We start from the raw sequence: 56,060 nt of genomic DNA, 5'->3' as shown, positions 1-56,060 counted from the left end.
CATGCGCAGACCATTTGTAAAATTATAGAATTAGACTGCTCTGATCAAACATCATTTTATGCAACACTTGATCCATCTGATGGTTACACTAAATTTAGATATTTTCAGGATGGGGTGCATTATGATTTCAGAATACTTGATGATAAATTGGAATACCATACAAATCAAAATCCTGATCAATGGGTTACGTATGAAGAAAAGGATCAGTGGATGTGGGATTATGATGCCGAATCAGACGATCCAGTCACGGAATCTGCTCCTTTAACTGAGCAAAATTATTCAAGAACATTTCACTATGATAGTGATGATTTAGGAAACTATGAGAGGTGGTGCTCTACCTACAACGGCATTTACTATCCAAGTGTAGATGGCTCCAAAGTCAGATGTGAGTATACAACAGAAAAGGATCATGATGAGGCCAGGGAAGGGTTACGCGAATTGCAGAAAAAAAAGATCTCAGGAGAACTGGCTCAAAAACTGTGTAGGGCATACGGGAAGGAATGTGAACCTGGAATTTTCATTACAATGGAATATGATCTGGAGACTGGCGAACTGTACAAGTTGAAAAGAAACGAAGACATATCATCCGGGCATTTTTACACAGAATACCGAATTATTGATGATGATGTAATCCAATATAGGTATCCTACAGGACATGCAAGTTCTGGATTTCCTTGGAAAACTTTTGAGGAATAAAGTTCGTTCTAAATGAAATTAACATCATGCTTTGTGCGCAAAAATCATATTTTTACTGGCGTTTTGAATCAACGTTTCCCGCTTATTTTTACTTGTAATTTCAGAAATTATCTGTGATTAATCCATGATGATCATTTCATGACTTGAGATCATTTTTTCATATTTTTATTCAAATTTGTGACATTTCTAAGCCTCTGTCTATATTCCCTCACATACAGTGCTTTAGGTTGAATTTGAACCAAAAACCTGTTCAAACCTTGACAGATTCAAACTGACTCTGTAAATTCCATTAACGGATTCAATTCTAGTTATTTTTCACAGCCAATTCCATCACCATCTCTGTCAAATCCATGAGGATCCGAACCTCTAACAATAAAGTTGGAATATGCAATCTCGTCACAATCAAGATCTGGCGGATATTGTGGTATACACACTGAAGGATATGACTCATCACAAGAAGGCTTTGATGTAATAGATGGATTGGTAGTGCTTTGAGTAATTTTGGATAATTCCTCTTCTCCCCATTTGTCAGCACCTACTCCCGATGTTTTTCTCTCACCTGTAATCATGTTTAGTCCTGTAGATGACTCGTAAACCATACCAATTGCAATGAATAGTACAAATGGTACAACAATCATTGCTGCAATTTTGGTTCCCTTGTCATTCATTAAAAAATATGATAATGCTAAGGTATTAAATTTTGGCAGGTTTGAACTCAAAATCAGAAAAAGGAGTCATGTTTTGACAATTCTATAGTAAATGCAGTAAGATTATTCCTTGTACTAATTTTGCCACGATGTTGCTGAACAGTTGAGCAGTAAAGGCTCCAAATCTTTTCTCTGTTAATGATTGACATGTTGTTAGTCATTGTTCTTGAGGATAGTTTCCACCTCTTCTCTGTGAGGTTTGCAGTAAAGCCCTGCATTTCTACAATCAGGACATTTTAGGTATTTTTCATAGTCAATCATTTCAATTACCTTGAATGTAATTACGAGCATTTATTGATAATTGTGATTGTGTTTAATTTGAGCATACACATCCTGAAATTACATTTTTTCTGGAATCAGATATGCAAAAATCTATTCCAAGATGGAAGATAGGATACTACTCTATGAGTTTAGGACTTGTAGGAATGGTTTTTGGATTGACTTGGATTCTAAGTTACTAGTTCACCCAATTAGAAAAACAAAAAATTTTAAAAAAAATAAAATAGGAATGGAAACTTAGGCTCTTCGTTTCTCGTAAGAATTGCCTGTTGTCTGATCAACGCTAAAAGTTTCAGATGTCTTTTGTTCATATGAGAAGTGATTTCTCAGATTGGTTCTTTCTTCTAATGCTTCAGATCGGTTCGAATCATAGTACTCTGCTATTTGACTGGGATCTATTGGACTGCCAGTAATGAAATGGTTTCTTGCCAAAGATCTCTCATCTATAGACTCAAGAGATTCAAAACCATCAGATCCATAAGCATAGGTATTTTCTAGCATTGTTGGAACGTTTAGCAATAGGACGCTTAACAAAGAAAACATTCCAAAAAGAGCCGTTTTTCTCACCGTGTAAAGCTTTGGGGTGTCAACAGTATACTTTATGCCAACACATCCGGTGTATTGTATTGTTTTGTTCTGATTTTGGGAATTAACCATTATCAAGATAGTTAAAATGATTCAATTAAGTTTCTGTTTGTTATAGAATACAAACAACCGAGACATGATAAATTTTCATAGTTAGAAACTGTGACAAATCCAGGTCAGGATACGGTTCAAATCTCAACATGTTTGAACTCTGAATTTAATAAATTTTGAACAGTACGAGAAGTTATTTTGTATTGTTATGGACGCTGCTTTACTTGTGGGACATAATTCTTCATGTTTCCAATCTAGGCTAAAAAACTTAGTTTTGAGTTAGTATTTCTACCTTATTCAAGAATTTCTCAGTTTTGAATGGTTTTTGTTCAACATCAATATTTTTCCCATCCACATTAAATGAATCCAAGATGGATTGCTCCTCACCAGTGACAAAAAAGAATTTTTGAGCAGGTTCAAGTTCGAGTATTTTCTGTCCTGCCTCAATCCCTGTCATTTCAGGCATAGAGTTATCACTTACAATCAGATCAAATGGAAGTTTTCCAAATGGATGTGACCTTATCTCCTTTTCATAAATTTCAAATTCCTCCTTTCCATTACGAGCAACAAAGACCTTGTGTCCCTCAGATTCCAAAACAGTTTTGTAATATTCGGCTAGTGCCTCCTCGTCTTCGACTACAAGAATCCTCAAGGATTTGTTATTCACAATATAATATTTGCATCAAATTATCTATAGATCTGTATGACAAATTTAATCAAACAGGATTAGATATTTACTGGCATTTTGAATCAATGTTTTCCGCTTATCTTTTACTTTAATATCAATTCCACATAATTCAGAAGGGAATTGATATTCAAATCTGTCAAGATTTGAACTATGCAGATATGAAAAATCACTATTGATGTAATTTGGACGAAACCCTGAATAAATTTTCTACAAACACAAAAGATAAGTTCAAGTATGTTCTATGATAAGTGATGAAATCACAGGATGAGACTCCTGTGGCAGGTGACGGGGATACCTTTAGACCCGCTATCTTGAATTTTAGAATCTTTTATCGATTAACATTACATCATGCACAAAAGCTCGGGAATTTCATAACCAGAACTTTCTATCATGTTTGTAGAGGAACATTGTATAATCAAAACAAACCAGTTCTATCACTTAACTAGAATACAATACATTGGAAGTCCTTTACAAGTATTTTACAGTGGAATAAAATCAGTTGAAACTAAAACTGCTTACACAAAAAATAAGAGATCTACTTGATTCAATAGAATCTTTTGAAGGAATTTTTGAAGACAAAGCAACCATGATATCTATACTGCATCCTTAAAATCTAGACAAAGTCTGAAAAATTTTGAAGTATTCCATTCTAAACTCTTGAAATGAGTCTCTCTTTTAAATACTGAACACATTGATTTTCAAAACATCTTGGTTTCTAAATGGGTTTTCTTGATGGTTTTTCTTTTCTCTACATTACTTGTACCCAATTTTTCTGTTCATGGACAGTCAAATAATTCTGATACCACTCTACTTTTTATCAAAAGTGTGACTTCGCTCTCCCTTGACATGCTTGCAGATTATGTTGAACAAGGAGATGTGGAAAGTGCAAAAAATATCTCAATGACTATTACATCATATTTTCCCTTACATTTGCAGACTTTGAGACAACACGATCTTGAGACTTCTGATGAAATACATCTGCTGTTGTTAGACATACACAGCAGTATTGGAAAATCAGATAACCAAAAGATACTTTCTGAAATTAACACTGTTCAAAATTTGCTGGAGAGATACAAATATGATTCTCCAGACTTTGGAAAAACTATTGCACAAATATTGACCCTAGTTGATGAACAATACCAATTTTCTGCTCAAAATGATGTTTCGTCATCATACCAACTATCTGTGAAACTTGTGGATCTGTCAATTGAATTGTTTGGAAATACAAATTATGATGAACGATTAACTCTTGAGATTAGTTCTTTTCTTGATGAATTGAAAATAAAAATTGAAAATAAAGATGATTTTCATTCAGTTGGAACCCTAATCTCAGTAATAAATCGAGATTTTGTTGGAACTGAAACTGTAGTGTATGACAAACAGAAACTCTATGAAAACATCAGGTCTCTATATGAAGAATTATTTGCAGCGTTAGACCAAGGAGATTACGCTAAAGCAGAAGAGTTAGGAATTGAGGCATATTTGGAAAATTTTGAGTATCTGGAAGCTGACATTGAAAAAGTAGACCCAAAATTGCTTTATGAGTTAGAGATAGACATGCGTGAAGAACTTCGAGAAATGATTCAAGACAAGCAAGACGTAAAGAGAATCAAAACATTCGTAAGTGATTCCATTTTGCCTGATCTTGCAAACGCAGAAGAACAGGTAAAATCTCTTGGGAGTGCTGGATTATCTGATATTGTTTTAGAAAAAGAACTAAAAGATATGGGCGATGCATCTGAAGGTGCAAAAGAAAGTGTCAGAAACGAAATTGATTTCATTAGAGACACTCTTCAGGCTTTGTTAGTTCAATATGATGAGGGTGATTTTCAATCAGCTTACACTTCAGCAAGAACTGCATATCTTGACAGCTATGAGTTTGTTGAAATCCCGCTACGTACAATTGACCCTGATTTTACCCTTGAGGTGGAATTTCAATTTGCAGAGCTACGAAGCATGATACAAAATCAAGCTCCTTCTGAGGACATACAAGAAGTTGTAATTGCAATAAAACGAAATCTTGACGAATCAGAAAGACTAGTCAGCGGTGTAGGCACACTTGCACCTATGATTGCCTTTACATCATCATTTGCAATAATTTTTAGAGAAGGTCTGGAATCTGTGTTGATTTTAGGTGCAGTCCTGTCTTATCTTGAAGCATCACGAAATAATCAATTCAAAAAATATGTGTACTACGGTGTGCTTGCTGCATTTGGTGCAACAGCAGTTACTTGGGTGATTGCATCGTATGTTATTGAAATCTCTGGTGCAAATCGGGAACTTATAGAAGCGATTGCCGCATTGTCTGCAACTGCTGTTTTGTTTTATGTTAGTTTTTGGGTTTTAAATAAAATTGAGCATAAAAAATGGATGGAATTTGTAAAGGCAAAAGTTTGGCAAGCTTCTGCAACTGGTAGTGTGATGGTGTTTGTTATGTTGGCTTTCTTTACCGTATATAGAGAAGGATTTGAAACTGTCTTATTTTATCAGGCAATGTCTGGATTTGCAAAGTATATGGAATTACAAGTCGGTCTTGGATTTGTGCTTGGAATTGTATCGTTGATAGCAATCTATTATGGAATGCGTAGATTGGGAAGAAAATTGCCCTTACGTGCATTGTTTGGATTGACGATGGGTGTTGGCGCGTATCTTTCAATAGCATTTTTGGGAAATGCAGTAAGGGAATTACAAGTTTTAGATATTGTTCCTTATACTGGAATGATTGGAATCATACCTCGTCTTGACATCAATTTGGCTACGATGACAGGAATCTACCCCACTCTTGAAACTATTGTATCGCAAATCATCCTATTGGGCATCTATCTTGCTGCCTCATCATACGTATTGGTAGTTAGACCAAAACGTGAAAAACAAATAGCCATGATGCGTAAGTCAAGAAGTACTGTTGATGACTGAAAAAAATCGAATTAGAGTTGGAATTGATGTTGGTGGCACCTTTACCAAAGCTGTAGCCATTGACATCAAGACTGGAACTATCTTGGGAAAATCAACTGTGATGACTACTCATACTAATGAACGAGGCGTATCTGCAGGAATTGTAAATGCACTATCTAATATCCTAGAAACATCGAAAATTTCTATTGATGATATTGAATTAATATCTCACAGTACAACACAAGCAATCAATGCATTATTAGAAAAAGATACTTTCAAAGTTGGTATTGTTGCAATGGGTGTTGGTCCAGAGAAAAAAAATATAATTAAACGCACAAAACTCTCAGATAACAAGATTAATTCTGAACATGATATAAACACATGTCATTGTTTTCTTGATACCTCACATTTGATTTCAGAAGAAGAAGTTACAACAGCAATTAACAAATTAAAAAATGATGGTGCAAAAGTTATAATCGCTACTGAGGCATTTGGAGTTGATGATCCGTCAAATGAAAAATTTGTAATGAATGTATGCTCCAAACTGGGGCTTCCATCTACTGCCTCACATGAAATCTCTGGAATTTATGGGCTAGAAATTAGAACCCTGACTTCTGCAGTTAATGCTAGTGTTTTGCCAAAAACATTTCAAGTTGCAAACTATGTCGAGGATGCTATACGAGATTTTGGTATAAACTCCCCCTTGATGATAATGAAAGGAGATGGAGGTGTTACAAATATGAACACCTTTAGAACAAAACCCATACTTACTATACTCTCAGGCCCAGCTGCCAGTGTAGCAGGAGCTTTGCTTTATCAGAGAATTACCAACGGTATTTTTGTTGAAGTTGGTGGAACTAGTACAAACATTTGTGTTATCAAAAATGGAAAGCCAGAAATCCGTTATGTTACAATCAAAGATCATCCCACATGTGTTAGATCCATTGATGTTAGAATACTGGGAGTTGCAGGAGGCAGTATGTGTCAAATTAAGGATAACAGGATACTTGGTGTGGGCCCTAGGAGTGCTCATATTGCTGGTTTGAAATATTCCTGTTTTGCGGATCCCTCTGAACTTGAAGGAGGCAAAATCATCTCAATAAAGCCAACTGAAAACGATAATGATGAATATGTTGCAATTTCATCAAAAGGTAAAATTTTTGCAATTACCAATACCTGTGCTGCAAACGCTTTGGGCATGGTTGATAGTGATGACTATGCGTATGCTTCCCCAGACTCTGCCAAGATTGCTTTGAAGATATTATCTGAACATCTTGGAATGTCATATTCTGAGGTGGCAATGTCGATAATTCAAACTGCGTCATTTACCATCACGAAAGAAATCAGTAAAATTCTAAAAGAATTTCAAATATCTCCTTCCACAACTCAGATTGTTGGCGGTGGGGGAGGGGCATCAGTATTGGTACCTTTTGTTGCAAAACAACTAGGAATAAAATACTCAAAGTGTAAACATTCTGAAATAATATCTTCTATCGGAGTGGCGTCATCCATGCTTCAAGAAGAATTGGAAATTACTATGGCAGAACCAACGCCTGAAAAAATATCTGTAGCCCATAAAAAAATTCACAACATTATGATTGATAGAGGGGCATTGTCTGAATCCATAACGATAAGTAGCGAGTATATCCCTGAGAAATCAATTCTTCGCGTTATTGCAACTGGAAATGTGGAACTTGATAGCTCTGCTACTTCAAAGACTATTTTTACATTAGATGAAGCCCTAACACGATGTTCTGAAATAATTAAACTTCCTGAATCTCTTATTGAGTTAAGTTTTGAAACTGAGCATTACTTTGTATTTACAGGTCATATTGAAAAAAAGAGAATGTTTAGCAAACACAACAGACATCATATAATAGTCTTGGATAGATTTGGAAGACTAAAACTTTCAATCAAAAATGGAAAGATCTTTCAAGGAGGCAAGCTTAGCATGTTAGAAGATATCGATGATTTCTTAGAGTCTAGAAGCAGTGACATTGCACCACAAGTATATCTTTTAACAGATCTAAAACTCATTGATTATTCCAGTCTCACATCTAACTCTCATATTATTGATGCAGTACGACAGGAAATCAGTGACAATGATAAAGCTGCAGTAATAATTGAAATTTAATTGATTCAAAATGTTATTCTAGAAACTTGGAATATTTCCAAATAATGTGTAATGCATTTAAATGATAATTTTCAAGACCACTTTCTTAATGAGAAAAATAACTACATTGACACTTTTGATGACTTCGATAATTTTGTCAAGTCCATCTTTTGCTTTTGCTGAATCAGTTCAAGAAAAATCTGAGTTTGCTTCATCCCTTGAGGAAACATTAGGTCACTTTTGGGCACTTGAACAAAACCTAGATGATAAAAATGCTGAACTGGCATTGATTCATGCTACACATCCAATTTCAGAATTGTATGACTCCATGAAACCACAGCTAAAGGCAGCAGATCCTTCACTTGATGCACAAGTTCAGAAGACATTGATGGATTTGAAAGACAAGGCAAATACCAGCATATCACGAGCACAAGCTCAGCAGGCAATTGACGATGCAAAAGGCGTTGTTGAAATTGCACGCTCTACTATTGTAGGTGATTATCTCAGCAACTCAGTTGACACAAAATTGATTTTGATGAAAGTTCTACTTGATACATCAATAGCAGAATACGGTGAAGCCGTCTCTGATGGTGTAATTGGAGAAATGGCTGAATTCCAAGACGGTTCTGCATTTGTCTGGAGGTCACAGCAAATCTTTGCTGAAATAGAACCTAACATTGACGCTCATATTGCAGAAGAGATTGAAGAATCCTATGAATATCTATGGCAAGCATACGATGCTAAAGCTGATCCTTCAGAAATTCAAACTATTGCAAATAGAATTATTCATGAACTAGATGAATCACAAGAACCAAAAATAGAGTTTGCTTCATCCCTTGAGGAAACATTAGGTCACTTTTGGGCACTTGAACAAAACCTAGATGATAAAAATGCTGAACTGGCATTGATTCATGCTACACATCCAATTTCAGAATTGTATGACTCCATGAAACCACAGCTAAAGGCAGCAGATCCTTCACTTGATGCACAAGTTCAGAAGACATTGATGGATTTGAAAGACAAGGCAAATACCAGCATATCACGAGCACAAGCTCAGCAGGCAATTGACGATGCAAAAGGCGTTGTTGAAATTGCACGCTCTACTATTGTAGGTGATTATCTCAGCAACTCAGTTGACACAAAATTGATTTTGATGAAAGTTCTACTTGATACATCAATAGCAGAATACGGTGAAGCCGTCTCTGATGGTGTAATTGGAGAAATGGCTGAATTCCAAGACGGTTCTGCATTTGTCTGGAGGTCACAGCAAATCTTTGCTGAAATAGAATCTGACATTGACGCTCATATTGCAGAAGAGATTAAAGAATCCTATGAAGACTTGTGGAATGCATATGATGTAATGGCCAATCCTTTACAAGTTGAAACTTTAGCTGGAGGTATTATCCATGAAATTGATGAAGTCTTAGGTGTTGAGGATGAAGGCAATGATTTGTTAGAGTATGTAGAAACCATTGAAGAATTGCTTGATCAAACAAAACAAGAATATGCAAAAGGAGATACTGATTTGGCATTAAGTCTTGCCACAAAGGCATATCTTGATAACTATGAGTTTCTTGAGGCACCCTTGATTGAACTTGGTCAGCGAGAGTTGATGGAAGAAGTTGAAGTCATGTTGCGTGAAGAACTCCGAGGCATGATTCGAAATGGTGAGCCAGTATCCGAAGTCAATGCTCAGATTGATGCAATTCAAGCTAAAATGAAAACCATTGGAACTGTTGTGCCAGAATTTGGAACAATAGCAATGATGGTACTAGTTGTCGCAATCACAAGCATTATTGCAATTACTGCAAAATCTAGAATAAATCTAAGAGTCTAACTCTTTTTTCTATTTTTTTATTGAAATAAGTGCATTCAGAAGCTGTTTTTAAAACTATTTTGTTCTGTATTTCATTATTCCAAAATGAAAACCAAATTTAATTAATCCCGGTGGAATACTTATGTTCAAATCATAAAACATTGATGTTACATACATACCAGAAATGCCATGTGATGTAGTGTGTAATTATGCTATTTTGCTGATGGTTGAAAAAATAAAAAAAGATTATTCAAGGAATGATCTTAACATCCAAGCCATCTTTTCATGTTGTTCCATAAGCCCTGTGAGAAAATCAGAAGTTCCTGCATCTCCCAATTTTGTACATGTCTCAAGATCTTTTCTTAATGTTTGAATGACTGATTCATGATCAACTAGAAGATTTCTCAGCATTGTTTGTGCTTCTGGAAATGTGTCTGGTTGTTCCTTGATTCTACTATTCCCAATAAACTCAGAAAGAGTTGCTTTTGTCTTTCCACCCAAAGACCTACCTCTCTCAGCAACTTCGTCAATAATTCCATCTAGTTCGCCGTATTGCGATTCAAAGAACTTGTGAAGATCATTGAATTGTATTCCTACGACGTTCCAATGATAGTTTCTTGTTTTGGTATACAACACGTACTCATCGGCTAAAAGTCTGTTCAAAATATCAACGATGTTTTTTGCATTATCAGAGGAAATTCCAATATTAGTTTCCATGAAAAGATTATCTCATTACCAAATAAAAGTCATCATAGTTTTGAGGGAGTTGTTACCTGGATTATAATTGCAATACACCCTGTCTTTCAATATTTCATCTAAATGGTGTCTCTAATTTGACCCAGAAAAGTATGAGTTTCTTTAGACTCATTTTGAATTCTCAATATTTTAGATTAATTTTAGAAAATTTTTGTACTTTTTTAATTGTAAATTTTGTGTTTTGTTTTTAATTCTTGCAGTAAACGTTCAATTTTTTGTGCAGATTTCTCTATGCGATTAAGATAAGCCTTGATTCCATCATCCATCACCCCATTATATTGGAGTTTAATCAATTCTAATGAATTTAGTATAATCATCAATGGATCTGCACATTTCTCGAAATCTATCTCGTCTTCCATTTCTTATAATAATTGTTAATCTGATACTTATATTATCTCATTTGCCAAAAATGTGTCTTAAAAAATACATACTCATACCTATATGAAATTTTGATTCCTTTCAATCATAATGAATAACTCTGTTGTAGTAGTAGATGACAATGATGATTTACTTGATTCACTTACTGACTTTCTTCAAATGAAGGGATTCAATATTTTAGGATGCGGTCATAATGGATTAGAAGCAGTTCAGTTGTATGAAGAATACCGCCCAGATGTAGTTTTACTGGATCTATCGATGCCTAACTATGATGGAATTTATGGCCTCGAAAACATTAAAAAAATTAACCCTGATGCCAAAGTCATCATATTGACTGGACATTATACTGAAAGAAATAGGCAAAAAATTAAACCGTTTAATGTCTCTAAAATAATGGAAAAACCTTGTTCGCTGATCAAACTGGATCAAGTTTTACGATCGCTTAGCATAGCATAATTTTTTGTAATGCTGTCTTCATGCCAAAAAAATTAAAATTTTTTCAATAAATATGAGAATTTTAGAATTGTTTCTATTTTCAATTACGACTCAAAATGTGTTTCTTCGATCTAATAGAATATTTAGTAATTTTATGATGAAACATTCTTCTGAATGCCTCAAAATCTCCTTTATTGTCTGATGGGTTCATTACTAGTGAATTATTAATTATCATAATTTTCATTTTACAATGTATTGAAAATATATTCAAAGATTAGATAATCATGTGTAATCATTTCTAACGTACTAAAATTCGGTGAGTTTTATTCTTTTGATAAATTCTCAATTATTCTCTTTATCTCTAAGCGATCAAATGGTTTTCTTATGTACCCAAAAACTCCTATTTTTTCTGCTTCATCTCTTGTATTCTTCTTATCTGATGATGAAACTATCACTATCTTTGCTTTTGAATCATATTGTTTAATCAGTTTTGCAGCCTCAATTCCATCCATCTCTGGCATGTCTATATCCATTGTCACCAGATCTGGTTTTTGCACCTTGTATGCTTGTAGAGCCTCTTCACCATTGTTTACTTGAAAAATTTCTCCTACTCCTGCTGTATGTTGAAAAATTTTTGATAGTAATGTTCTCATAAATGCTGAATCATCTGCTATCAGTACTTTGTAGTTTATAATATCCATAGTATAATATGACATTCATATCATTATACTATATTAGATTTAGCTATGATTGAAAATAATTCCGATAATTTTGAGCCTGATGTTCTGTGAATTAAATAGATCCACGGGGGAGCCACCATTTTGGGATAAAATGAGACATAATTCTGCATGAAATTTGAAAAAAATGAACAATTGCTAGATTTTTAGGAGTTTAGCTTCTCCTTTCGTTTTCATACTTGTCATAATCATCTCGTTCTGATTCGTGTTCTCTTTCATTTTCACGATCATAGTCATCATCATAATCGTTTTCATACTTGTCATCATCATCGTTATCAGAATCAGCAAATGCAACTTGAGCACTTGAGATAGTCAATACAAGTATAGCGCCTAAAAAGAACGCAATGGTTGATTTTTGTTTCATGCGTATAATATAGTGAATTTTAGATATATGGAATATGTTTATGGTGCAATCATTTGCAATCAAAGAATAACTGTTCTTATCAGTATGTATGATGCAACACCAAATAACAAAATAGAAAATATTTTTACGAGGTTTTCTTTTGGTATTTTTTCTGAGCTTTTTATGCCAAAATAACCTCCTAATACTCCGCCCACGATAACCAACATTGCAATTATAACATCTACATTACCTGAAACAAAATATCTTCCAGCAGTAACTAGTCCAAAAGAGCTAACTGAAACCAATGATGTTGCAATTGATTGCATGATGTTTAAGCCCCCTGAATACATCATTGTTGGAACAATTAAAAAACCACCACCGATACCAAAATACCCTGAAAGCATTCCTACTGAGAAACCAGATAATGGTAGATTTTTCTTTACTAAAAATAATACTGAATGTCCACCGGTTGTCTCAATTTTAGTAATTTTCTTTTTCATCATCATAACTCCAATTGCTGCCATAAATGCTGCAAACATAATTAACAAATATTCTGAAGAAGTCCACAAACCAAGTTGTGAACCAATTAGAGTTCCTACAATTCCAGGAAAAGCAAACTTTATGCCTTTTTTGATTTCCAAATTCCTATTTTTTCTATGGGAGAATAGATGGATCAAAGCTATAATTCCTATTGCAAGAGCAGATGTACCAATAGCTACATGAATGTCTTTTACGCCTACAACATACATCAGCAATGGTACTGCAAGAACAGAGCCTCCTCCTCCTATCAATCCTAAGCTAAATCCAACTACTATTCCTGAAATAATTGAAAGAAATAGAGTTAGAGGATCTAAGAAAATCTCAACTGGCATCTACTGCACACCTATTTGGACCAATCTCCAAATCAGGAATCTCTGAATGCACCAGTTCTAACTCTCCTTTGTTGACTGAAATTATTTTTCTATAATTCATTGGTCGTGGACGAGTAGTTGCAACTACTTTTTTGATAAACTCTTGTTTTGAGATATCCAGCCATGGGAGTTTCTTCGCTCGTTGTATGGTGGAGTAAAAAGCATTTCCTTTAGATTCTACATCTTCTCCATGATGGGTTGGAAATACTATAGTGTCATCTGAAAGCTTGAGTAGTTTGTTATGTAATGTATTGTAAAGATCTTCTGTGAATTCTTCTGCATTATCTCTTAAATCAGGTCTTCCAATTGACTCTACAAATAAGATATCCCCAGTAAAGACATATTTTTCATCAATTACATAGCTTAGACTCCCAGGTGTGTGACCTGGAGTGTGAATTACCCTGAGTTTTGTTTTACCAAATGATATTTCATCTGCATCTCCAACAAAGTTTGCATCAAAGTCATATCCCTCATATTTTGAAAGATATAATTCTGCACCAGTCACTTTGGCAAGATCTCTTGCAGCAGAAACATGATCTGCGTGTTGGTGAGTATCAAAAACTTTGGTAATTTGAAATCCTTCCTGCTTGGAAATATCAATGTATTTTTCAAAAGGATACAATGGATCAATTACAACAACCTCTCTATCAGATTCTATAATGTATGATAGACAGCCTTTTCCAATTTTTTGAATTTGGATAATTTTTGTTGGTTCATTTACAATAGTTACATCTTTGAGAACTTGGTTCCATCCTGCTAATCCACCTACAAGTGTTTGAGAATCAATTCCTGCTCTTGCCAGAGCAAAACTTGCAATCATAGCACGATTTCCATGTGGACAAATGGTTACAATTTGTTTGTCTTTTGGAATTTTGGAGATTATGTTTGCATCAAAAAGTTCTCCTAATGGAATGTTTACACTTCCAGGAATTTGAAATTCTGTAAACTCTTCATTGTTTCTAACATCTAGAAGAAACACCGAGCCTAATTTTTGAGCAAGTTCATCAGGTGTTATTGTTTTTCCAGTCTGACCTGAGGCTATTTTTCCAGTCCATGCAGAAAATCCCCCTTCAAGATAATGAGCATCCAATCCAAATGCCTTCATCATAGATGCAGTCTCTCGAGCATATTCTTCAGGCTCTGAAATCAGCACAATTTTGGTATTTTTTGGAATTTTTGCCATGATCTTTTCTTTTGCTTGGGCGTTACATACTGCATGAACAGATCCTTCCACATGAGATTGCTCAAAATCCTCTTTCAGTCGAAGATCAAACAAGAGCAATGGAACTTGTTGGGTCAAATCCTTGTTTAGTTGATCCGCAGATATTCCTATATTTTCATTATTTTGATTCATGAGTATTGTTGCCCTTTGTGAGATATAACGAAGAAGTTTATACTGCAATCAACTGCAATTACAAAGAGATTTGACCAAAAAAACATCAACCATTACATTTCGAATTGATGAGAATTATGAAAAAGGTTTGAGAAAAGAAGCTGAAGAGAAAAGAATCAGTCTTAACACACTTGCAAATCAAATCTTTGGAGACCATGTGGAACTGGAACAATTCATGCAAAAATTTGGCATGGTTGAGATGAGCAAAGGTGCATTCAAAGAAATACTTGATTCGCTTGATGAAAAAAATATCATAAATTTGGCAAAATCGATTGGCACAAAGGAACCACGTGACTTCATTTTATTCAAATGGAAAAAACTTACGCCAGACTCCGTATCGGAATTTATCAAGATATACTTTGAGCATTGTGGTTATGGAATGTGTGATATGCAAAGAGATGAAAGTAACAATGCAGTAAGCATACATCATAGTTTTGGAAAGAAGGGCTCAATTTTTCTAAAAGCATTCTTAGAGGCAATAGTTCAGTCAACATTAGAAAAAGAAGCAGATGTTACAATTACTGAAAATTCTGTTTCGTTAATGTTCTCCAATTAAAATAATTTTTAGATGCTTGAACAATTTTTAGATTTACATCATAATAAGGACATATGAAGTTAAAATGAATCCATGGGCTATGCCATCTGAGGATGAGACTGTATGTAGACAGAAATTCTAAACCATAAATTAATCCAACATCACATCTTAATTTATACAATATCTTTTTGTGACAATATGTTTTTTAAATAAAATCTAAACATTAGAAGAGATAACAGTATCAAAACTGCTGCAATGCCAAAGGATATCGAGTAACTTAATACATTTGAAATAAACCCGGCAGTCAAAGAACCTAACAATATTCCTAACCCGATCATAAAGCTATTCACACCCAAGTATGTTCCTTCAAATCCTCTCGGAATGGTTTTGAACAAAATAAGTGAATTTGCAGTACTGTATATTGAAAATGATGCAACCATTAAACATGAAGATATTACTGCAGTCACAAACGATTCTATACCAATCATTTGAGGGAAAATAACGGCAGCAATTAAAATTCCCAGCATTCGTGGAATATATGCTAATTGCGTTGCACGCTCTTCAGAAATTTTTGAAATTAGTTTAGGAACTAAAAAAAATATTACCAGTAATGTAATGGTTTGAATCATATACACTAGAAAAACTTGGGAATCAGTGAAATCGTATTTTTTTAAGAATGGAATAAATGCTGTAAAGTAGATGTTACTACCAAAATAAAATAAAAAATTTGCAAAAAATAAAATTCCAATCTCATGTGAAACTTTACCTTTGAAAATTGAAATTATGTGTTTGAAATCATGAATTTTTGGAACTTTTTGATATACAACGTGAAAGTGATATCTGTTATAATTGAAAATATGCTTTAGACCATAAATTGAATGTACAAGTGTCTCTCTTTCAATAAAGCTCTTTTTCTCTACTGTCATGCTTAGTATTACCGCAGTGGTGCTAGACAATGCACAAAAAACAAAGTATGGCTTAAGATCAAAAAACGAATCCCATAGTACACCCACAAGAAATGCAAAAAGACTACCAAAACTTGCAATAATTGAAATCCGTGAAAATAGAACACTCCATTGATTGTTTGGCACGGATTCCATTACCAAAATATGAGTCACAGGATTTTTTCCAATTATAAAAAATCCTAAAATCCCAGAAAAAATAAAAACAAGACTAATTTCAGATACAAAAAACATAGACAAGCTAATTACAGCAATTACGGAAAAACAAATTATCAAAATTCCTTTCTTCACATGGTATTTGTCAATAATTTTTCCCCAAAAAATAGAACCTAATGACGAAAACCCGTAATGTAATCCAATTACAATCCCCACATCTGCTACATTTCCTCCAAGAAATAAAACAAACAAAGGAATTGCAATGTGTAAACCTTCAGCAGTAATGCTAGATGGCATAATGAAAAGCATCCACTTTTTATTTCTGGAAATCATTTTGATTGCTCATTGAAAGTAAAAAACTATTTTTGATACTAGTTAGTCAATTTTATAGTACCAACAAACAATGATTTGTATAGTATAGGATGTTTGCAATTTTCTTGTTTCCATTTTATTCTTGCAAATATGTTCTCTAGCATAATTAACTCATAATCGTAGTTATCAACTATGAATCAGTTGACTAAAACATGCCCAAAGTCAACTGTAACTTGTCTTAATAGTTAGATAGTGTAATACTGTACAAGTGAATCCATGATAAGACAGCTGCTCAATACGATTCTCATTTTCAGAGCAGGTCTGCCTTCATGTATTCACATAGAGAATCTTACACAATGAAATACAATTGCAGAGTTTGTGCTTTCAAGTGGGAAGGAAATTCCGATACTTTTGCCAAAGTTCTTGCCCACGAAAAAACACACGTGAAAACTAAACAAATTTCCATGGATGTGAATACAACATTATGAAAAATAAAAGTAAACCACAAATTAACAAAAACAACAAAACAAAGCCCGAAAATCTGATGAAAAAAGAATATGTTGAGACACTTGAGAAATTAAAAAAAGACATTAAAGAAGAACAAAAATAGAATTTAAGCGGGATTTTATCAGAATTACGATTGTATTCTATTTGATATTCATTATGGAGATGGGCCCACGGGGATTTGAACCCCGGATCTTCGCCGTGTAAGGGCGACGTCATAACCGACCTGGACTATGAGCCCAGAAACCTACCTTGTTAAAAACCATTTAAACTTTGAGACATGTGAGAATCTACAAATTTGATGAAAAAATAAGAATCTCATGAATGTCTGCAATTTTTTTTCTAGCCCTATTGGATTAGGTCATGTGACTAGAGATATTGCAATCGTAAATAATTTTGAAAACATTTCCACAAATTTTGTTACAGGTAGCGGAGCAGCTGAAATTCTAAAAAATTTGAATTTTAAAGTTCAAGATGTATACAAACCACCTTCATTTATTGTTGAAAATGGAACTCTAAAGAATCCAGCAAAATGGTTGTGGAGTTATTACAATTATTACAAAGAATGTAAAAACATTTCACAGAAGATTCTGCAAGATGACAATCCGACTTTAGTCATTAGTGATGAGGATTTTGCATCATTGACTGTTGCTCAAACAATGAAAATCCCTACCGTATTGGTTACCGATATCTTGGAGACTCATTTTACAAAAGGATTAGCATCACTAATTGAGAAAAAAATGAACAAATCAATGCAAGAAATAAGCAAAAAATGCGATTTGGTGATTCTTCCTGAAAATGGAGATGATTTTGATAATGTCAAAAGAGTAGGGCCCATAGTTAGAACCACCGCTTTTTCAAGAGAGAAATTACGCGAAAAATTCCTATTTGAGGGAAAAACAATTGTTGTCTCCATTGGAGGAACAGATGCTGGGATATTTCTAATTGAAAAAGCATTAGAGTCTATTTCAAAAATAAATCAAGACATCAAAATTGTTCTAGTGTCTGGTCCTGCAGTTACTAAAAAATTTGAAAATGTCAGAAATTTAGGATTTGTAGATAACTTACATGAAATAATTTTTGCAGCAGATCTTTTAATCTCACTAGCTGGTAAATCCACCATAGATGAGGCAAATGCTTACGGCACACCTGCAATATTCATTCCAATTAAAGGTCATTTTGAACAAGAAGATAATGCTCTAGAACAAGGATACGTTTTTGATGATCTCCAAAGATTAGACACATTAATTTTAGAAAAACTAGAAGAAAAGAGAAAACAAACAAACACAAATGGTGCAAAAACTGCATCAAATATTATTAAAAAACTAATCAAACAATCAAATGCTTAATAGAAGGCCACTGATTTTTGATAAAGTACTATGACTAAACTAGTCGTTGCCAAATTTGGTGGGAGTGCAATTGGCCCTGACGGTATACTGATTCCAGAAATAATCGCTCGCATCAACAATTTGAAAAAAGATTCAAAAGTAATTGCAGTTTTTTCAGCCCCGCTAACAACACATAATGGAAAAACACGCTCGCTTACAGATGTAATTTTAGAGCAGGGAAAAAATGCAGAAAATGGACAAAGTCCTTCTTTAGATATTGTGAAATCTACTTATGATAAAATTCTTCAATTGGTAAGTCCTGAAAATAAAGAGAATTGCAAAAATACTATTGATCTGAATCTAAAAAAGGCCAGCAAAGCACTTGATGATGCACTAAATGCTAAAGAATTTGTAGATGAAATTCGCTCTAGAGCACTGGCATTTTCAGGTGAAATATTGATGTCTCATGTAATGAACTATATTCTAAAAAGCAATGGTATCAAATCTGATTCTGTAGATTTCGATGATTGGCCAATAATTACAGATAACAATATAGAGTCTACTAATTTTCTTGCCTCAAAATCCAGAGAAAATATGGATAAAATTGCGCTATTAGTAGAACAAAACGAAGTAGTTACTATAGGGGGATTTATTGGAAAAACAATTGGAAACGTTACAACTACATACGAGCGTGGCGGTTCAGATAGGACCGCAGCAGATCTTGGAATACTATTTCATAAAATATACGAAACTAGTATAGATTTTGAGAAAGATAGTGCAGTGGTTTCTGCAGATCCAAAAATTGTAGAATCTAATCTATCACAAGTTCTGCAATTGTCATACAATGAAGCAAGACTAGCAGGTATGTTCGGAATGAAAATTTTAGATCCTATAGCAATTAAAGAGATTGTAGAAAATGGGGTGGATATTCCAATAATTATTACAAATATGAATGATCCCGAAAAAACTACTACAATAAAGAGGGTATTAGATGAACAAAAAGGACATCCGATCAAAATAGTTACAGGAAAAGAAAATTGCGCAATCTTTAGAATTGAAACTAATTTAATCCAAAAGTTATTGACATCTTTGGAAAAAGATAAGCGTTACAGTGAATTTGTAATGCTATCTCCATTTACCAAAGACGGAATAGAATTCTCTAGAATTTTATTCTTGGATGGTGATTATGTAAAAAGAAATGAAAAATACTTGTTAGGATTTGATTCTCTTGCAACCATTACATACAATCGAGGAGTGATTACATTGATTGGTGATGAGATGTGGCGAGTTCAACAAGTTGCATCAAGAACTAGTGCAAAGATTGGTGATGCAGGATTAAATATTTTGAATATGGATGCACAAGAAGAAACTTCACGAATTATAATTGTTGTAGAAGATGCTGATGACAACATAAGAAAAGCAATAAAAGCAATTCATCATGAGATTTCAAAAATTAATTTTATTTAGTGAAAGTGTGGCGTACGGGTTTTTACACCTGTAAGCGCCATCGAGGGTTTGTTCTTGGACCATTATCTAGATTCAGTCCGGGCGTTACCCTAAACACGCGATACTATATGTTACAATTTCTAGTATATAGAGCTGATCTATATAGATAATTTACATACGCTCAGCTACGTACCACAAAACAATTCCTATTCCCAAAATGGCATACCATTTTAGATTTTTCTTATTCATGAAAATATTTGTCGAGCCTAAATCTTCATCTTTGTATGTTGATAATCTGATTTTTCTCATCTCAAAAGCCTGACCCACCAATCCTATCACTAAAAGAGCAATAGCGGTAAAACCTAACATCCATTCCATAGTATAATTTGTCTTTTACTAGATATTTAGTTTACAGATTTGACCAAAATCTTTGTCAAAAGTTAATTCTTTAAATTAGCAGTGTTTTTTTCGACTCCTATGAAAGAGGTTGGCAAAATATGGATGAATGGAAAATTAGTACCCTTCAAAGATGCCAAAGTCCATGTATTGACTCATGCATTGCACTATTCCACTTCAATATTTGAGGGAATCCGATGTTATGACACACCTAGCGGTTCTGCAATATTTCGATTACCTGAACATGTTGACAGACTATTCAAATCTGCAAAATTATATTCAATGAAAATGCAATTTACAAAAAAAGAAATTTCTGATGCAATAATTAAAACTGTTAAAGCTAGCGGACTCAAAGAATCATACATTAGACCATTAGCATACTATGGATATGGAACAATGGGGTTAACTCCTACTGAAAACAAAGTAGATGTCTCTATTGCTTGTTGGGAATGGAAAATGGGTGAATCAAAAGCAGGTAAATTCTCTGGTGCAAAATGTAAAATGTCAAGCTGGGTGAAAATTGATTCTAGATCTCAGCCAATGCAAGCAAAAGCTGCATCAAATTATGCAAATGCTGCACTTGCAAGAATGGAGGCCTTGAATAATGGCTATGATGAAGCAATAATGTTAAACTCACATGGGAAAGTTGCTGAAGGAAGTGCTGAAAACATATTTGTTGTAAAAGATGATATCATCCAAACACCTCCACTTTCAGCAGGAGGATTAGAAGGAATTACAAGAGACAGTGTTATTCAAATTATTGAAGAAAATAGTGGATTTGTAATTGAGAGAGATCTTGAAAGAGATGATCTTTATACAGCTGATGAAATTTTCATGACAGGAACTGCGGCTGAAGTAAAATCAGTAACTCAAATAGATCAAGTAAAGATTGGAAACGGGAAGATGGGCAACATCACAAAAGCACTTCAAAAATCATTCTCTGATGTGGTAATGGGAAAAGATGAGAGATTCTTGCCATGGTTAACATTTATCTAATTTTCCACGAAGTTTTTTACCAGCAAAAATGAGTAGAAAACATGGATTCGTGTGATAATGGTGACACTCCTGAAATCTGTTGGTTTTGCAGGAAGGGTCGTCATGATGATTGCATGAAAGAAATCCCAACACAAGGAAGATCGGATGGCCCACATGATTGTACTTTTGACACACGACTTGTCCAGTGCAAATGTCGGCACTGAACAATTAGTATCAAATACGGCTTTTGTTTGAATGAATTTATGAGTTACAATAAGGAATTTTGGGACAAGTACGCTGATGAAAATGAAGCAAAATTCAATGAAGAATTTGCAAAATACACTAGAGATTTGGCCACGTCCTTGAATTGTACAAGTGTTCTTGAGATTGGATGCGGTACTGGAATTGATTTGAGATTGTTTCCTAAAAGTTTCCAAATTCATGGAGTTGATCTAAATGACAATGCATTGAAAATGGCAAAATCAAAAATCTCATTTGCAAGTTTTAAGAAAGCGAGCATCACTGATTTGCCCTTTGAGGATTCCTCAATCGATTTTGTTTTTACGCATCAATTATTGAATTATTTAGATGATGATACCTTGGATAAGGGAATTGCAGAAATGTATAGAGTGGCAAGAAAATACATTATGAATTGTGAGAAATTTGAAGAAACAGAAAAACAGATAGATGAAAATCAGAAATTTAGAAATGTGTATAAAAGATGGTTGAACTATAATGTCCGCGTTGTAAGCAATGTTGACATGCATGAAGACATAGAACCTGATAAATCTCGATTTACTCTTTTAAGAAAATTGTAATTTATTTTTAATTTTAGAAGTTTCTTCAACTAATCCCTTTGGTATTGTTACGGTTAATGTTGTAGGATCGTTTTTTACAGAAATCTTGCCCAGATGTTGCTCTACAATATTTTTACAGCTTGCCAATCCTAAACCAGTTCCTTTTTGTTTTGTTGTAAATAATGGTTCAAAGACTTTGTCAAGATATTTTTCTGGTATTCCTTTACCTGAATCAATAAATTCTAAAATCACATTGTCTTTTTCTTCATATGTTTTTATTTCAAGGTTTCCTCCTTTAGGCATTTCTTGAATCGCATTTACAATAAGATTAATAACAACAGCTTCTAGTTTGATTGGATCACATTTAATTTTTAAATTATTCCTATTAAATTTAATTTCTATATCTTTTGGAACATTAATCTTTGTTATTGAATTTTCAACAAGTTCTGATAGCGAAATGGAATTTAATTTTATTGGAGAATTTCTAACAAAACCTAAAACTTCATCAACCTGATGGGATATCCTGTCAATACTCTTCTTAATCAAATCTAATCGCTCTACTACCTTGGAATCTGAAATTTTTGTATCATCTGGACTTTGATTTATCAAATCTACAGACATTTTCATAACCGATAATGGGTTCCTCAAATCATGTGCCAGGCGCCCTGATAGCTCCCCAATTGCAGAAAGACGCTCAGATTTTAATAACTTGTGGGTTTTTTCTTCTACTATGTTCTCAAGATTATTTTTTTGCTTTACGAGTTCATCGGTTCTCATTTTAACTAATTGTGAAAGATTTTTGTTGATAGTTAAAACAATTATAACAAAAACACCCAACATTGCAACAATGCCGAGCATTAGATTTTGGGTGGATATCTCCTTATTTTCTTGAATAAAAACTACATTGATTAGTGATATGATGGTAACCAAACAAACAATAGCCAACGTTAAGGGAATTACAAATTGTTTGATAGTTTCAAATTGTATGTTGTCTGAAAAAAACATCGCCTGTTTTTCATTTTCAGGTAATTTTGCAATTCTTAAACGTACATGAAGAGCAAAAATTAACAAGAGAAAACTATAGACATACATCAAATCCACTGGATGTCCATCAAAATAGGATCCATCAAGCTCGGCAAAAAGGAAAAACGTGTCTGATACACTATAAGTTATTAGTCCAAATAAAAGAAGCATCCAAGAAAAATTTGCACCTTTTTTGGTAAGAAATAGTATGCCAATAATTGCTGGAACTAATTTAATTGATGCTAATATTGGATATGTAAGAGCAATTGATGCTGCAAAAGAATCTTCTCCTGAAATATCATTATATGATACTAAGAGAGTTGGAATCAAAAAAGAGAAAGACAAAGCAATTGCAAACAACCAAACATTTCTGCTTATTGAACTGATTATCGGTTTAATTGAAAGAAACAAAAATGCAGTGATAAACGGATATGATGCAACATAAAAAATATCTGCTTCGGATGGAAATGGTTCACCTTCCCAAATATGATCATAAGCTTGCCAAATTTGCTCAGCTATAAACCATGATGCTGCACCTAATGCAAAGAAAAAAAATGCTTTTGCCTGAAAATGTCTCTGCTTGAATAATTTTATTGCAAGAACTGTAGAATATACAGTAAGTGTTCCTGGAAGAATGGCATATGTTGGAATTGAAATCCAACTGAATTGAGAATCATTGAGAAATGATCTTGATTGATAGATGATAGTAATTGCCACTAAAATTGTAATTAAAATAAATAAAGTTCTTCTATAGTTTATTGTTGATTTTGATAAAAAATTACTATTGCTCAAAGTCCAATCCTCTGAAAATTACCTACTATGTGAATGTATAAAGTTGTATTTTGCATAAAATGCTAATCTCATTTAGGCTCAATTTTTTATTTAAAATAACAGAAAATTGTCTGTGATTATTATAACAAACGTAGTCTTTAATAGTAAAGTATGAGCATATTATTTTAGCATGAATAGTATTATTCTGTTGGTAGAGGATGATGTAGATTTGATTTCAATCTATAAAGAAATTTTAGAATTACATGGATATGAGCTTCAAACAGCAAATAATGGGCAAGAAGCAGTTGAAAAATTCAAAGATACGAATCCCTCTCTAGTAATAATGGATGGAGACATGCCAATACTTGATGGATATGAAGCCTTCAAACAAATCAAAGAGATTGATAAAAACGCCAAAGTAGTAATTGTTACAGGATACTCTCAACTTGAACCAAAGAATCAACAGGCAGTAAAAGAAGGACTGATCAAAGTAATTTCAAAACCACTTGGGGTGGATGAGTTACTTTCTCTAGCTAAACAATATACTGAAGCTAAAATTAGCACATAATTATTTAAATTAAAAACTAAATCAGTTTAATACTAAAATTATTAATTTTCAAACTAAAATGTGCCACTAAATCTATCAACTCAATGATTGGTATGTTGTCCTAATTCTAACTATGTGTTTTATTTCCTAAAAAGCATCCAAATTCTAGAGCCAACAAAAATTCCAACTGCGGCAATAATTAATGCTGCTAAAATTGTCTGTGATGTAATTTCATCCATTATTATTCTCCAACTTTACCATATTTAGAATCAAACTATTCTTAAAGTATGATGAGAAAAACTATTCATGGAAAATGTAGTTATCCGAGAATCTATGGTTAAAGACATACCTGTTATTCTTGGATTGCTGTATGAGCTTGGACGTCCAAGACCACAAAAAGATTCTGAAATAGAGTCATTTAGAAAATTAGTAAAGCAATACATAGATGACACTGATAAAAAAATACTCGTAGCAGAATTTGATGGTATTGAAATTATTGGCATGGTGAGTATTATATTCTTGTCAAGACTTAACCAAACTAGCAGAGAATTGTACATTCCAGAATTAATTGTTCAAGAGAAATTTCAAAATCAAGGAATTGGAAAAAAACTAATCAATTCTTGTATATCTATTGCAAAAGAGAAAAAATGTCATAGAATCAGGCTCGAATCTGGCAATAAACGCAAGGAATCCCATAAATTCTACAAGAAATTAGGATTCGAACAATCTGGTTTATCATTTACAAAAAATTTGAATTAAAAACAATTTCTGATTTTATGTCATTGGATTCTAGTTATTTTTGTTAAACAAATTTTATGGCACCATACCCAACAACAGAGTCTGTATCTCCAGAAACATCTCCACTTGTTGCATAACTAAGAAGTTCTCCTCTAGTTGCACCTAAATTTTTACATGCAATCATTGCAGATGCGATAGCCCCATATCCACATGCAGATACTCTTTTCTCCATTAACACTTGATAAAATTTATCCACATCCAAATCTAAAATCGGCGCAATTAGGGCCTTATCTTGAAGATGTGCAAAAGAATTTTCCTCATAATGAGTAAAATCTGATGATGCAACAATTATTGCATTTCTTTTTTTTGCAATTTCTGATACTGCGTTTCCTACATCTGTAGCTGTTTGCAAATTTTGTTCAAGTAAAATTATTGGAAGAATCTTAAATTCATTAGTAAGAATTGATTGTAACATTGGAACCTGTACTTCTAAGCTGTGATCTTGTGAGTGAGAGTAATTGTCTATCTCGATAACATTAGAGTTTTTTACAGCTTCTTGAGCTGCCTGTGAATCTACTTCTATCAAACCTAATGGAGTCTCCCATTTTGCATCTATCATTGTGGCAGCATTTTTTCCTATCCCAAAATGATTTGGTCCAATAATTATTGCAAGCTCTGGTTTTTGTGATGATATTGCTTTGTAGGAATGACATGCTGTGGGACCAGAATACACATATCCTGCATGGGGACAAACAATTCCAAATATTTTTTCAGTTGATTCTTTGATTTGTTTTCCAGGACCAAACTTGTGCTCGATACAATATTTTATCATCTTTTCTAATTCCTTTTTTGTATCTGGGTAAAACTGTCCAGCAACAACTGGTTCTCTTATCATGTTAGGAATTACACCTTATTTTATAAAAAATTGTTAGTTGATTCTCGAACTATTTTTCCATTAGGTGACTCTTCTTTGAATATCACGCCTTCAAATCTGGATATCTTAGTTGAGCTTTCTTTCCATGAGTCTTTGTTTATACCAGCTTTTTCACACGTATGTTGTAGAAATTCTTCTACATTCCAACCGTACTCTGTTGGAACTTGAGGTAAAAGTAAACCCGAAGAGTATGAATTCTCTACTATTAGTCCGTCTCTTCCTACTTTGATGATAGATAAGTACTCCAAAGGATCATCTACTTTGATTTCAACGGGAGGAGTAAGCACGGTTACCTCAAAAACAATATTGTCTAATTCATCAATGTTTACTGGTGTAAAACGAGGATCTTGTGTTGCAGCAGAAATTGCAGCATCAATTAATCCATAAGATAATTTTTTGATTGGAATAGGATAACCGATACAGCCTCGTAAAGAATCTTTTTTGTTAATCGTCACAAAAACTCCTGATTCAAAATTAAACCTTGAATGAAAACCCGAATCAGCAATCTTTGATTTGTTTTTCAAATATTCAGTAACTGCTTTTCTGGCAGTTTTGACTAATTCTTTTCCATCCTCATCTGTAAAATTTCTGATATTCTTCATACTTGTTAAATATGTAAAAACACAATAAAAAACATGACGACAATACTCGGAAAAGAAGCTGAACTATATGAAAAACTTCCAAATGATAAGGTAAAGTGTACTGCTTGTGCTAGATACTGTGAAATTGGAAAGGGACAAATTGGTTTATGTGGAATACGAGGAAATGAAAATGGAAAACTACATCTATATGCGTATGGAAAAGTAATTTCAGGTCATGTTGATCCTATTGAAAAGAAACCATTGATACATTATTTTCCTGGTAGTAAAGTATACTCTATTGCAACAACCGGATGCAATTGGCTCTGCAGATATTGCCAAAATTCTGATATTAGTCAACGACGCAAAGTTGAGGGAATTGATATGACTCCTCAAGATGTTGCAAATACTGCTGTAAAATATGGTGCTCATGGAATTGCATATACGTACAATGAACCGTCAATATTCATTGAATTTGCACGTGATTGTGGTATTGCTGCAAGAAAAAAGGGACTCTTCAATGTTTTTGTCTCAAATGGATATGATACTCCTGAATCAGTATCCATGATGAATGAATTTCTTGATGGAATTACTGTTGATTTTAAAGGAAACGCAGAGAAAGAGTTCACACGAAAATTCATTGGCGTTCCTGATCCTCAACCGATTTTTGATACATTGTTAGAAATTCGCGATAAGACAAAAATCCACATTGAAATAACTGATCTAATTGTACCTAAAGTTGGTGATGATTTAACGCATGCAAAAAAACTCTCAAAATTCATCTATGATGAGTTCGGACCAGAGATGCCAATTCACTTTTTGCGATTTCATCCTGACTACAAAATGATGGAATATCCTAGCACACCTGTGGAAACTTTGGAAAAACACTACCAAGTTGCAAAAGATCAAGGATTGAAATATGTCTATCTTGGAAATGTTCCCGGACACAAGTGGGAACATACGTATTGTTCTGAATGTAATAAAATAGTCGTAAATCGTTATGGGTTTAGCATAAGAGGTTGGTATCTTGATAAAAACAACTGTTGTCAGTTTTGTGGAAATAAAATTCCTATCGAAGGAAAATTACAAAAAGGCTACAAAGAAGACCGATTTCAGTTTGTTACATGATTTCAGTAAAATAATTATCATAAAAATATGTTAATTTTCAATAATGATAACTTGGAATTAGTTTAACTATCAAGAAAATAATATGAAATTATGCGAGATGATGTATTCTGTCACTGTGGTTCTTGTGGACATGAAAAAACTGATGAGTGCTATACAAAACAATGTTCGTGTTGCCTAAGTGATCATCAGGGAGCATTTGGTAAAAATAAATGATACAGAAACAAATCAAGAAAATTTTAGTTGCCTTGGATGGGTCCCAAAATTCCCAACGAGCACTCTCAATGGCAATTTCCTTGGCAAGAAATTGTGATACTAAACTAGTAGGAATGAATGTAATATCAAATATTCCAAAAAAATATCATCATCTGAGTTATCCAGAAAAACCTGTTTTGCTAGCTGCAGACAATATGATGGAATCCGCTAAGATACTTTGTGCCCAAAATGGAATTTTATTTGAGAGAAAGATAGATTTTGGCGATCCTGGTTCTAAAATCACCAAATTTGCCGAATCCTTGAATTTTGACATTATAATCCTCGGAACAAGGGGGATGAGTGGTATCAAGGAAAAATTTTTCGGCAGTGTGTCAAACTACGTTGTTCACAAATCGTCTGTGCCTGTAATGATAGTAAAATAATTTTTTAAAAAATACCTATTTCACAATTAGGATAGAGCAAGGAGAATTATTTGCAAGTTTGTTTGAAACACTCCCAAGAAATAATCTTGCTGCTGAACCCAGTCCTTTACTTCCAACAATTATAATATTACACTGTTCTTTTTTTGCAAGTTTTATGATCTCAGATGAGACATTACCTTCTTTCATAATAATTTTTGAATCAACACCACGTTTAGTAGCTGTTTCTTTTCCTTTAGTCAAAACTTTATTTCCAAACTTTCTTAGAATTTCAAGATATTCTTTTCTATCTAAAAGATTAATTGGAATTGATTTCTCAACAACATACACAAGTGTCAAACGAGATTGGTAATTCTTTGCCATCTCACATGCATGGATAAGGGCTTTTTCCGAATACTTTGAGCCATCAAGAGGAACTAAAATATTCATGTAGAGTGATTTTTTCATGCACGTCTTAGAGTTTGTCCATATTTAACTAAACTCTTTAGAATAATTGGTCTGACAAGTATTTTTCAAAAACATTCATTCTAATTTCTTAATCTCTAAGCGAACATGTCTAAGCTCTTTTTCCATTTTCTCCTTTTCAGTAGGAGATATTGATTCATCACACAATTTTTCTAGAATCAAAAATTCTTTGTTCTTCAATGATGCAAAATAACTATTTTCATTCATCCTATCTTGCAACAACTTTTACTTTGAAGTCCTCTTGAAATCCAAAAGATAGAGAAAATTAAAACTCCTACTGAAACAAATTTCAATTCTAATCCTTGCATTGGAAATAGTGATAATCCTCCTATTGCCCCTAAAATAACTGCCAGTGGCGCAGTACATGCAGGACATCCAGGTGTAAATGCTGCAAACACTCCGCCTAAAATCGATGAAGAATTGCTTTTTACCGAATTCATCATCTTCATTCTTTTCATCTTAAATGCCATCATTGCAAAATTAATTCCAGCCAAAGCAGAAATTGTAATGGTTAGTCCAACTGATGTTATGATATAAGATGGCATTATCTCCATTGTAATGTTCAGATGAGATGGTAACATTGACATTGTCAAAAAATAATAGATTATTCCTAATCCTGTGCCACTAATTATTGCAATTGCAGCATATCGTTTCAAAGTGAGCACATTTGAAATTAGTTGTAACTTACTTACCAAGTAGGTTAATTTACAGCCCATTGTATTTTAACTATCTTTTACCAACCAAAGATTCTTAGCCATAATACACATGGCAAAAATATGACTGAATTCTCTTCAGAAGAAAAAACCATTCTTGTACAATATGCAATTAAAAAATTTGAAAATGAGGAAATCGTACTTGAAAAACTAAAGAACACTCTACCTGAAAAAGACATTCAAAGAAATATTGACACTCTTATTGGAACCCAACGAGTTAGAAGAATAGGTCCTGAAAATCTCCAAAACAATGAGAGTCACACTGAACTTCCAGAACTTCCAGAACATCTAAAATCTATCATTGAAAACCTTTAATCTAAAAATTCTTAAATCACTTTAATGGTAGATTTGCTATGAACAAGTTTGTTATTTTTTCAAGCATTTTGACTTTGAGTATTCTTTTATCATTTTCAGCAGATTCAGCTTTTGCTCATCCGCATTCTGGTCAAATCATGATAAATAATCATACACATGAACCACAAACTGAAATAATTCCAATTAATTCAATGATAGGACTTGAAAAATCAACCATATTCTTTCATGCTCCTCAAGCAAATAAACTGCCTTGGGGATTTGTTGAAGGGAAAGTTGCAAATCATGTTGAAGGCTATCCTGTAATAATTCAAATCTTCAAGAATAATCATGCAGTTCATTTTGCACAGACTGATATTGGAGATGATGGTAATTATGAATACAAATTCAGAGTTCTAAATTCTGATAAAGGCCATACAACTAAAATATTTGAAGGAGATTATTCCGTAAAGATATTCAAAGTTGTTTATCTTAATCAAGAGAATCTAATTTAGAATCCACGTAAACCTTGTGGACGCATAATTTCTGGATGTTGCTTCATCCATTCTACATTATCCATCATTTTTTGTTTGTCTTGGGGAAAAGTACCTTTGACTGTATATGCATTTGAACCATGATTTGCTCTGAAAATAATTTCATCTTTTGTTTCTATCTGACTGATCAAGTCATGAAGCTCATCTAACGATTCATCATCATTAATTCTTGTAAATTCTCCATTATACTTGTCAAGAAATTCTTGTTTTATTCCATTTTCTAAATAAAGTGTAAGTGCGCCTACATAATTGGGTGAGCATGCACTAATTACTTCTGCAGTTCCTTTGATGTGTTCTTTTGAGTATTTTTTTCCTCCTAACCCCAAAATTACCATGCATGACATTACATATCCTGCTTCTTTTGCTTTGTTAACAGACTTGATGATTGTTTTTGCAACAGCCCCCTTTGTTACTTTTTTTAAAACAATATCTGATCCACTTTCAATCCCCAAGTAGAACATATCTAACCCAGCTTCATTCATTTTCTTTAGTTCCTCTGATGTTTTCTTTAGAATGTTCATTGGCATTGCATAACAAGAAATTCTTTCAATGTTTGCAAATTTCTCTCTAATGTATTTTACAATTTTTATCATGTATTCAGAATCAAGATTTAGTGCATCACCATCTGCAAGAAATACCCGTCTAGTATCTGGAAGATATTTTGCCATCATGTCAATTTCGGCTTTGACATCATCCCATGGTCTTTCAGAATACTCTTTTGATCTATACATATCACAAAAAGAACATTCGTTAAATGAACAGCCTAACGTTACTTGAAAAATTAGTGATCTAGCTTCTGATGGGGGCCTGTATAACGGTGCATCATAGTTTAACATCATGTCTCTCACTGAAATTTGCTTGATTATGTTTTTTATAGTTTCTATTTTGATTTAATCTCAAAATACCTTTTAGTAGTAACCAAGAAGAAATTCACAAGTTATGGCAAATGATCCTGATGCAAAAAGACTGCTTTGGTTTGTTTTTGCAGGTTCACGTGGGGGATTAAATAGATTAAAAATTATTTCAAAATTAAAAGAAAAACCATTCAATACAAATCAACTGGCAAAAGAGATGAATTTGGATTATAAAGCAATACAGCATCACATTAAGGTTCTTGAAAAAAATAATATGATTAGTAAAGTTGGAGAGAAATATGGAGTTGCATACTTTATCTCTAATTTTCTTGAAGTAAACATGGAAACATTTGAAGAAATTGAAGCAAAATTGGACAAAAGTAAATAAAAGCTCAGAGGTGTTTTTGTCTAAATGGAAACAACTTCTCTGATCTTATCTATTGTTTCAATTGCAAATATGGGGATATTGGGAATTTTAATTGCAATATTTGGAAATATGTATAGTAAGACACGTGCACAACTTCCTTTAGGAATGATTGTAGTTGCAGGAATGTTATTTTTACATAATGTAATTGGTTCTTTGGCTTATTTTTCGATGGAAGAAATTTTCTCTCATGAGATATTTCCATACATGTTAGGAGTGGGAATTGCAGAACTTGCAGGATTATTGATATTTCTCAAGATTACTTTAGATTGAGTTTAATTGTAACAAGCAAAATCCAAAAAACGTGTTACACGAATATCTCAAGCTTAACAAAAATATTCTAATTGCGTTTGCAGCATCAATCATAATTTCTGCAATAATTGCACAAATTTTGTCTGAACAAACTGCTTATCTTAACACAACCTTTACCACAATTGCAGATTATGTTATTTATTTCTCAGTTTTTAGTGTGTTATTTTATTTTGATAATCGAAAAAAATATCGTTTAGCGTCTGGCAGGACTGATACTGTAAAATTAAAACATGATCTCAAAAAACTAGTGACATCACTTGGAATTGCAGAAGTTGTTTATACTGTTGTTAGATGGGTTTTGCAATATTATTTTCTGATGATTAACTATGATCCTTACTTGGCCTCATTTACATCCCAAGGAATATCAACAATAATTTACATGTTAGTAGTTAATCTAAGTGTGAAGATAACGAGGTTGTACAAAGATGGGAATTAGTGTTTATGTAGATGGATCTGGAGGTCCAAACGGTGGCTTTGGATTTTTTGTTAAAGAAACTGGAGAATCATTTTATGAAAAAAAACCAGAAATTACAAACAATCAGGCTGAATATATGGCAATAATATCTGCACTAAACAAATTTGTAGATTCTAATGAAGAAATTAAGATTTTTAGTGATTCTAAAAATACTGTTAATCAATTAAACCATGAATTTGCAATAAATAACGAACAACTACGGGATCTTGCACGTGAAGCTTGGAGTATCATGGGAAAATTCTCTAATCTTTCAATTCAATGGGTTCCACGAAAAGAGAATCTAGCTGGAAAGATGTTGGGAAGCTAAAAACATAGAGATCAGCAATATCCATGAATAACTTTATTATGGAAAATCCTTAGACTCAATTAATCATGGCAGAATCTGTAATTTTATCGCCAAAATCAATTGCTGTCATAGGGGCATCTGACAAAAGAGGAAGTGTAGGTGCTACAATCACATCTAATATTATGAATGGTTTCAAAGGTTCAGTTTATCCAATTAGTCCGACAAGAGAAACAGTATTTTACAAAAAAGCATACAAAAGTGTCTTAGATGTTCCTAAACCAATTGATCTTGCAGTAATTGTAATTAAAAATACACTGGTAGCACCGGTGTTAGAAGAATGTGGTAAAAAGAAAATCAAAGGAGTAATTATCATCACTGCAGGTTTCAAAGAAGTCGATGAAGAAGGGGCAAAACGAGAACAGGAACTAAAAGATATTGCTAAAAAATACAATATTCATGTCATTGGACCTAACTGTCTTGGCGTAATGAATCTTGATCCAAAGACAATGATGAATTCTACATTTCTTAAAGTTACACCAAAGTCTGGAAAAATTGCACTTGTATCTCAAAGTGGAGCAATATGTGCCGCACTGGTTGAAGATGCTAGTGCTCAGGGCATTGGTTTTTCAGCCGTTGTAAGTCTTGGAAATAAAGCTGCAATGAGTGAAGTTGATGTTCTAAAAATTCTCGCAAACCACAAACAAACCGAAGTCATAGTTATGTATCTTGAAGATATGGGCGATGGTCAGGAATTCCTTAAAGTTTGTAAAAATATCACTAAAAAACTCAAAAAACCAGTACTTGTGCTCAAATCTGGACGTAGTCCAGAAGGTGCAAAGGCTGCAATGTCTCATACTGGAGCCTTGATGGGTTCAGATGAGATCTATGATGCTTTACTAAAACAGTCTGGTGCTCTCAGAGTTGATACTATGGAAGAACTCTTTGATTATGCCACTGCGTTTTCTAAACAACCTCTACCAGCAAGAGGTGATCTTGTCATAGTATCAAATGCAGGTGGTCCTGCAATAATTTCAACTGATGCATGTTCTAAAATGAAAATTAAGATGGCAGATATTACTAGTGTTAGAAAAAAAATTGATGAGGTAATTCCGCCTTGGGGAAGCTCAAGAAACCCTGTTGACATTGTTGGAGATGCAGATTTTAATCGATTCCGTAATGTTTTGGATCGTGTACTAAAACACCCAAAAGTTGGTTCTGTTATCTCAATGTGTACTCCTTCCGGTACTCTCAACTATGACAAGCTTGCTGAAGTCATTGTTGAAATGTCAAAGAAATACAAAAAAACAATGCTTGCAAGTTTAATGGGACTGGATGAAGGAATTACTAATAAAGAAATTCTAGCTGAGGGCAATGTTCCATATTACACATATGCAGAAGGTGCAATAAGAACACTTTCTGCAATGATTAGGTTTTCTAATTGGATTAAGTCTCCAAATGGAAAAATTACTAAATTCAAAGTAAACAAAGATAAAGCAAAAAAGATCTTTGACAAGGTAAAAAAAGAAAAGAGACCCAATCTTCTAGAAGAAGAAGGACAAGAAGTTCTCAAAGCATATGGTTTGCCTTTACCTCAAAGTGCATTAGCTAAAAATGAAACAGAAGCAGTAAGGATTGCAAAGAAGATTGGATATCCTGTTGTTATGAAAATTGCATCACCACAGATCATTCACAAGTCTGATGCTGGTGGTGTTAAGGTAAATCTCACAAATGATGAAGAAATTAAAGATGCATTCAAAACAATTATCAAAAATGCTAAAAAATACAACAAGAATGCCGAGATCAAAGGTGTTTTGATAGTAGAGATGGTAAAAGGCGGCAAAGAACTAATCATAGGCTCAAAACTAGAACCTGGCTTTGGTCCAGTACTTATGCTTGGAATGGGAGGAATCTATGTTGAAGTTCTAAAAGATGTTACATTCAAACTTGCACCAGTTACTGATTTAGAAGCAGATGATATGATAGCATCAATTAAGACTCAAAAACTTCTGCAAGGTGTTAGAGGTGAAAAACCATCTGATATTGCAAAGCTTTCTGAATGCATTCAGAGATTATCTCAACTCGTTTCTGACTTTAAAGAGATCAAAGAATTAGACATGAATCCCGTTTTAGTCATGGAAAAAGGAAAGGGTTGTCGTATTCTTGATGTCCGAATAGGACTCTGATCGCAGTCATTCCTAAAAATTATTCTTACATTTTAGAATATTTATACAACATAGAACTGAATAATCTTAGATGGCAAACGTATTGAAGACTATTAGAACAGGCGATGATTATATTGAAAGTCTTAGAGGCCGTGATCTCAAAATTTACCTTTTTGGAGAACTAGTAAAAGAACCAGTAGACCATCCCATGATTAGGCCATCAATTAATGCAGTTGCAGAAACTTATGATCTTGCAGTACGTGAAGAAGAATTGGCATCTGCTAATTCATCTCTTACTGGATTGAGAGTTAACAGATTTTTGCACATTGCAGAAAGTGCACAAGATTTAGTTTTACAAAATAAAATGCAAAGAAAACTTGGACAAAACACTGGAACATGTTTCCAAAGATGCGTTGGAATGGATGCATTGAATTCTTTACACTCTACTACATTTGAAATTGATGAAAAACACGGAACAAATTATCATAAAAGATTTTTAGAATTTGTAAAGATGGTTCAAAAAGAAAATCTTGTAATCGGTGGTGCTATGACTGATCCTAAAGGTGATAGAAGCAAAGGACCTGCAGAACAAGATGATCCTGATCTATTTACAAGAATTGTGGATAGTGATGAAAAAGGAGTTTATGTGTCTGGTGCAAAAGCACACCAAACTGGTTGTATTAACTCACACTGGATTATTTTGATGCCGACAATTAGATTGACAGAAAATGATAAAGATTGGGCAATTGTGGGTGCAATTCCGGCAGACGCAAAAGGAGTTACTTACATCTATGGTCGACAATCTTGTGACACTAGAAGTATGGAAGAAGGTGATATTGATGATGGTAACGCAAAATTTGGTGGACAAGAAGCATTAATCATTTTAGATAGAGTCTTTATTCCATGGGATAAAGTTTTCATGAATGGAGAATTTGAATTTGCATCCATGCTTATAGAGCGTTTTACTTGTTATCATAGACGTAGTTATGTCTGTAAAACAGGACTTGGCGATGTACTAATTGGTGCTGCAGCCACAATTGCAGATTATAATGGAGTTCCAAAGGTATCTCATATCAAAGACAAAATAATTGAGATGACTCATCTAAATGAGACAATCTTTGCTGCCGGAATTGCATCTTCTCATCAAGGATATAAGATGAAATCTGGCGTTTATCTTAATGACGATATGCTTGCACAAGTTTGTAAACATAATGTTACTCGATTCCCATACGAAATTAGTAGACTTGCACAAGATATTGCAGGTGGATTGGTAGTTACTCTTCCATCTGAAAAAGACTTTAGACATCCAGAAGCAGGACCACTACTCAAGAAATACCTAGCAGGAAGAAAAGGTGTTGATGTTGAAAATAGAATGAGAATACTTAGATTAATTGAAAATATGACTCTTGGTCGAAATGCAGTTGGATATCTTACCGAATCCATGCATGGTGCGGGTTCTCCTCAAGCACAAAGAATCCAAATTCAAAGACAGATGCAAATAGGATACAAAAAGAATCTTGCAAAGAATTTGGCAGGGATTAAAAATGACGTTGAAGAACCACATGAACCATCTGAATACTTTAAGCGAGTCTTCAAAACTAAAGACTCTGTCCTTTAGAAAATTATTTTAAATCTGATTTTTTCTTTTTTGAAATCCATAAAACAATAAGGCTGGTGCTACAAAATACATTCCTATGTTCATCAAAATCACGCCTATCCCATATCCCAAGACCTCTGATTCAGACTCAGCATGTGATAAAATAACTAGTGATGATAGCAATGGAGTGATTCCAATCTTTACTGCTTCTCTAAACACTGGATTCTCTCTTTCCATGTCTGCAATTATTGGTGAGAATGAATAGTAGAGTTGGTTGAATCCTGCCATAAATGATGCGCCTGAGTGGGTATTCATCAATTGATTGTCTCGAATTTCTCTGAGTAGTTGAACTTGTGGCGCTAATTCAGTTCCATATGTTGCAGTTGCAATAAGACAACCGCCACCTTCGGAATTCACCTCTTCAATTTGTGGCGATTCAATAATTATTTCATTTGATTTTAATTCTATGTTTGATTCTTTTAGTTCTTTTTGCTGTTGCTCCTTTTTTTGTTGCTCTATCTCTTGTGGGATCTCTTTCACATTTACAGGATTTGTATCTACAATTCCCTCTTTAGACTCTTCAACACTTTCTTGGATTTCTAAATTGTAATACATTCTACTCTGTTCGATTAATTTTTGATATCTATCATGTTCGGAATATGTCCATAAATCATCATTGTAAAGATTTCCACATAATCTTGATTCAATTGAATGTTTGTGATGTTCAAAAAAATCTTTTCCCATAATCTTGTATAATTGATAATTTTCTTCACACCACTCTATTCCATTTTTTGTCAATCCTGCTGTATCACGAAAAGGAGTCTGTGCAAATGCTGAACCAAATAAAAGTAATACTGAAAAAACAGCTAGATATTTCAATGAGCAATTTTTTTTGTGCTAATTCATAAATGATTCTACTCTTGAAACTGATAATTTCTGAGGATCCTTTTTTAGTAAATTTTACGTAATAATATCACCAAGCAGACAGGACGATCTATTGCTTTTCAAAGGCATATGTGAACCTGTTTGCCTGATTTCTAACAGATCTTTTCTATTCTCTGTCTTTCTTTTTTTCAACTGAATCCTCAATGGATTCATCTATGTCTTTCATTTCTTTTTCTACATCTTCCATTTCTTCTAAATATTCAGAATCTTCCAATTTTTCTACATCTTTGGATTTTTCCATGTGTTTAGAATACTCCGAATCTTTTTCCATTTTGTCAATGTCTGATAATTCTTCAATGGTATCTGTTTTTTTTGAATCTAACGGATCAGTAAATGTAAGCTCTTTTTCACTTTTTTTCTTTGCCATCTGTTTTACAACCATTATTCCAATTACAACTGCAATTATGACATAGTTAATTGGTGGTTTTAGTAATTGTGTCACATACCCTACTTGTGGAATTGTATGTGCAACTTTTCCTATGTATTCTTCTTCAGTAATTGGAAAATCTGTACCTGGAATGGATGCAGGATTTGCATCACCTTTAGTTCTAACTGTTTTAGGATCATCATCAATTATTGATGCAACTCTATGAACAATGACTCGATTGTGATCAGATGGCCGATTAAACACAATGATGTCACCTACTTCGATGTCTTCAAATGGTTCGTGTCCTTGTACGATTAACACATCATATACTTGTAAAACTGGAATCATACTTCCGCTTGCAACCACATAAAATGGATTTTGTGTTCCAAATGCAACTTGAAGCCCTATCCAAATAACTAAAACTCCAACGCCTACAATGATGATATCTTTGATGATGCCTTTTGAGATGGATCTTTTTGCCAATTCCATTATCCCCTTAGCATCATTGATTACATTTACTAACTAGATCTTTGTTCCACATTCTTCACAAAACTTAGACCCTTCTTTGTTGCCAAATCCACAATTAGAACACTTTCCAGGCTGTGATTTCTCTTCTGCATTTCCTAATAAAATAATCTCGCCAACTTTTTTGATATTGCTCCATGGAATGCTTCCTTCAGTACCATCATTTTTTGTAATTACTAGAACCATTGATTGTGTAGAGTCAATTCCCACCTGCTTTGCATTGCCAATCTTATTTGCATTTTCATCATATACTCCTCTTCCTTCAATCGAGCTAACTGAAGTTGTTGGACCTGGCTGCGTTACTGTTTCTTGTGGGGTTTGAATTGTTGGTTCTGCAACTTGTTGTGGAGTGTTTTGAATAGATGGCTCAATTGGTTTTGCAACTCCAACTTCACCTGATTCATCCTGCTTTCTAAATTCTCTATATTCTGCAATTGATGCATTACATGCATTGCAAATGTATTGTCCTTTTTCATATAGAACAAGATTTTCTGCAACTTCTTCGTTAGGATTTTCAAATTCTATTTTTGGAGAACCTTCAAATTCTTTTTCACAAGTATTGCAAAAATGTTTAGTAATTCTTTCAGCTTCTAATCTTCCGATTGGAGCTAAAAACAGATCAGGACCGCCTAGATTGCCTTTCATCTGTTGTTCATCTGTAACTGTGGCCATAACATAGCCTCCAGAACCTCGTAATTTCTTTAATCTTTGTTCTGAACTCATATCTGGATTTTACCAAAACGTCATTTAAGTATATATGAAATTTTATTGTACAACAAAAAATATGGTGTTAATTCTGGTGAACATTTTTAGGTACGTTTGACCCACCAACATTACAATGGGAATTACTCAAATTTCAGATGCAAAATCATGGGAAGTCGATGTGATAAACTCTGACATTCCTGTATTTGTAGACTTTTGGGCCGAATGGTGTGGTCCATGTAGAATGGTAGGTCCAGTAGTTGAAGAATTGGCTAATGACTATGATGGCAAGGTTAAATTTGTCAAGGTTAATGTTGATGAGGCCAATGAATTGGCATCTAAATACAATGTCTTTAGTATTCCAACCTTAATCCTCCTTAACAAAGGTGAAATAGTAAGCCAACAAGTAGGTGCAGCTTCTAAAGAATCATACAAAAATATGATTGATAGAGCACTTGCATAAACTCAAACACGTTTTCCTCTTTTTTGATCCTAAAGTAATTAATATTCCAAAAATGAAGTGAGAATATGTCATTTGGTGAAGTCGATACGCTAAACATGCTGTTTGATAAACTGCAGAGTCTGTTTGATGAATCACAGGGCTATTACGAATCATTTCTAGACACAAACAACATGTACAAAAAAGGACAACTCAGCGACAAAGAATTCTTCCAAAAATTAGGTGATTATACTGTTGCATATTCTGCATTAGAATTTCTTGCAATCAAAGTAATATTTGAAATGAAAAAATCAATGGGTTCAGGTTCTGGAACTACCCAGTCTCCCGGTTTGATGCCTGGTATGGGAAATCCTGGTATGATGGCAGGAGGAATGGGAGTGCCACCAAGAGCAGGAACTGCACAAAACCCAGTAGGTGGTGGTCCACCAGGAATTGTTTCTGCACAAGAGGCGTTTGGAGATGTTGGAACCTTGCCTTCACCTGATCCATCTTTAATGCCAAGACGAACTGCCCCTCATAGTGAGAATGGATGTTCTTCATGTGGTGCTGATCTAAGACCAAATGCAAAGTTTTGCACAAAGTGTGGAACTAAAGCATAAAACTAGTCAAAAAATTATTTTCTGTTTATTGTGTTGTACCGCACTCTGGACAGAACTTTGCCGTAGCAGATAAACTGGTACCGCATTCTGAACAAAACTTTCCATCTGTTTTTACTTCTTTGTACGCATTTCCAACACTTGCTGAACTTCTAACTGCACCAGATGGTTCGTATTTATCATCATCAATAAGTACTGGTTGAAAATCTTGTTCAGTCAAATATGTCATCATTCTTGGAATTCCCTTTCCTTCGTTTTTTGGATCTGGTACTGAATCGCCTAACCAAAATGCAAATCTCATTAGAGTTAGTTCTGGAGTGGAAAATGCCAAAGTGTGTTTTGACATGTAATCCTGTGCAGCTTTTTTGCCGTCAAAAACTTCCATGATAATTATATTTTTTATTTATGTATAATAGTTTCTGGAATATACTTTATTAGAAATGTTTTAACCGAATGAGTCTCTATTGTATCTGGGTTAGGGTTATGGGCAAAGGTGACTTTAAAGAAAAGCTAATTGTGATCGGATTCCTTTTAGGAGTATTTTTGCCTCTAAGGTTGATTTTTGTAGAATATGTTTCTGATCAATGGATAGGTAATTTTGGACTTGTTTCTGGGTTGGGTATTGTTTTACTGATTTTAATTAAAAAAGGAAAACTGGGAAGAATTGGGACTATTTTTGAAAAACAGATGAAAAAAACAATTTTTGGAAAGACTGGCAAATTTGTAATTGGGATGTCTGTTCTATCTTTATTGTATTTTGGTAGTACAATGTTTTTCATGGAAAGAGGGGAATCTGTTTTTTCTGAGGACAAGGCTCTATTTTATGATGCAATTGTTTTAAAAAATGACTTTGAACAAATAACTCCAAATAATCTAAAAAATATTAAAATAATTTATGATTCTGATAACCGAATTTATTCTACATTTGATTATACATTTTCAATTACATATGCTATAATGAATGAGTTTTCGGGAGGATGGCTAGAGCATTTGTATTTTATTTTACTAGTAGAACAAGTAGAGATCTTAGGAATATTTCTCTATTATCGTATCTTTGCAAAACCAATAATTTCAATGCCTGCTAATTTAGTAGGTAATACAAACCTTAGTTCGCGAGGAATTTAATTCTAAAGTAATGGTGGACCGGGAGAGAATCGAACCCTCGACATCCTCGTTGCGAACGAGGCATTATACCCCTAAATCACCGGCCCAACGTAATACCTCTTTGAGCTGTACTTTTATTCATTTTCTCAACGCATAATAGACTGCAAAGAATAATGTTTTCAGATGACGTATGATACTGTGATTACAGACACTCACATTATTTTGCCTCAGGGAATGATTGACAAAAACATCGTAATTGATGAAGGAAAAATTATTGGATTCACTCATGATACTCCTGCATGTGATAAAAAAATTAATGGCAACGGATTGATTTCAATTCCAGGTCCGATTGATCCCCATGTTCATTATGGTGTTTACTCCCCAATTAACGAAGCCGCAAAAACTGAGTCTCATGCAGCAGCTATAGGTGGAATAACAACCATGATGAGAATGCTCCGACTGGGAGATCCGTTCAGCAAGTCATTGCAAGCACAGCTTGATGCTGCATCTAAAAATCACTATGTCGATTATGCAATTCATGCTTCAATTTTTACACAGGAACAAATCAATGAGATGAATTTGTGTGTAAATAAAGGAATCACGTCTTTTAAAATTTACATGAATCTTGGAGGTGAAATTGGTCATGTATACATGGATATGTTGCCAGATTCTACGCATCTAGTTGAATCTGAGGTAAATGTCACAGATAAAATCGTTGAACAAACAGTAAAGACTGCTGCATCACTTGGTTGTCCCGTATTAGTTCATGCTGAAGATTATGAATCATGTGGATGTGGAATTAAAACTGCAAAAGAGAAAAAACAAGATGGATTGCATGCCTGGTCTGAGAGTCGCTCTCCTGAATATGAGGCAAAAGCAATCAAAACTGTGTCAAAATTTGGACGAGATTATGATTGCGTGATTTACTTTGTTCATATTGGATCTGAGCGAGCATTAGCACAAATTGAAGAAGAGAGAAAACTAGGAACTAAAATTTATGTTGAAACATGTCCTCATTATCTTACATTATCTTATGAAAAACAAAATGGGTATCTTGCAAAAGTTATGCCTCCAATACGAACCGAAAAAGATTCCAAAGCGGTTTGGAATGCATTGTCAAAGAATTTCATAAATACAATTGGCACTGATCATGTGGCAAATCGACTCAAACTAAAACTAGGTGGAACTGATGTATGGGGTGCACTTGCAGGGTTTCCCGGAATTGGAACGTCTCTTCCAATATTACTTAATGATGGAGTTAATCAAAACAAAATAACTCTAGAACAATTTGTAAAATTCACTAGTCAAAACGCTGCTCAAATATTTGGAATGTATCCGCAAAAAGGAACCCTGGAGAAAAATTCTGATGCAGACATAACCATGATTGATTTGAAAAAAGAAAAAAAAGTAACTTCAGATTTGTTTGGTGGATTCTCTGATTATATTGTATATGAGGGAAGAAATCTAAAAGGATGGCCTGTAAAGACAATTGTTAGGGGAGAAATTATTGCAGAAAACTTTGAGGTTATTGGAAAGATTGGTCATGGAAAACTAGTTGAGCGAAAAATTGGTTAAATTTTTAACATTTGTGATTTTATGCGATTGCTTTTTATGAATATGTCTCTAAATCTTTCTGTTGAATTTCAAATTTCTTTTTGTTCTTTTGATTGTTTTTAGCATTTCTGTAATTTTTGAAAATTCTTTTGCCCAGCAAAACATGTCGCCACATCATCAATGGAAAAAATATGCAGATCCTGACTCTGTTTTATGCAAATCTGGATATCTTCTGATACAAAAAAATGATGGTATTCCTTCATGTGTTATGCCATCTACGTACCTTAAACTAATAGATCGAGGATATGGCAACTATGATTCATCAATAATGAGCAAACGTCCAGACATGATGAATCAACTAATGCAAAACATGGTAACAAATGAAAAGCTAATGTATCATTGGCATGAGATGATGCAGAAGAATCCTAGTATTCTGATGCATACCATGAGTGATTGGGTTTCTCAAATGAAGGAAGAACCTGAATTGATGAAAAATATGTTGGGTCCGATGACAAGTGAGCCGCAATTGCGTGAAAAAATGATTGAATCTATGAAGAATCACCCTAAAATGGAAAATTCTCTAAAAATGCATTCAGAATGGATGGATTCAGTTCATCATGAAATGATGAATTCTGGAATGCATAGTACATGTTCGTGGTGTCCGAATTATCAAATGCATGCTAGTTCTCATTCAATGGGGTTTGAAAATTCAGATAGAATGATGGATGTGATTCATGCGATATGGGTGAATTCTGGGATGAGCTATGACATGCATAATCTGATGATTCAAAACCCAACTCACTTGGCTCATATGTCACACCAACTAATGGATCCTATGCTTGATGCAATAATGGATGATGAAGATTTACGCCAGCAAATGATAAAATTAATGTTGGAGAATCCTGAGTTTATGAATTCTATACGACATGAAAATCCTGAAACCAATCACTGAATTTTAAATTAATTTGGAATTTACAGAGTGTTTTAATTGCTAAAAATGCAAATTAATCTAGTTGGAAAAAAGATATCAAATCGCATTAAATGATTTAATAAATTATTTAAAAAATTCAAGATTTCTTAACGATAAAAATATGGAAAATGCATTTAGAAAAATTCCTAGACATGAATTTGTTCTAGAATCAGATCTAGATTATGCGTATTACAATGAACCACTACTCATAATGAAAAACCAAACGATTTCTCAGCCAGCAGTAGTTTCTAGAATGACTGAATGGTTAGATGTTAGAGAAGGACAAAAAATTCTTGAAATAGGCACTGGTTCTGGATGGCAAACTGCTATTTTATCATATATGGTAGGGAAAGGAACTGTCTATTCTGTTGAAATTAAACCAGAACTAGTAAAGTTTGCAAGAAAAAATCTAGACAAACTTGGAATTAAAAACGTCAATGTAATCTCAAGTGACGGAAGTATTGGCTATCCTCAAGCATCTCCATATGATAGAATAATTATTACTGCTGCATGTTCTGAAATTCCGCTTCCATTAATTGATCAATTAGCAGAAAATGGATTAATTATTGCACCCGTAGGTGATTCTATGCAATCTTTAATCTTGTTACAAAAGACATCACAAGGAATTGTCGAAATTAAAAATCAATCAAACTATGTTTTTGTTCCACTATTGGGAAAGTTTGGCAAAAAATAGATGTTCTAAAATAACCTCTCATTCTGCTAATATGTTTGATGAGATTGTGTACAGAGTATATGTTAAATTTTCAATATTCATAATTTTACTAAAATGTTTCCCCTCTGGAAATCTCTCTCATGATAGTCGTGAATTTGGCATTTTTAATGGAGTTTGGTTCTTATCAGCGGATATTAATTTCCATATTTGAGAATCAAATTCACACATTAAGTATGTCCAAAAAAACATAATACATGGTTTCTAAAAATACACCAAAGAAATCTTCACATGGAATTTCCCCATGGCATTCTAGTTGGGAAGAACTGGACAAAACCTTTGAAAATTTTAGGAGGGATCTTGAAAAATCATTTTCATCATTTCCTTCGATTTCAATGCCTAGATTCCCACATATGCAAGAGACTTCATGTGATGTAATTGATGAGGGAAAACAACTCAGAGTAAAGATGAATGTTCCAGGAGTTCAGAAAAAAGACATCAAGCTAAATGTGACAGATAATTCCTTAGAAGTATCTGCTGAACACAAAGAAGAATCAGAAGAAAAGAAAAAGAACTATCTGAGAAAGGAACGTAGTCAAGTCTCCTATTATAGAACATTGCCACTTTCAGAAAAAGTAGTTTCTGGACAAGCAAAGGCAAAACTCACAGATGGGGTGTTGGATATAGTCTTACCCAAATCAACACCAACTAAAGTACAGGCCAAAAAATCAGTGTCTGTACAATAATTTTTTCTATTTTTCAAAAATCATTTTGATTCAATGAAAATTACGTCAACTAGATCATTATTGCTTCTTTTTGTAACAGTATCTCTATTTGCATTATGAAAATTTTGCAGATGGGCTTTTCTTGTTTTAATTTTGTATTGTCTACACAATCTGCAAAAATATGTGATTTGTCTTTCTGATTTTGGTTTTGATTGTAACTCATCTGGCTGAAAAGTTGCAATTTGCATTGTCGAGATTAACCTTTTTTTGATATTTTAATGTTGTCATATTTATGACATATTGTAACTTATTAGAATTATCCTTTGTTTGACAATGAAATTCTTACAAATTTGAATTATCTCTTTCTATAGTATGTCAAATTTACCGCCCGTTTTGGCTCTGTAAATAATGTCTGGTTTTCTCAGGAAAATTCCTGACTCTAAAACTCCTGTGGTTTGCTTGATTTTCTGAGTGATAACTTTGGGATTCTTTATTGTTCCAAAATCACAATCCAAAATGATATTTCCATTTTCTGTAAAGAATGGATATCCTCTGTCAAGCGAACGTAATTGTGCTTTTCCTCCTAGTTTTTGAATTGATGATGTCACTGAATTTCTTGCAAGTGGATGAACTTCTACTGGAACAGATCTTGTAAAGTTTTTTACAAATTTTGTACTATCTGCCATGACAATTACTTTTTTTGCAAGGCTAAACAAAATATTTTCTCGTAGTAGTGCACCGCCTCCTCCCTTGATAACATATTTTTGAGAATCAATTTGATCTGCACCATCAAAAACAACATCAATGTGGCTCACCTGATCAGCTTCTACAAGTGGAATGCCAACTTTTTCTGCAACCAATTTGATTTGCAAAGATGTAGGAATTCCTCTAATATTGTAATTTTTTATTCTGATTAGTTTTCCAAGTGATTTTACAAGTGTAGTAGCTGCTCTGCCACTTCCCAATCCAATGATGTAATTGTCTCTAACTAACTTTAATGCATCATTTGACAATGCCGCAATGGCATCATCGTAAGACAATCACTCTACCTCTGCTTGATCAAGCTTTGATAATACTCTCATGATGTTTCCTTTGATTTTATCTAAATCATCTGTATCATCATCAAAGTCATCATCTAGTGTTGTAGTCTTTGGTTTTTCTGGTTCTGGTAATGCTTTATGCTCGGTAATTTTTGCTACTTCTTTGTTGATATCTGGTTTAGTTTCAAAGTTTACTTCTGGTTTTGGAGTAACTGATTGAATAATCTCAATTTTATCCTCAACTTTTGGTTTTGGTTGAATAATTTCTTCAACTATCTCTTCTTTTGGTTTGATTAGTTCTGTTTGCATCACTCTTGGCTGTGGCATTGGTTTTACGACTTGTTTTTCTTCTTTTTCAAAGAGTGGAAACTTTGGTTCTTTTCTTGAAATGTTTGTTAATGTAGTTAACTCAAATGATTGTCTTGATTTTGTTGCAGGAATCTCAATTGGTTTTGTCTCTGTTTTCTTTGGAACTTCAAAGTTGAATGTATTTTTGAATGATTTTGAAATGTCTTGTTTTGATTCTTTTACTATGCTTTCTGTTTCAGCTTTTGAACTGATGATCTTTGATGATAATTCATAAAGTCTATCATCTAGTTTTGATAATTTTTGATCCATCAAAGTAATCAAACCATCTCCCACTGGACCCAAGTCTGGGTGTTTGCTTGCTTGTTCTAGTTTTTCTAGCTTCGCTAGAACAATTCCTAATTGATGCTGGTATTTCAGTAAAAGTTTGTCTTTTTGAATTTTAGAAAATTCAGTATCTGCTTGATACAATCGTGATATTGTTTTAGTGAGAATATCTTTTTCTATCTTTAGAGAATTAATCTGACTTTTGATATGTGAGCTTGCACCAAGACTAAGTAATTGGTTTTTATCTCGAGGCATTTTTCGTACTGCAGCAGCAGTAGCAACGCCTGCTAATGAACTAAGAATTAATACAATTTCTTGCATCTATGTATACCATTTAATCCAGGAATACTTTCTGCGTTTAGCCTCTGGGAATCCACAACTTGCGCATTCATGATGACGTTTATGAAGTGAGTTTTTACCACATCGTCTACATCTGATGTGAACTTTTTTCTTTGTAAAACCACCCATAGAAGTTGTGCCTTTAGTCATCTCAAATCACCTAATGTTGTGCTGGTGGAGGAGATATCATAACGACATTGTCTCCTCTAACTACAATGCTTCCAAGGCTTTTAGAATCGCCCTCAGTAGGAATTTCCTCTGAAGAATCGAGTAGCAGGTTCATGTGTTGGTCAAAACCCAGAAGCATGCCTCTGATGGTTTTATTTCCTTTGAGTTTTATCAATACAACTTGATTGATACTCTCATCCAATACTTTTACTGCCATATCAACGGACATCTATAATCACTTATTGACTTGGATATTGAGGCGTTATATTAAATTTCCATTGGTGAAACTATGAGCTATGCCCAGTAAGGCAAGTTTGACACCTTTTTGATAGATTATTGATGATTTCGTCTAAAATTCTCTGTCCATCTTTCTTTGTTGCCTTTGTTGGATCACCCCAAATCCCATTTTTGGTAGCTTTTGGAAATGATTCATTTGCTAATTTCCCTAGTTTTTGGATTTGCTGCTTTGTCATTTTATCTGTGGTTAGTCCTTTTTTAGCTAATTTCATTTTGACATTTTTTGAGATTGCAAGCATTAGGGATGTTTCCACAAATCCTGCATGATCAAATTCTCTATTCATAAAATGCCAATAAGATAATGGAAAAACTTTAAGCTTGTTTTTTGAGAGTTTCTTTAGTCTGATATCTATATTCTTTATTGGCTTTAGATTTCCATGATGTCCATTAATAATGAAAACAGTATTGATTCTGTTTGATAATAATGATATACACAAATCAGAAAGAACTGCTCGTAAAGTAGATTCTCTAATACTCAGATTAAAAAATGGTGCATGTTCAAATGATACTCCAAAGGTTATAGTTGGAAGGAGAAGATATCTGTTTTTTTCTGATATTCTTTTTGCAACTTCAGTTACGATATCTGTGTCAGTTGATATTGGCAAGTGTGGTCCGTGTTGCTCAATTGAGCCCACTGGAATTATTGCAACTTGTTTGTTCTTTGAAATTAATTTTCTAAGATCTGGATCTAACTGTGATTTGATGTCTGTCATTTAATTCACTTGGATTTGATGTGAACCTTTCTCCAACGTACTTCAAGTTTGTTTTCTAGATGCATCTTCATTGCTTTGAGCAGTGTGTCTGCTTCCAATTTTTGCCCCTTTGTTTTTATTTGTTCTAATGTGTCATTAGGATCTACTTTGAAGGAATCTTGGAATATGATTGGCCCCTGATCCAAGTTTTCAGTTACGTAATGTGAAGTTACGCCTACAATTTTTGTGCCTCTCTCAAATGCTTGCGCGTATGCTAGGGCACCGGGAAATGCGGGTAGCAGAGATGGATGGATGTTAATTATTCTATTTGGATATCTCCAAACAAAGTTGGGACTAAGAATTCGCATGTATCTTGCAAGTGCAATTAAATCTACATCATATTTTTTGCATATCTGAATAATTTTCTCCTCGGCTTTTTCTTGATTATTTTCTTCTACTGTGACAAATGGAATCTTGGCCTTTTTTGCAAGTGATTCCAATGTATTTTCTGTACCTATTATTACGGATATTTTTCCTTTAAGGGATTTTGTATTTTTAAGAATTGTTTCAAGACACAATGGCTCTTTTGTTACAAACACTGCAATATTTTTCTCTGAGTTTGTTTCATGATGAGTACTAACATCCATCTTTTCTTTTTTAGCCAAATTTTGAATCTCTGAATCAAATTTCTTTACATCAAGTGATTTTGAAAATGATACCTCTAGATACATTCCAAAAAGACCTTTGATTACATTTTGATTTACTTTCTCAATGTTTCCGCCTTTTGAAAATGCAAAATTAGTAAATGATGCAACAATTCCCTCTCTATCTTTTCCTACTATTGTAATTCCTACTACTGTCTTTTTCATGACTTTGTTTGGTGAAGATTTTCTCATTATTAATCATTCACAGAAATTAAAATGGTGCGGGAGGTGGGATTTGAACCCACGAACTCCTAAGAGATAGGGTCCTAAGCCCTACGCCTTTGACCAGGCTGGGCGACTCCCGCAACGACTTTGCCATTAAACACAAATTTATCTATTATTGAATAGTGACATGGCAAAATTTTTTGGAACTAATGGAATTCGTGGAGTGTTTTCTGACGATTTCACTTTAGAATTTGTTCATGATATGACTTTGGCCATTGGAACTTACTTTGAGTGTGGACCTGTGTTAATTGGATATGATGGAAGAGAATCAAGTCCAATTGTTTGCAAGGTTGTAAGTGCTGCTCTTAATTCAATTGGAATTGATTGTAACGTTGCAGGAATTATTCCAACACCTTGTCTTGAATTTGCAGTAAAGACTTTGGGATATTCTGGTGGAATCATGATCACTGCATCTCATAATCCTCCTCAATACAATGGAATTAAACCTGCTGCAAAAGATGGAGTGGAAATTTCAAGAGAAGATGAATTAATAATTGAAAATATCTACATGAACAAAAACTGGATTACAAATCCTTCAAAATGGGGCACTACAGGAATAGAAAATAGAACTATTGATACCTATATCGATGGAATTTTTTCCCACATTGATTCTACATTGATAGAATCAAAAAAATTTAGAGTTGTTTTAGATTTAGGAAATGGTGCACAAGCAGTATCTGCACCTACTTTTTGCAAAAAACTACAATGTGAAACATTTCTTGTAAATGAAAACATAGATGGCAATTTTCCAGGTCGTGGATCAGAACCAACACCGGAAAATCTTTCACTGCTTTCACAAACTGTAATTGAAAATAACGCTGACGTAGGTATAGCATTTGATGGTGATGGTGATAGAAGTATATTCTGTGATAACAAGGGAAACATTCTGACTGGTGATAAATCTGCACTTTTACTTACTCAACATATCTTAAAGAAGAATCCAAACTCACTAGTCGTAACTTGTTTGAATTCAGGATCTAACATTGAAAAAATAACTGAGAAATTTAATTCAAAAGTTATTCGAACTAAAGTCGGAAGTGTAGAAGTATCAAGGAAGATGGTTCCAATTGATGCATTAATTGGGTTTGAAGAAAATGGTGGATTCATGTATGGAAAACATAACCAAGTAAGAGATGGCTGTATGACGTTAGGACTAATGCTTGATCTTCTGGCTACATCTGGAAAAACATTGTCTGATGAGATTTCTCTTTTACCTCCCTCTTTTACTACCAAGGACAAAGTACCGTGCCCTTCTGAAAAAGTTTCAGGATTAATTTCCTCTCTTAAAGAAGAGTTTCCAAATTCTGATCTTACAGATGGAATTAAAATTACTATAGATCCAAAAAATTGGGTAATGATTAGACCAAGTGGTACGGAACCGATAGTTAGAATCTATGCAGAAGCTGAAAGTCAAGAAAAACTAGACTCTTTGATGTCCGAATACCTCAAAAAAGTCAAGACAACCATTTCCCGATAACACTTTTAAAACCATTCCAACGTTTTGAGAGAATGGAGAATGAACCCTAAGGGTGACGAAGTATGGGAAAATCATATTATGTTAAATTTGAAACGCCAGAAGACCTCGTAAATCCAATCTTAGAGGCCGTTAGAGTAGCATCTACCAGCGGTAAAGTAAAGAAAGGAACCAATGAGGCCACAAAGGCAATAGAACGTGGTACTAGCAAACTAATTGTTATCGCTGAAGATGTAGAACCACCAGAGGTTGTAGCACATCTTCCAATTCTATGTGAGGAACAAGGGGCAGCATATGCATTTGTACCAAGTAAACAAGAATTAGGCAAGTCTTTGGGTATTGATATTACTTCTGCCGCTGCAGCAATTTTGGATGCTGGTGATGCACAACACATTGTAGACCAAGTTGTATCATCAATTGCTAAAATTAAAGGTGGAAAGACTGATCAATGAGCTCTACAACTGAAGAAGTAGTTCAAGCTGAAATTATTCAAATTGTTGGACGAACTGGTATTGCTGGTGAAGTTATTCAAGTCAGAGTTAAAGTTCTTACTGGTAAAGATAAAGGTAGAATTCTTACAAGAAACGTCAAAGGTTCTGTTAGGGTAAGCGAAATTCTAATGCTACGAGAAACCGAGAGAGAAGCAAAGAAAATCAAATAGGTGATAAGATATGAGTCTTTTAGTTAAACCATGCAATTTCTGTGACAGACCTGTAGCCAAAGGCTCTGGTACGATGCTTGCAAAAAATGATGGAACTGTTCTTTGGTTTTGCTCTTCAAAATGCAAAAAGAATATGCTAGACCTAAAACGTGATCCAAGAAAACTAAAGTGGACAAAGAAATACGTCAAAGGCGGAATTAGAAAGAAATAGAATTGACTGAACAATCATTATTCATTGTAAAACCTGATGCAGTAGCTAGAAATCTAGTTGGTGAAGTCATATCACGATTTGAAAGGAAGGGGTTCAAATTATTGAAATTGAAGATGTTTACATTTACTCAACAACAAGCAGAGAATTTTTACGGTGTACACAAAGATAAACCCTTTTTTGGTGAACTTACATCGTTTATCACATCAGGACCTGTTGTTGCAGCAATAATTGAAGGAAATAATGCAATTGCAACTACTAGAATTATGATTGGCGCAACAAAATCATTTGAAGCAGAACCTGGCTCAATTAGAGGAGACTTTGGATTAGGATTTAGTGAAAACATCATTCACGCATCAGATTCACAAGAAAGTTTTGATCACGAATCGAGGGTAGCATTTGAGTGATCTGATTTGCAAATTCGTCAGCCCATAGTGGCAGTTCTTGGTCACGTAGACTCTGGAAAAACATCTCTTTTAGATAGAATTCGTGGTACTGGGGTTCAAGGTAGAGAAGCAGGAGGTATCACTCAACATATTGGTGCAAGCTTTCTTCCATCTGAAACAATCAAAGAAACTTGTGGTATACTATACAAAAAACTTGAACAGGCAGAACATAAGGTTCCTGGAATTTTAGTGATTGACACTCCTGGACACGAAGTTTTTACAAATCTTCGTTCACGTGGGGGCTCTGCCGCTGATATAGCAATTCTAGTAGTTGATGTGAATCGCGGATTTCAACCACAAACTAATGAAAGTTTGAAAATTTTACAGAGCAGAAAAGTTCCTTTTGTTGTTGCACTAAACAAATGTGATCAAATTTCTGGATGGAGGAAATCTGAAACAAAATTCATCTCACAAGCAATCAAAGAACAAGATGCTTCAATTCAAACTGATCTTGATCAAAAAATCTATGATGTTGTCGGAACTTTGTCAATTCTTGGGTATCAATCAGAGGCATTTTATCGTGTCAAGGACTTTAGATCTGAAATTGCAATAGTTCCAATCTCTGCTCGCTCTGGTGTAGGAATTCCTGAATTACTAAGTGTTTTAGTAGGATTGACCCAACAATATCTTCAGAAGAGACTCAATCAGGAAGAAAAAGAACCACGCGGTATTGTTTTAGAAGTTAATGATGAAGTGGGATTGGGTCAAACTGCAAATATCATTTTAATTGATGGCACAATTAAAAAAGAAAACAGCATTGTAGTTGCAAAAAGAGATTCGGTAATTGTCACAAAACCCAAAGCAATACTTTTGCCAAAACCCCTTGATGAGATGCGAGATCCTCGAGATAAATTCAAACCAGTTTCACAAGTAGATGCAGCAGCAGGACTAAAAATAGCGTCACCTGATCTTGAAGGTGTACTTCCTGGAAGTACTCTTTATGTTGCAACAAATGATGCTGAGATTGAAAAATACACCAAGCTCATCGAAGCTGAAATGAAATCTGTGTTCATTGATACTGAAACTAATGGAATAATCCTCAAATGTGATACAATAGGCTCACTTGAGGCTATAGTTGAGATGCTAAGACGCTCACAAGTTCCTATTGCAAAGGCCGACATTGGACCTGTAAATAGACGTGATATTATGGAAGCAAAGGCAATCAAAGAAAACGATCGACATCTTGGAATTGTTTTGGCATTTAATGTTAAAATTTTGCCAGATGCAAAAGATGAGTCAGAAGATAGTCATATTAAGATATTTGAAGACAAAGTTATCTACAGTTTGATTGATACCTACAACGCATGGGTTGAAGAAGATACTGCAAATGAAGAAGATGCAATGTTTGCAGAACTAACTCCTATTGCTAAATTCACTTTTCTTAAAGGAATGATATTTAGAAATAACAATCCTGCGGTGTTTGGGGTTCGTGTAGATGTTGGAACTTTAAAACATAAAATCCCATTTATGAATATGTCTGGACGCAAAGTTGGAACTATTCATCAATTACAACTTGACAAAAAAACAGTATCATCAGCAAAAGCAGGTGATGAGGTTGCATGCTCTGTAAATGACGTTACAATAGGAAGGCAAATCTTTGAAGAAGAGATATTTTACACATTTCCTCCCTCCCCTGATGCAAAAAAATTACTTACCAAGTATATGCATAAACTAAGTCCTGAAGAGCAAGAAGTTCTGAATGATATTGTTAGAATTCAGAGAGAAAAAGAACCAATATACGGTTATTAGATTAAATTTTAAAAATAAAAATTTCTGATTTTTAGTCTGAATGTTTTTTACAGATCATGTGAATTCCAGGAGCTCCTACTGCGCCCATCATTTTGTCCACTACTTTACCAGATCTGAACATGATAAATGTTGGAATAGATTGAACTCCATACCTCATTGAAATATTTTGATTTTGATCAACATTTACTCTGGCAAACTTTATGTTTGGATATTTTTTTGAGAGGCTTTCAAATACTGGGTGCATAGATTTACACGGACCACACCATTCTGCCCAAAAATCTACTAATGTTGGATTTTCAGCAGATATTATTTGGTCAAAATTGGAACCATTCAAATCAATTATTCCAGGCTCAATTTTAGGCTGATTTTTCTGGTTAAGCATCTCTGCTAATTTTTTTTGCATAATTTTTTGAATTTCTGGGTCTTCAGACAATGATTACAAGAAAAAACTTCTACTAAAAAATCTAACCTCGTTATTAATCACAAATTAACACTAGAAAAACAATTCGTCTATCATGCATTAAAAAAATTATTCACTTATGAAACTATCAAAAATTACAACATTGAATTTGAGAATGGATACTGATTTTTATTCACTATATTTTTCCATGGATGACTCTTTACGTGATTCAGAAATCTAGTCAGATTGAATCTTAAACTATTTCTATAAATCAATCATCATCTGTTTTAATGGGAATAGATTCGAATCTTCGTGATTTGCATATTGGACACTGATCTATGTATTTTGTAAAGCTTACAGAAGTGTATGCAATCCCACAGTCTCCACAAATTCTAAGATTTCGACTCAACTTCCCCATACTGATGCTGAATAAGCATTATGATTAAAACTTAACTTTTATGAAAATTACCAAAATTGCCACCATGGCTTTACAGATGGTTTAACAACAATGGTACAAACACCTTCAATCAACTTTGTTCCAGGACCGCATATGCCAAATTTTTTCTCTACAACTTTTGGTTCCTCCAATCCTACTGCTTGATAAATTGACTCATACTCTGCAAAATTATCATCAAACCATTTTTTGTAGCTTGCCTCATTGTTGTATCTGTCAACATAACTTTGTGGATCTTTTGTTTCATCAACAAATGAAGCTGGAATCTCTAATTCTTTAGGTTCAGGCTCTGGTTCAGGTTCTGGTGTGGGTTGTGAATTCCCAATAACGCCATTTACAGTTATTGTGATTGTTTCTCTATCTACGAGTCCGTCTTTTTTTGTTACCACGTCAAATGTGTAGGTTTTTCCAGCATCAGATGCGGATGGAATCCATGAAAACATGCCTGTATTTGATATGATTTTTGCACCTGCAGGTGGATTTTTCTCTAAACTAAATACCACATCTTTGACTGAATTATCTAAAAGCCTGACTGTAAATGATAGGAGTTTTCCTTCATCGATTGAAAGTTTTCCTATTGGACTAATCTGCACATTTGTTGATTTTGGTGTTGCAGAAAATTCATTTGATGGTTCACTAATTCCCACATTGTTAATTGCTGATACTCTGTAGGTATACTTTGTATTTGTAACTAGATTTGTATGTGAATATGTTCTAGTTGTACTTTCAGTATCTTCAACTAGTGTTGTGTATGAATTACTGTCTTTTTTTACTTCAATTTTATAACCTGTAATTGGAGTTTTTCCATTCTCTACTGGTGGACTCCAAGATAAATTGATTTGAGTTGAAGAAACAACAGATGCTGTTAATTTTATTGGCGGTGTAGAAACAGTCATTTGTACTGCAGTAGATGTAACTGGTTCTTCTGATGTATCTGTAGAATCTTCTCTAGGAGTGGCAGATGCGGCGTTTGATTCTTCTGTTGATCCAAATCCAATCTTTGCACTTACTGCAAATGAATATGTCTTGTCAATTGCTAAATTACTAACAATAAACGTTCTAGTGTTAGCATCTGTGTCTCCTATATTGTCATAAACGCCCGGAATAATCTCTCGTTTAATTTCATATCCATTAATTTTTTGTCCAAAAGTTTCTGATGGTGGTGACCATGAAAGCTTTATTTGACTAGGTGAAATAGCAGTTGCCGTTAATGCTGCAGGAGCTGTGGTGTGTTCTGGTTTTACAGAAACAATTGATGATGAATCACTTGTTCC

The 56,060-nt window shown here is 33.9% G+C and carries 68 protein-coding genes and 3 tRNA genes (2 of these 71 running past the window's edge); 36 read left to right on the top strand and 35 right to left on the bottom strand.

The features are described from left to right. Nucleotides 1-696: the 3' portion of a hypothetical protein gene (locus K5783_RS06760; protein WP_297473229.1), read on the top strand. It extends 162 nt beyond the left edge of the window; 696 of the gene's 858 nt are visible here — the last part of the coding sequence; its start codon lies beyond the left edge, outside the window; it ends in the stop codon at nt 694-696. Between the two features lie 308 nt (nt 697-1,004). On the opposite strand, the gene K5783_RS06755 is transcribed toward K5783_RS06760, so the two are convergent. The 4 genes from K5783_RS06755 to K5783_RS06740 all read right to left on the bottom strand — a co-directional run bounded on the left by K5783_RS06755 (nt 1,005) and on the right by K5783_RS06740 (nt 2,985). Then, entirely contained in the window at nt 1,005-1,364 is a 360-nt protein-coding gene (locus tag K5783_RS06755; protein ID WP_297473228.1) for an excalibur calcium-binding domain-containing protein, read from the bottom strand. 192 nt (nt 1,365-1,556) lie between these two features. After that, entirely contained in the window at nt 1,557-1,694 is a 138-nt protein-coding gene (locus K5783_RS06750) for a hypothetical protein (RefSeq protein WP_297473225.1), read from the bottom strand. A gap of 225 nt (nt 1,695-1,919) precedes the next feature. Beyond that, a complete protein-coding gene (locus K5783_RS06745; protein ID WP_297473224.1) occupies nt 1,920-2,339 on the bottom strand; it encodes a hypothetical protein in 420 nt (139 codons plus the stop codon). A gap of 247 nt (nt 2,340-2,586) precedes the next feature. Further along, entirely contained in the window at nt 2,587-2,985 is a 399-nt protein-coding gene (locus K5783_RS06740; protein WP_297473222.1) for a response regulator, read from the bottom strand. A 753-nt stretch (nt 2,986-3,738) separates the two neighbouring features. On the opposite strand from K5783_RS06740, the gene K5783_RS06735 reads away from it, so the two are divergent. The 3 genes from K5783_RS06735 to K5783_RS06725 all read left to right on the top strand — a co-directional run bounded on the left by K5783_RS06735 (nt 3,739) and on the right by K5783_RS06725 (nt 9,851). Next, nucleotides 3,739-5,922 (top strand): FTR1 family protein, encoded by a 2,184-nt coding sequence (locus tag K5783_RS06735; protein WP_297473220.1) that lies wholly within the window; start codon nt 3,739-3,741, stop codon nt 5,920-5,922. Beyond that, on the top strand, nt 5,915-8,035 hold the full coding sequence (locus tag K5783_RS06730) for a hydantoinase/oxoprolinase family protein (RefSeq protein WP_297473219.1): 2,121 nt from the start codon (nt 5,915-5,917) through the stop codon (nt 8,033-8,035). Before K5783_RS06735 ends, K5783_RS06730 begins: the two co-directional genes overlap by 8 nt. 88 nt (nt 8,036-8,123) lie before the next feature. Continuing rightward, complete coding sequence (locus tag K5783_RS06725) at nt 8,124-9,851, top strand: PEFG-CTERM sorting domain-containing protein (protein ID WP_297473218.1); 1,728 nt, start codon at nt 8,124-8,126, stop codon at nt 9,849-9,851. 225 nt (nt 9,852-10,076) lie between these two features. Here K5783_RS06725 and K5783_RS06720 read toward each other — a convergent pair whose 3' ends face one another. Together K5783_RS06720 and K5783_RS06715 are read right to left on the bottom strand one after the other, a co-directional pair. Next, complete coding sequence (locus K5783_RS06720; protein WP_297473217.1) at nt 10,077-10,547, bottom strand: DNA starvation/stationary phase protection protein; 471 nt, start codon at nt 10,545-10,547, stop codon at nt 10,077-10,079. Between the two features lie 200 nt (nt 10,548-10,747). Then, complete coding sequence (locus K5783_RS06715; protein ID WP_297473215.1) at nt 10,748-10,945, bottom strand: hypothetical protein; 198 nt, start codon at nt 10,943-10,945, stop codon at nt 10,748-10,750. A 109-nt stretch (nt 10,946-11,054) separates the two neighbouring features. On the opposite strand from K5783_RS06715, the gene K5783_RS06710 reads away from it, so the two are divergent. Next, nucleotides 11,055-11,420: a response regulator gene (locus K5783_RS06710; protein WP_297473214.1), complete on the top strand. Its 366-nt coding sequence runs from the start codon at nt 11,055-11,057 to the stop codon at nt 11,418-11,420. Nucleotides 11,421-11,722: 302 nt separating this feature from the next. Here K5783_RS06710 and K5783_RS06705 read toward each other — a convergent pair whose 3' ends face one another. From K5783_RS06705 to K5783_RS06690, 4 genes are all read right to left on the bottom strand, one after another. Beyond that, a complete protein-coding gene (locus K5783_RS06705; protein WP_297473212.1) occupies nt 11,723-12,100 on the bottom strand; it encodes a response regulator in 378 nt (125 codons plus the stop codon). A 190-nt stretch (nt 12,101-12,290) separates the two neighbouring features. Beyond that, nucleotides 12,291-12,500: a hypothetical protein gene (locus K5783_RS06700; RefSeq protein ID WP_297473211.1), complete on the bottom strand. Its 210-nt coding sequence runs from the start codon at nt 12,498-12,500 to the stop codon at nt 12,291-12,293. A gap of 59 nt (nt 12,501-12,559) precedes the next feature. Then, complete coding sequence (locus tag K5783_RS06695; RefSeq protein WP_297473210.1) at nt 12,560-13,351, bottom strand: sulfite exporter TauE/SafE family protein; 792 nt, start codon at nt 13,349-13,351, stop codon at nt 12,560-12,562. After that, nucleotides 13,341-14,744 carry a rhodanese-like domain-containing protein gene (locus K5783_RS06690; RefSeq protein WP_297473207.1) on the bottom strand — a complete coding sequence of 468 codons (1,404 nt, stop codon included), beginning with the start codon at nt 14,742-14,744 and terminating at the stop codon, nt 13,341-13,343. The genes K5783_RS06695 and K5783_RS06690 overlap by 11 nt, the downstream gene beginning before the upstream one ends. Nucleotides 14,745-14,814: 70 nt before the next feature. Here K5783_RS06690 and K5783_RS06685 point away from each other — a divergent pair, with 70 nt between their 5' ends. Beyond that, complete coding sequence (locus K5783_RS06685) at nt 14,815-15,339, top strand: hypothetical protein (RefSeq protein WP_297473205.1); 525 nt, start codon at nt 14,815-14,817, stop codon at nt 15,337-15,339. A gap of 152 nt (nt 15,340-15,491) precedes the next feature. On the opposite strand, the gene K5783_RS06680 is transcribed toward K5783_RS06685, so the two are convergent. Then, a complete protein-coding gene (locus K5783_RS06680) occupies nt 15,492-16,733 on the bottom strand; it encodes an MFS transporter (protein WP_297473203.1) in 1,242 nt (413 codons plus the stop codon). 499 nt (nt 16,734-17,232) lie between these two features. Between K5783_RS06680 and K5783_RS06675 the strand changes: the two genes are divergently transcribed. Next, complete coding sequence (locus K5783_RS06675; RefSeq protein ID WP_297473201.1) at nt 17,233-17,358, top strand: hypothetical protein; 126 nt, start codon at nt 17,233-17,235, stop codon at nt 17,356-17,358. A gap of 60 nt (nt 17,359-17,418) precedes the next feature. On the opposite strand, the gene K5783_RS06670 is transcribed toward K5783_RS06675, so the two are convergent. After that, nucleotides 17,419-17,493 (bottom strand) — tRNA-Val (locus K5783_RS06670). A 79-nt stretch (nt 17,494-17,572) separates the two neighbouring features. On the opposite strand from K5783_RS06670, the gene K5783_RS06665 reads away from it, so the two are divergent. After that, a complete protein-coding gene (locus tag K5783_RS06665; protein WP_297473200.1) occupies nt 17,573-18,601 on the top strand; it encodes a glycosyltransferase in 1,029 nt (342 codons plus the stop codon). A gap of 30 nt (nt 18,602-18,631) precedes the next feature. Continuing rightward, nucleotides 18,632-20,047 carry an aspartate kinase gene (locus tag K5783_RS06660; protein WP_297473198.1) on the top strand — a complete coding sequence of 472 codons (1,416 nt, stop codon included), beginning with the start codon at nt 18,632-18,634 and terminating at the stop codon, nt 20,045-20,047. Between the two features lie 150 nt (nt 20,048-20,197). Here K5783_RS06660 and K5783_RS06655 read toward each other — a convergent pair whose 3' ends face one another. Then, entirely contained in the window at nt 20,198-20,404 is a 207-nt protein-coding gene (locus tag K5783_RS06655) for a hypothetical protein (RefSeq protein ID WP_297473196.1), read from the bottom strand. Nucleotides 20,405-20,503: 99 nt separating this feature from the next. Here K5783_RS06655 and K5783_RS06650 point away from each other — a divergent pair, with 99 nt between their 5' ends. Continuing rightward, nucleotides 20,504-21,418: a branched-chain amino acid transaminase gene (locus K5783_RS06650; protein WP_297473195.1), complete on the top strand. Its 915-nt coding sequence runs from the start codon at nt 20,504-20,506 to the stop codon at nt 21,416-21,418. A 242-nt stretch (nt 21,419-21,660) separates the two neighbouring features. Continuing rightward, on the top strand, nt 21,661-22,215 hold the full coding sequence (locus K5783_RS06645) for a class I SAM-dependent methyltransferase (RefSeq protein WP_297473194.1): 555 nt from the start codon (nt 21,661-21,663) through the stop codon (nt 22,213-22,215). Here the strand turns inward: K5783_RS06645 and K5783_RS06640 are convergent. Further along, on the bottom strand, nt 22,201-24,009 hold the full coding sequence (locus K5783_RS06640; protein ID WP_297473192.1) for an ATP-binding protein: 1,809 nt from the start codon (nt 24,007-24,009) through the stop codon (nt 22,201-22,203). The genes K5783_RS06645 and K5783_RS06640 overlap by 15 nt on opposite strands. A gap of 169 nt (nt 24,010-24,178) precedes the next feature. Here K5783_RS06640 and K5783_RS06635 point away from each other — a divergent pair, with 169 nt between their 5' ends. Together K5783_RS06635 and K5783_RS06630 are read left to right on the top strand one after the other, a co-directional pair. Next, a complete protein-coding gene (locus tag K5783_RS06635; protein WP_297473190.1) occupies nt 24,179-24,556 on the top strand; it encodes a response regulator in 378 nt (125 codons plus the stop codon). Between the two features lie 285 nt (nt 24,557-24,841). Then, nucleotides 24,842-25,294, top strand: coding sequence for a GNAT family N-acetyltransferase (locus tag K5783_RS06630; RefSeq protein WP_297473189.1), 453 nt, complete (start codon nt 24,842-24,844; stop codon nt 25,292-25,294). A 43-nt stretch (nt 25,295-25,337) separates the two neighbouring features. Here the strand turns inward: K5783_RS06630 and amrB are convergent, their stop codons facing one another. Together amrB and K5783_RS06620 are read right to left on the bottom strand one after the other, a co-directional pair. After that, nucleotides 25,338-26,168, bottom strand: a complete 831-nt coding sequence (amrB, locus tag K5783_RS06625) for an AmmeMemoRadiSam system protein B (protein WP_297473186.1) — start codon at nt 26,166-26,168, stop codon at nt 25,338-25,340. A 20-nt stretch (nt 26,169-26,188) separates the two neighbouring features. Then, nucleotides 26,189-26,809, bottom strand: coding sequence for a TIGR00296 family protein (locus tag K5783_RS06620; RefSeq protein WP_297473185.1), 621 nt, complete (start codon nt 26,807-26,809; stop codon nt 26,189-26,191). Nucleotides 26,810-26,842: 33 nt separating this feature from the next. Between K5783_RS06620 and amrS the strand changes: the two genes are divergently transcribed. Beyond that, the gene (amrS, locus tag K5783_RS06615; protein WP_297473184.1) at nt 26,843-27,913 is read left to right on the top strand and encodes an AmmeMemoRadiSam system radical SAM enzyme; all 1,071 of its coding nucleotides are present in this window, start codon (nt 26,843-26,845) and stop codon (nt 27,911-27,913) included. Nucleotides 27,914-28,122: 209 nt separating this feature from the next. Next, the gene (locus tag K5783_RS06610; RefSeq protein ID WP_297473183.1) at nt 28,123-28,548 is read left to right on the top strand and encodes a universal stress protein; all 426 of its coding nucleotides are present in this window, start codon (nt 28,123-28,125) and stop codon (nt 28,546-28,548) included. Nucleotides 28,549-28,563: 15 nt separating this feature from the next. Here the strand turns inward: K5783_RS06610 and K5783_RS06605 are convergent, their stop codons facing one another. The 3 genes from K5783_RS06605 to K5783_RS06595 form a co-directional block, all read right to left on the bottom strand. Next, the gene (locus K5783_RS06605; RefSeq protein WP_297473182.1) at nt 28,564-28,992 is read right to left on the bottom strand and encodes a universal stress protein; all 429 of its coding nucleotides are present in this window, start codon (nt 28,990-28,992) and stop codon (nt 28,564-28,566) included. 75 nt (nt 28,993-29,067) lie between these two features. Beyond that, nucleotides 29,068-29,217, bottom strand: a complete 150-nt coding sequence (locus K5783_RS06600) for a hypothetical protein (RefSeq protein WP_297473180.1) — start codon at nt 29,215-29,217, stop codon at nt 29,068-29,070. Further along, entirely contained in the window at nt 29,214-29,705 is a 492-nt protein-coding gene (locus K5783_RS06595; RefSeq protein ID WP_297473177.1) for a hypothetical protein, read from the bottom strand. Before K5783_RS06595 ends, K5783_RS06600 begins: the two co-directional genes overlap by 4 nt. Before the next feature lie 81 nt (nt 29,706-29,786). On the opposite strand from K5783_RS06595, the gene K5783_RS06590 reads away from it, so the two are divergent. Further along, nucleotides 29,787-30,038 carry a hypothetical protein gene (locus K5783_RS06590; protein ID WP_297473176.1) on the top strand — a complete coding sequence of 84 codons (252 nt, stop codon included), beginning with the start codon at nt 29,787-29,789 and terminating at the stop codon, nt 30,036-30,038. Between the two features lie 38 nt (nt 30,039-30,076). After that, nucleotides 30,077-30,529, top strand: coding sequence for a hypothetical protein (locus tag K5783_RS06585; protein ID WP_297473175.1), 453 nt, complete (start codon nt 30,077-30,079; stop codon nt 30,527-30,529). On the opposite strand, the gene K5783_RS06580 is transcribed toward K5783_RS06585, so the two are convergent. Next, nucleotides 30,526-31,407: a radical SAM protein gene (locus K5783_RS06580; protein ID WP_297473174.1), complete on the bottom strand. Its 882-nt coding sequence runs from the start codon at nt 31,405-31,407 to the stop codon at nt 30,526-30,528. The two genes, K5783_RS06585 and K5783_RS06580, sit on opposite strands and share 4 nt — an antisense overlap. A 100-nt stretch (nt 31,408-31,507) precedes the next feature. On the opposite strand from K5783_RS06580, the gene K5783_RS06575 reads away from it, so the two are divergent. From K5783_RS06575 to K5783_RS06550, 6 genes are all read left to right on the top strand, one after another. Further along, a complete protein-coding gene (locus tag K5783_RS06575) occupies nt 31,508-31,810 on the top strand; it encodes a winged helix-turn-helix domain-containing protein (protein WP_109877704.1) in 303 nt (100 codons plus the stop codon). Between the two features lie 24 nt (nt 31,811-31,834). Next, nucleotides 31,835-32,119, top strand: a complete 285-nt coding sequence (locus K5783_RS06570; protein ID WP_297473172.1) for a hypothetical protein — start codon at nt 31,835-31,837, stop codon at nt 32,117-32,119. A 31-nt stretch (nt 32,120-32,150) separates the two neighbouring features. After that, a complete protein-coding gene (locus K5783_RS06565) occupies nt 32,151-32,594 on the top strand; it encodes a hypothetical protein (RefSeq protein WP_297473169.1) in 444 nt (147 codons plus the stop codon). Continuing rightward, nucleotides 32,584-32,940: a reverse transcriptase-like protein gene (locus tag K5783_RS06560; protein ID WP_297473168.1), complete on the top strand. Its 357-nt coding sequence runs from the start codon at nt 32,584-32,586 to the stop codon at nt 32,938-32,940. The genes K5783_RS06565 and K5783_RS06560 overlap by 11 nt, the downstream gene beginning before the upstream one ends. Before the next feature lie 65 nt (nt 32,941-33,005). Then, complete coding sequence (locus K5783_RS06555; RefSeq protein WP_297473167.1) at nt 33,006-35,102, top strand: 4-hydroxybutyrate--CoA ligase; 2,097 nt, start codon at nt 33,006-33,008, stop codon at nt 35,100-35,102. Between the two features lie 82 nt (nt 35,103-35,184). Next, entirely contained in the window at nt 35,185-36,699 is a 1,515-nt protein-coding gene (locus tag K5783_RS06550) for a 4-hydroxyphenylacetate 3-hydroxylase N-terminal domain-containing protein (protein ID WP_297473166.1), read from the top strand. Between the two features lie 9 nt (nt 36,700-36,708). Here the strand turns inward: K5783_RS06550 and K5783_RS06545 are convergent, their stop codons facing one another. The 3 genes from K5783_RS06545 to K5783_RS06535 form a co-directional block, all read right to left on the bottom strand. Then, nucleotides 36,709-37,557, bottom strand: coding sequence for a CFI-box-CTERM domain-containing protein (locus K5783_RS06545; protein WP_297473165.1), 849 nt, complete (start codon nt 37,555-37,557; stop codon nt 36,709-36,711). Nucleotides 37,558-37,729: 172 nt separating this feature from the next. After that, entirely contained in the window at nt 37,730-38,473 is a 744-nt protein-coding gene (locus K5783_RS06540) for a signal peptidase I (protein ID WP_297473163.1), read from the bottom strand. Nucleotides 38,474-38,512: 39 nt separating this feature from the next. Next, nucleotides 38,513-39,238: a zinc-ribbon domain-containing protein gene (locus K5783_RS06535; RefSeq protein WP_297473160.1), complete on the bottom strand. Its 726-nt coding sequence runs from the start codon at nt 39,236-39,238 to the stop codon at nt 38,513-38,515. A 115-nt stretch (nt 39,239-39,353) separates the two neighbouring features. Here K5783_RS06535 and trxA (K5783_RS06530) point away from each other — a divergent pair, with 115 nt between their 5' ends. Together trxA (K5783_RS06530) and K5783_RS06525 are read left to right on the top strand one after the other, a co-directional pair. Further along, nucleotides 39,354-39,680 carry a thioredoxin gene (gene trxA / locus K5783_RS06530; protein ID WP_008297771.1) on the top strand — a complete coding sequence of 109 codons (327 nt, stop codon included), beginning with the start codon at nt 39,354-39,356 and terminating at the stop codon, nt 39,678-39,680. 65 nt (nt 39,681-39,745) lie between these two features. Further along, entirely contained in the window at nt 39,746-40,276 is a 531-nt protein-coding gene (locus K5783_RS06525; RefSeq protein WP_297473157.1) for a zinc-ribbon domain-containing protein, read from the top strand. A 25-nt stretch (nt 40,277-40,301) separates the two neighbouring features. Here K5783_RS06525 and K5783_RS06520 read toward each other — a convergent pair whose 3' ends face one another. Then, nucleotides 40,302-40,658 (bottom strand): zinc ribbon domain-containing protein, encoded by a 357-nt coding sequence (locus K5783_RS06520; RefSeq protein ID WP_109877695.1) that lies wholly within the window; start codon nt 40,656-40,658, stop codon nt 40,302-40,304. A 98-nt stretch (nt 40,659-40,756) separates the two neighbouring features. On the opposite strand from K5783_RS06520, the gene K5783_RS06515 reads away from it, so the two are divergent. Then, entirely contained in the window at nt 40,757-41,398 is a 642-nt protein-coding gene (locus K5783_RS06515) for a hypothetical protein (RefSeq protein WP_297473155.1), read from the top strand. A gap of 11 nt (nt 41,399-41,409) precedes the next feature. Here K5783_RS06515 and K5783_RS06510 read toward each other — a convergent pair. Continuing rightward, nucleotides 41,410-41,484: transfer RNA gene (locus tag K5783_RS06510), tRNA-Ala, on the bottom strand. A 76-nt stretch (nt 41,485-41,560) separates the two neighbouring features. Here K5783_RS06510 and K5783_RS06505 point away from each other — a divergent pair. The 4 genes from K5783_RS06505 (at nt 41,561) to K5783_RS06490 (ending at nt 45,317) form a co-directional block, all read left to right on the top strand. Further along, entirely contained in the window at nt 41,561-42,952 is a 1,392-nt protein-coding gene (locus K5783_RS06505) for an amidohydrolase family protein (protein WP_297473153.1), read from the top strand. A gap of 61 nt (nt 42,953-43,013) precedes the next feature. Continuing rightward, nucleotides 43,014-43,883: a hypothetical protein gene (locus K5783_RS06500; protein ID WP_297473151.1), complete on the top strand. Its 870-nt coding sequence runs from the start codon at nt 43,014-43,016 to the stop codon at nt 43,881-43,883. Between the two features lie 61 nt (nt 43,884-43,944). After that, the gene (locus tag K5783_RS06495; RefSeq protein WP_297473150.1) at nt 43,945-44,595 is read left to right on the top strand and encodes a protein-L-isoaspartate(D-aspartate) O-methyltransferase; all 651 of its coding nucleotides are present in this window, start codon (nt 43,945-43,947) and stop codon (nt 44,593-44,595) included. Between the two features lie 233 nt (nt 44,596-44,828). Next, nucleotides 44,829-45,317 (top strand): Hsp20/alpha crystallin family protein, encoded by a 489-nt coding sequence (locus tag K5783_RS06490; protein ID WP_297473148.1) that lies wholly within the window; start codon nt 44,829-44,831, stop codon nt 45,315-45,317. A 20-nt stretch (nt 45,318-45,337) separates the two neighbouring features. On the opposite strand, the gene K5783_RS06485 is transcribed toward K5783_RS06490, so the two are convergent. From K5783_RS06485 to K5783_RS06450, 8 genes are all read right to left on the bottom strand, one after another. After that, nucleotides 45,338-45,544 carry a hypothetical protein gene (locus K5783_RS06485; RefSeq protein WP_109877681.1) on the bottom strand — a complete coding sequence of 69 codons (207 nt, stop codon included), beginning with the start codon at nt 45,542-45,544 and terminating at the stop codon, nt 45,338-45,340. Nucleotides 45,545-45,661: 117 nt separating this feature from the next. Further along, on the bottom strand, nt 45,662-46,336 hold the full coding sequence (gene rpiA, locus K5783_RS06480; protein ID WP_297473146.1) for a ribose-5-phosphate isomerase RpiA: 675 nt from the start codon (nt 46,334-46,336) through the stop codon (nt 45,662-45,664). Further along, nucleotides 46,337-47,290 carry a hypothetical protein gene (locus K5783_RS06475; RefSeq protein ID WP_297473144.1) on the bottom strand — a complete coding sequence of 318 codons (954 nt, stop codon included), beginning with the start codon at nt 47,288-47,290 and terminating at the stop codon, nt 46,337-46,339. It lies immediately after the preceding gene. After that, complete coding sequence (locus K5783_RS06470; RefSeq protein ID WP_014964369.1) at nt 47,291-47,458, bottom strand: 50S ribosomal protein L37e; 168 nt, start codon at nt 47,456-47,458, stop codon at nt 47,291-47,293. A 10-nt stretch (nt 47,459-47,468) separates the two neighbouring features. Further along, complete coding sequence (locus tag K5783_RS06465; RefSeq protein WP_109877678.1) at nt 47,469-47,705, bottom strand: LSm family protein; 237 nt, start codon at nt 47,703-47,705, stop codon at nt 47,469-47,471. Nucleotides 47,706-47,763: 58 nt separating this feature from the next. Next, complete coding sequence (locus K5783_RS06460) at nt 47,764-48,486, bottom strand: creatininase family protein (RefSeq protein ID WP_297473140.1); 723 nt, start codon at nt 48,484-48,486, stop codon at nt 47,764-47,766. A gap of 5 nt (nt 48,487-48,491) precedes the next feature. Further along, nucleotides 48,492-49,334 carry a formyltetrahydrofolate deformylase gene (locus K5783_RS06455; protein ID WP_366939172.1) on the bottom strand — a complete coding sequence of 281 codons (843 nt, stop codon included), beginning with the start codon at nt 49,332-49,334 and terminating at the stop codon, nt 48,492-48,494. A gap of 52 nt (nt 49,335-49,386) precedes the next feature. Next, nucleotides 49,387-49,474: transfer RNA gene (locus K5783_RS06450), tRNA-Leu, on the bottom strand. Nucleotides 49,475-49,521: 47 nt separating this feature from the next. Between K5783_RS06450 and glmM the strand changes: the two genes are divergently transcribed. From glmM to infB, 6 genes are all read left to right on the top strand, one after another. Then, a complete protein-coding gene (gene glmM, locus K5783_RS06445) occupies nt 49,522-50,871 on the top strand; it encodes a phosphoglucosamine mutase (protein ID WP_297473137.1) in 1,350 nt (449 codons plus the stop codon). A gap of 62 nt (nt 50,872-50,933) precedes the next feature. After that, entirely contained in the window at nt 50,934-51,320 is a 387-nt protein-coding gene (gene rpl7ae / locus K5783_RS06440; RefSeq protein ID WP_109877675.1) for a 50S ribosomal protein L7Ae, read from the top strand. Then, complete coding sequence (locus K5783_RS06435; protein ID WP_109877674.1) at nt 51,317-51,529, top strand: 30S ribosomal protein S28e; 213 nt, start codon at nt 51,317-51,319, stop codon at nt 51,527-51,529. Before rpl7ae ends, K5783_RS06435 begins: the two co-directional genes overlap by 4 nt. A 10-nt stretch (nt 51,530-51,539) precedes the next feature. Further along, nucleotides 51,540-51,740, top strand: a complete 201-nt coding sequence (locus K5783_RS06430; RefSeq protein WP_109877673.1) for a 50S ribosomal protein L24e — start codon at nt 51,540-51,542, stop codon at nt 51,738-51,740. 2 nt (nt 51,741-51,742) lie between these two features. Continuing rightward, nucleotides 51,743-52,144, top strand: a complete 402-nt coding sequence (gene ndk, locus K5783_RS06425; protein ID WP_179371956.1) for a nucleoside-diphosphate kinase — start codon at nt 51,743-51,745, stop codon at nt 52,142-52,144. Between the two features lie 6 nt (nt 52,145-52,150). Beyond that, entirely contained in the window at nt 52,151-53,932 is a 1,782-nt protein-coding gene (gene infB / locus K5783_RS06420; protein ID WP_297473134.1) for a translation initiation factor IF-2, read from the top strand. Nucleotides 53,933-53,963: 31 nt separating this feature from the next. Here infB and trxA (K5783_RS06415) read toward each other — a convergent pair whose 3' ends face one another. Together trxA (K5783_RS06415) and K5783_RS06410 are read right to left on the bottom strand one after the other, a co-directional pair. After that, entirely contained in the window at nt 53,964-54,365 is a 402-nt protein-coding gene (gene trxA / locus K5783_RS06415; RefSeq protein ID WP_297473132.1) for a thioredoxin, read from the bottom strand. 432 nt (nt 54,366-54,797) lie between these two features. Then, a protein-coding gene (locus tag K5783_RS06410) for a fibronectin type III domain-containing protein (RefSeq protein WP_297473130.1) crosses the window boundary here: on the bottom strand, nt 54,798-56,060 show its 3' end. Its footprint extends 1,341 nt past the window's final position; the window shows 1,263 of its 2,604 coding nt (coding positions 1,342-2,604); the start codon falls outside the window, past its right edge; its stop codon occupies nt 54,798-54,800.

Source organism: Nitrosopumilus sp. (assembly GCF_025699125.1).
Lineage (GTDB): Archaea > Thermoproteota > Nitrososphaeria > Nitrososphaerales > Nitrosopumilaceae > Nitrosopumilus.
The sequence above is the reverse complement of the archived record's forward strand: the minus strand, read 5'-3'. Positions and strand labels throughout refer to the sequence as shown.

Excerpts from the sequence above, each read along its gene's own strand:
- K5783_RS06755 (WP_297473228.1), bottom strand. The coding sequence starts at position 1,364 with ATGAATGACAAGGGAACCAAAATTGCAGCAATGATTGTTGTACCATTT.
- K5783_RS06750 (WP_297473225.1), bottom strand. The coding sequence starts at position 1,694 with ATGCTCGTAATTACATTCAAGGTAATTGAAATGATTGACTATGAAAAA.
- K5783_RS06745 (WP_297473224.1), bottom strand. The coding sequence starts at position 2,339 with ATGGTTAATTCCCAAAATCAGAACAAAACAATACAATACACCGGATGT.
- K5783_RS06735 (WP_297473220.1), top strand. The coding sequence starts at position 3,739 with ATGGTTTTTCTTTTCTCTACATTACTTGTACCCAATTTTTCTGTTCAT.
- K5783_RS06730 (WP_297473219.1), top strand. The coding sequence starts at position 5,915 with ATGACTGAAAAAAATCGAATTAGAGTTGGAATTGATGTTGGTGGCACC.
- K5783_RS06725 (WP_297473218.1), top strand. The coding sequence starts at position 8,124 with ATGAGAAAAATAACTACATTGACACTTTTGATGACTTCGATAATTTTG.
- K5783_RS06720 (WP_297473217.1), bottom strand. The coding sequence starts at position 10,547 with ATGGAAACTAATATTGGAATTTCCTCTGATAATGCAAAAAACATCGTT.
- K5783_RS06715 (WP_297473215.1), bottom strand. The coding sequence starts at position 10,945 with ATGGAAGACGAGATAGATTTCGAGAAATGTGCAGATCCATTGATGATT.
- K5783_RS06710 (WP_297473214.1), top strand. The coding sequence starts at position 11,055 with ATGAATAACTCTGTTGTAGTAGTAGATGACAATGATGATTTACTTGAT.
- K5783_RS06705 (WP_297473212.1), bottom strand. The coding sequence starts at position 12,100 with ATGGATATTATAAACTACAAAGTACTGATAGCAGATGATTCAGCATTT.
- K5783_RS06700 (WP_297473211.1), bottom strand. The coding sequence starts at position 12,500 with ATGAAACAAAAATCAACCATTGCGTTCTTTTTAGGCGCTATACTTGTA.
- K5783_RS06695 (WP_297473210.1), bottom strand. The coding sequence starts at position 13,351 with ATGCCAGTTGAGATTTTCTTAGATCCTCTAACTCTATTTCTTTCAATT.
- K5783_RS06690 (WP_297473207.1), bottom strand. The coding sequence starts at position 14,744 with ATGAATCAAAATAATGAAAATATAGGAATATCTGCGGATCAACTAAAC.
- K5783_RS06680 (WP_297473203.1), bottom strand. The coding sequence starts at position 16,733 with ATGCCATCTAGCATTACTGCTGAAGGTTTACACATTGCAATTCCTTTG.
- K5783_RS06675 (WP_297473201.1), top strand. The coding sequence starts at position 17,233 with ATGAAAAATAAAAGTAAACCACAAATTAACAAAAACAACAAAACAAAG.
- K5783_RS06665 (WP_297473200.1), top strand. The coding sequence starts at position 17,573 with ATGAATGTCTGCAATTTTTTTTCTAGCCCTATTGGATTAGGTCATGTG.
- K5783_RS06660 (WP_297473198.1), top strand. The coding sequence starts at position 18,632 with ATGACTAAACTAGTCGTTGCCAAATTTGGTGGGAGTGCAATTGGCCCT.
- K5783_RS06655 (WP_297473196.1), bottom strand. The coding sequence starts at position 20,404 with ATGGAATGGATGTTAGGTTTTACCGCTATTGCTCTTTTAGTGATAGGA.
- K5783_RS06650 (WP_297473195.1), top strand. The coding sequence starts at position 20,504 with ATGAAAGAGGTTGGCAAAATATGGATGAATGGAAAATTAGTACCCTTC.
- K5783_RS06645 (WP_297473194.1), top strand. The coding sequence starts at position 21,661 with ATGAGTTACAATAAGGAATTTTGGGACAAGTACGCTGATGAAAATGAA.
- K5783_RS06635 (WP_297473190.1), top strand. The coding sequence starts at position 24,179 with ATGAATAGTATTATTCTGTTGGTAGAGGATGATGTAGATTTGATTTCA.
- K5783_RS06630 (WP_297473189.1), top strand. The coding sequence starts at position 24,842 with ATGGAAAATGTAGTTATCCGAGAATCTATGGTTAAAGACATACCTGTT.
- amrB (WP_297473186.1), bottom strand. The coding sequence starts at position 26,168 with ATGATAAGAGAACCAGTTGTTGCTGGACAGTTTTACCCAGATACAAAA.
- K5783_RS06620 (WP_297473185.1), bottom strand. The coding sequence starts at position 26,809 with ATGAAGAATATCAGAAATTTTACAGATGAGGATGGAAAAGAATTAGTC.
- amrS (WP_297473184.1), top strand. The coding sequence starts at position 26,843 with ATGACGACAATACTCGGAAAAGAAGCTGAACTATATGAAAAACTTCCA.
- K5783_RS06610 (WP_297473183.1), top strand. The coding sequence starts at position 28,123 with ATGATACAGAAACAAATCAAGAAAATTTTAGTTGCCTTGGATGGGTCC.
- K5783_RS06605 (WP_297473182.1), bottom strand. The coding sequence starts at position 28,992 with ATGAAAAAATCACTCTACATGAATATTTTAGTTCCTCTTGATGGCTCA.
- K5783_RS06600 (WP_297473180.1), bottom strand. The coding sequence starts at position 29,217 with ATGAATGAAAATAGTTATTTTGCATCATTGAAGAACAAAGAATTTTTG.
- K5783_RS06590 (WP_297473176.1), top strand. The coding sequence starts at position 29,787 with ATGACTGAATTCTCTTCAGAAGAAAAAACCATTCTTGTACAATATGCA.
- K5783_RS06585 (WP_297473175.1), top strand. The coding sequence starts at position 30,077 with ATGAACAAGTTTGTTATTTTTTCAAGCATTTTGACTTTGAGTATTCTT.
- K5783_RS06580 (WP_297473174.1), bottom strand. The coding sequence starts at position 31,407 with ATGATGTTAAACTATGATGCACCGTTATACAGGCCCCCATCAGAAGCT.
- K5783_RS06575 (WP_109877704.1), top strand. The coding sequence starts at position 31,508 with ATGGCAAATGATCCTGATGCAAAAAGACTGCTTTGGTTTGTTTTTGCA.
- K5783_RS06570 (WP_297473172.1), top strand. The coding sequence starts at position 31,835 with ATGGAAACAACTTCTCTGATCTTATCTATTGTTTCAATTGCAAATATG.
- K5783_RS06560 (WP_297473168.1), top strand. The coding sequence starts at position 32,584 with ATGGGAATTAGTGTTTATGTAGATGGATCTGGAGGTCCAAACGGTGGC.
- K5783_RS06555 (WP_297473167.1), top strand. The coding sequence starts at position 33,006 with ATGGCAGAATCTGTAATTTTATCGCCAAAATCAATTGCTGTCATAGGG.
- K5783_RS06535 (WP_297473160.1), bottom strand. The coding sequence starts at position 39,238 with ATGAGTTCAGAACAAAGATTAAAGAAATTACGAGGTTCTGGAGGCTAT.
- trxA (WP_008297771.1), top strand. The coding sequence starts at position 39,354 with ATGGGAATTACTCAAATTTCAGATGCAAAATCATGGGAAGTCGATGTG.
- K5783_RS06525 (WP_297473157.1), top strand. The coding sequence starts at position 39,746 with ATGTCATTTGGTGAAGTCGATACGCTAAACATGCTGTTTGATAAACTG.
- K5783_RS06520 (WP_109877695.1), bottom strand. The coding sequence starts at position 40,658 with ATGGAAGTTTTTGACGGCAAAAAAGCTGCACAGGATTACATGTCAAAA.
- K5783_RS06515 (WP_297473155.1), top strand. The coding sequence starts at position 40,757 with ATGGGCAAAGGTGACTTTAAAGAAAAGCTAATTGTGATCGGATTCCTT.
- K5783_RS06505 (WP_297473153.1), top strand. The coding sequence starts at position 41,561 with ATGACGTATGATACTGTGATTACAGACACTCACATTATTTTGCCTCAG.
- K5783_RS06490 (WP_297473148.1), top strand. The coding sequence starts at position 44,829 with ATGGTTTCTAAAAATACACCAAAGAAATCTTCACATGGAATTTCCCCA.
- K5783_RS06485 (WP_109877681.1), bottom strand. The coding sequence starts at position 45,544 with ATGCAAATTGCAACTTTTCAGCCAGATGAGTTACAATCAAAACCAAAA.
- K5783_RS06475 (WP_297473144.1), bottom strand. The coding sequence starts at position 47,290 with ATGCAAGAAATTGTATTAATTCTTAGTTCATTAGCAGGCGTTGCTACT.
- K5783_RS06470 (WP_014964369.1), bottom strand. The coding sequence starts at position 47,458 with ATGACTAAAGGCACAACTTCTATGGGTGGTTTTACAAAGAAAAAAGTT.
- K5783_RS06465 (WP_109877678.1), bottom strand. The coding sequence starts at position 47,705 with ATGTCCGTTGATATGGCAGTAAAAGTATTGGATGAGAGTATCAATCAA.
- K5783_RS06460 (WP_297473140.1), bottom strand. The coding sequence starts at position 48,486 with ATGACAGACATCAAATCACAGTTAGATCCAGATCTTAGAAAATTAATT.
- K5783_RS06455 (WP_366939172.1), bottom strand. The coding sequence starts at position 49,334 with ATGAAAAAGACAGTAGTAGGAATTACAATAGTAGGAAAAGATAGAGAG.
- glmM (WP_297473137.1), top strand. The coding sequence starts at position 49,522 with ATGGCAAAATTTTTTGGAACTAATGGAATTCGTGGAGTGTTTTCTGAC.
- rpl7ae (WP_109877675.1), top strand. The coding sequence starts at position 50,934 with ATGGGAAAATCATATTATGTTAAATTTGAAACGCCAGAAGACCTCGTA.
- K5783_RS06435 (WP_109877674.1), top strand. The coding sequence starts at position 51,317 with ATGAGCTCTACAACTGAAGAAGTAGTTCAAGCTGAAATTATTCAAATT.
- K5783_RS06430 (WP_109877673.1), top strand. The coding sequence starts at position 51,540 with ATGAGTCTTTTAGTTAAACCATGCAATTTCTGTGACAGACCTGTAGCC.